The following is a 56648-nucleotide window of genomic DNA, read 5'->3' on the forward strand; positions in this document are numbered from 1 at the left end:
TGCTCGGCTGATCGCGATGATCAGCCGAGCATGATCGCGATCTCGGTGAGGAAGTCGAGGCGCAACTGCGCGACGATCGCCACAACGAGGTAGCTGCCGATCACGAGTGCGGGAATCCACGAGTAGAGGGCGCGTCCGACTCGTTCGAGTCCGGCGCCGAAAACTCCCACGGCCGCGTTGCGCAGCGTGAGGGTCCAGAACATGATGATCGTCACGGCCCACACGAGCATGCACCACGGGCACAGGGTGCCGAGCGAGAAGATGCTCTGGCTCATGAGCCAAATGCAGAAACCAAGCGCACCGGCGACACCGACGTTGAACGCGATCCAGAACCAGCGATCGTAGGTCGCCCCGGCGAGCAAACCGACACCCACCGCGATGGGGGCGACGAACCCGCCGAGTCCGAGGACGGGGTTGGGAAAGCCGAGGAGGGCACCCTGCCATGAGGCGAGGTTCGCTCCGCACTGCACGAGCACACTCAAATTGCAGTCGAGATCGGCCTGCGGGTTTTCGAGAACCGCGAACTTGTCGAGTGTGAGTGCGAAGGATGCGTACCATCCGAGCAGGCCCGTCACGATCAGAATGATCGCGGTGGAGAGTCGTTTTTGCTGGGGTGCGGCATCCGTCATGTTCGGATTATCTCAGGCCGCGGGGGACGCGCGCTGGGGCGAACGTCCTGTTCGCAGTAAAGCGTGCGATAATTTGGGAACGTCAGACGGACCGCGTTCGTCACGACGCCGAATAGCTTTACCGGGCATCAGCCACAGGGCGAGACCGGGCCGGGAATGCAGCACGTGTAGTGCAGCGCGAGGCGGATAGCCAGTTCCGCGTAATGGTGACACCAGTGCGGTGACAGCGCACGAGACGTACCGCGAGCCAGGAGCCCGGTGCACGAGAAGAATTGGTAGCGGTATCGCCCCACGGCGTGCCAGCGCACGAGAGTACCCCCGGGAACGCGGTTTCCGAGAGGGCCAAGGAGTACACCAGCGATGGTGAATGACAACGATTCAACTGAAAACCGTCCAGCAACTGCACCCAAGAGGAGACTCGGACTTTTCGGACGCCGCGCAGCCGAGGCATCCAAAAACGACGCGACTTCCGCCGAGCAGGACATCGAAACCACCACGGCACCCGAGCCCGACCCTGTGCCCGAATCTGCGGTCGAGGACGCTTCGGTCGATGAGGCTCCCGTCGAGGAGACACCGGCGGCCCCTCGCCGTCGTACCCGTGCCAAGAGTGCGGCAGACCACGTGTCGGCGAGTCCGGGTGTGATCGAAGAGCAGGTCGCGGTGGCCGAGGGTGATACCGCCGACACCTCCTCCTCGGATGCGCCGGCGGAGGAGCCCGTGCGCTCGACGACGGCGCTCCTCTTCCAGGCCCCCGATCTTCCTACCCGCCCCGAGCCCGCCGAGGGCGAGGAGGGCGGCACCGTGCGTCGACGTTCACGTCGCCGCAGCGGTGAGAGCGAGCGTGCGGGGGATGACGCTCCGGGCACTGTCGTGCGGGTGCGCCAGCCGCGCCCCGCTCCGGAGCCGATCACCGAACCACAGCGTGTCAAGGGGTCCACGAGGCTCGAAGCGAAGAAGCAGCGCCGCCGCGACGGACGTGACGCCGGTCGTCGCCGGCCCGTCGTCACGGAAAGCGAGTTCCTCGCTCGCCGCGAGAGCGTCGACCGCCAGATGATCGTGCGTTCCAAGCACGGACGTATCCAGATCGCCGTGCTCGAGGACTCCGTGCTCGTCGAGCACTACGTGGCCAAGGCCCAGGAGGCGAGCCTCATCGGCAACGTCTACCTCGGGCGTGTTCAGAACGTGCTCCCGAGCATGGAGGCGGCGTTCGTCGACATCGGTCGCGGGCGCAACGCCGTTCTCTACTCCGGCGAGGTCGATTGGGACGCCGCAGCAGCAGAGGGTGACGGCAAGAACCAGGCCCGCCGAATCGAACTGGCGCTCAAGCCCGGTGACCGTGTCCTCGTGCAGGTCACCAAGGATCCCGTCGGTCACAAGGGTGCACGACTGACGAGCCAGGTGAGCCTCCCCGGTCGCTACCTCGTTTATGTACCCAACGGCTCGATGTCCGGTATCAGCCGCAAGCTCCCCGACACCGAGCGTTCACGTCTCAAGAAGATCCTCAAAGAGGTTCTTCCCGACAACGTCGGTGTCATCGTGCGGACCGCGGCGGAAGGCGCAACCGAGGAGCAGCTGACTCTCGACGTAAACCGCCTCACCACCCAGTGGGCCGAGATCAGCCGACTCGTGGAGACCCAGCAGGCTCCCGCGCTGCTTCACTCCGAGCCCGATCTGCTCATCAAGATCATCCGTGATGTCTTCAACGAGGACTTCCAGAAGCTCATCATCGAGGGCGAGGATGCTCGGCAGACGATCGAGAGCTACCTCCGCTCGGTTGCTCCCGACCTCCTCGACCGCCTGTCGGCGTACGACGGAACCGACGACTCGTTCGACCGGTTCCGTGTAACCGAGCAGATCGAGAAGGCTCTGGACCGCAAGGTGTGGCTCCCGTCGGGAGGCTCGCTCGTGATCGACCGCACCGAGGCGATGACGGTGGTCGACGTCAACACGGGCAAGTTCGTGGGTTCCGGTGGAAACCTCGAGGAGACCGTCACCAAAAACAACCTCGAGGCGGCCGAGGAGATCGTCCGTCAGCTTCGTCTGCGTGACATCGGCGGCATCATCGTCGTGGACTTCATCGACATGGTTCTCGAATCGAATCGCGACCTCGTGCTCCGCCGACTCGTGGAGTGCCTCAGCCGCGACCGCACAAAGCACCAGGTCGCCGAGGTCACGTCGCTCGGTCTTGTCCAGATGACCCGCAAGAAGCTGGGTCTCGGGCTACTCGAGACGTTCAGCGAGCAGTGCGATGTGTGCGCTGGCCGCGGCATCATCGTCCACCACGATCCGGTGACGAAGCACCGTCAGCAGACGCAATCGCCGCAGCCCGAACAGGGTGGCGGACGGCGTCGCGGACGCGGCGGCAACGGCGGGGCATCCGTCCCCACCGTGAAGAACGGTGTCGGCGGAGTGGGAACCCACGCCATCACCGAAGACGTCCGTAACGCCCTCGCGCGCGTGGCATCCGTGACCGTGCACCACGACGAGAACGGCGCACCGGCGCCTGACCAGATCGACGGTCAGCTCACCACGACGCAGGCAGAGACGAGTGTCGAGGGCGGTGACACCGGCAACGCTCCGGCGACGGATGCCCCGACCGACGCTCCCAAAACGAAGCGCCGTACACCCCGCAAGTCGAAGGCCTCCGCCGCGAAGTCCTCCGAGAAGAACGCCGGTACCGACGCTGCCCCTGCAGGGTCCTCGGGTGAGGCGGATGGGCAGTCCGACATCGTCGAGACGGTCGCCATCCTCGACATCCCCGTGGCCAAGCGCGCTCGTGCCCCTCGCACGACACCGGCTCCCGAGGCGCAGCAGTTGCTTGAGACGGTGTTGGACTCACTGCCACCCGCGTCGTCGCAGCCGTCGTCATCTCGCCCGCGCGTGTCTCGCCGTGCGGGGAGTGCCGGACAGGTTGTGAGTGCGCCCCCAGCCGAGGACTGACGCCTCGGGTTAGGATCGTCGGCGATGAGGTCGCCGTCGGACACCACCGTGCACGAGCACGACGGTTCTGGCGACCCCTCGTCGCACGCCCAGCACGGTCACGATCACACCCATGATCACGGGCACGACCACGGCCCGGTTCGGCTGAGGATCAGTCGTCGCCGCCTCGTGTGGCTGATCGTCGGCGTCGTCGGCGTCGCGACCCTCCTCATCGTTCGCGCGGTGACGGGCGATGGTGCCTCGCTTCCCGGTCAGGCTCAGGATCTGCTCACGCTCGCGATCAGCGTGATCGTCGAATCCCTGCCGTTTGTGATCCTCGGCATCCTCTTGTCGATCGTGGTCCAGGCGTGGTTGCCGAACGACCTCCTCCAGCGATATCTCCCGAGAAATCCCGTGTTGCGGCGGTTCTGCATCTCCCTGTTCGGTATCGCGCTGCCGGTGTGCGAATGCGGCAACGTGCCACTGGCGCGAGGGCTTGTGGTTCAGGGCTTCACGGTGTCGGAATCGATGACGTTCCTGCTTGCGGCACCCATCATCAACCCCGTCACGATCATCACGACCCATGCGGCATTCGGTTTCGATGACGGCATCCTCGTCGCCCGCATCCTGGGTGGGCTCGCGATCGCCAACATCGTCGGCTGGGTGTTCAGCCTCCACCGCAAACCCCACGAGTTGCTCACCCCGAGCTTCGCCGCACAGTGCGAGCGCGGGGTCGAGGAGCACGGCTCCCGGATGTCGCGCAGCATCGACATCTTTGTGCGTGAGACGAGTGTCATCATGCCAGCGCTCTTCATTGGCGCTCTCGTGGCCGGGGCTATCCAGGTGGCGGTTCCGCGCGAGGTGCTCGTGGAGCTCGGCAGCAACCCGCTGTGGTCGGTCCTCGCAATGATGCTGCTCGCTTTTGTCATCGCTGTGTGTTCGAGCGTCGACGCCTTCTTCATCCTTCCGTTCGCGTCGACGTTCCTACCGGGGTCGATTGTCACCTTCCTTGTGTTCGGTCCGATCATCGATATCAAGATGTTGGCCATCATGCGTACGACGTTCACGACGCGCACCCTCGTGCAGTTGACGGTGCTCGTTGGCCTCATGTCCGCCTTGATCGGATTGGTCGTCAATGTCCTGGCATAACGTTCAGCGCTGGCGCGGGGTGGTGCTCGTGGGACTCGCCGTCATCGCGACGCTCATCCTCGCTTTCAGTAATCAACTCGTGCTGTACATCCATCCGCGATACGTGATCTTCACGGTGGTCATGATCGTTATCGCCCTCGTTTTTGTTGTGGCGAGCCTTCTCCTCGCGGACAGGGGCGATCCGGAAGAGCCAGCAACAAGATTCTCGAAGGGATTCGCCGTCGCGGGTCTCGCCATCGCCTCCCTCGTGGCGGTGAGTATGATCGTGCTTCCGCCGGCCACCCTCTCGAGCGTGACCGCCGACCAGCGCGACATCAACAGCACCGCGCTCGGGGCGAGCGAGACCACACTGGAGGATGCGGCATCCGCGTCCGCTGCCACGTTCTCGAGCTTCACCGTGCTCGACTGGGCCTCCCTCCTGCGTCAGACCAGCGATGTGCAGTTCTATGCCGACAAACCCGTTGACGTCGTCGGCTTCATCACCGCCGACACGGATGACCCGGAGAACGTGTTCTACGTCTCGCGCTTTTTTGTCACGTGTTGCGCCGTTGACGCCCAACCCACGGGCATCCCGGTCTACCAGCCCGGTTGGTCTTCGACGCTGTCTGCGGATGACTGGGTGCAGGTGACAGGAACCTTCGAGGCCAATCCGAGCCAGGGCAGCACCCAACCTCTTGCCCTCATTCCCGACCAGGTGACCCCGACCGAGCAGCCCAGTGAGCCCTACCTCTTCTGATCCCGAAACTCGTTCCCCGTTCCGCCGCGTTTTTCTCGCGGTTGTCGGTGCCCTCGTGCTGCTCTGCGGTGTCTTTCTTGCGATCGCCTACTTGCAGGGGCCGAAACTTTCCGATGCGCAGATCGATCTCGTCTCCGCGATCGCGCAACCCGATCAACAATTGCGTTTGTTCCTGAACCAGCAGATCGACGATATCGACCCAGATCAGATCACCGTCACTCCCGCCACGGCGGTCTCGGTGTCCACCTCGGGCGACCTCGTGGCCGTCCAGTTCGATACGCCGCTTCGTTATGACACCGAGTACACGGTTCGTATCGACGGTGTACGCAGTGCTGCTCTCCCTCAGTCGTCGACCGTCGAGCATCGCTTCACAACGGGCGCCCCGTCCCCGCTCTACCTCGACCGCGGAACACCGAACGACGCCATCGTGCGTGTCGGCCTGAAGGGCAGCGAACGCGAGGTGATCTTCGAGACCCCCGGCATCGGCGCGTTCGCCGCGACGGGCCAGGTGCTCGTTGTCTCCACCGTTGACGCTGAGGGCATCAGCCGGTTGATGCTCGTGAGCCTCGCCGACGGTGCCGTCGAGGAGTTGCGACTGCCGGAAGAGGGCACCGTGACCGATCTCGCGGTCTCCGACGCAGGCCCGATCATCGCCTTCACGTTCACCCCGAGTGCCCCGGTGGATGGTGAGGTGTTCGGCGGGCGTCGAGTCCTCGCCATGAACCTGGAACAAGGCAGAACGTTGTTCACCGTCGGTGAGCTGGGCGGAGAGGTCTTTCCCATCAGCTCGTGGCGTTTCGTTCCCGGCGCGCGTTCGATGGTTGTGCAGGGCACCGAGGACACGACGTTCCTTCTCGACGCGGCGCCGGAGGCCGTGCCGGTGCCGATCGGCAGATTCACCGACATCCTGGGCATTTCGCGCGACGGCTCGACCATGTCGGCTTCAGACGCGCTCGGCGGAGTCCTCGTCTCACTGGAGGACGGCGAGACAGAACGATTCGAACCGTCTCTCATCGAAGGGTCGAGTCCGTTCCTCGGGGAGGTCGAGGTGCTGCCGGACGGCGACGTCATCGAGAAGGCGGCGCTCCAGACGACCGAGGGGCGCTTCCTCGTGGTCATGGCCGTCGATGATGGCGAGACGGGCCGTGTGCTGTACCAGACCCCCGCTCAAGCCGGCAGCATCGAAAACTTCCGGGTATCGCCGAACGGACAGTTCGTCGCGGTCGAGGTTGTACCCGTGATCGCGGATGCGGTGTCCGATGGTTATCTCGTCGATCAGCGCTCCACTACGATCACCACCGTCATCGTCGAGATCGAGACGGGCCTGATCGTGCGCAGCGTCGAAGGATTCGGTCTGCTCTGGTAGCGGAGGCGCTCAGCGGCTGGCTGGTCGCCGCCGGATTGTCAGTGCCGATCGCGCTGGGGTACCCGCAGTCCGCTAGCCTCCAGGCGGCGCACGAACTCGCGCACACCCACGGGTTGTGCACCCAGCACGACGAGATCGTGCCAGCGCGCCGCCGGCACGTCATAGTGGTCGCGGTCGAAACCGCGCCGGGGAATACCGGCGGCCGCCGCAAAATCGTGGAGCTCCTCGAGCGACTCGTCGCTGACGATATGAGCCCATAGGGTGTTGTGCGCGGGCCAGATGGGCTGGTCGATCAGCACGGTCATGGGCCGATTCTACGAAGGGGTGAATCCGATGTCAGTTGCAGAGGGGGTCGATTCCGTCGCCGAGCGAGCACGCCGACGGCGCCCGGCAGTGGTCGCAGCGGCAGGCGTCGGGGGCTGGATCGTGGCATCCGCGGTTCTGAATACGGTGTTCGCCTTCGTCAGCGGTCTCGCGTCCAGCGGTCTCTACGACCTGCAGTACTTGCCCTGGATCAACGTTGTCGGCGAGGTGTTCCTCGTTGCGCTGCCCGTCGCGGCCGTCTTTTTCCTGAGTGTGTGGTGGCTGAGCCCGGTCACGGGAACACAGTCCCTACGCGTCGTCATTACCCGATCGGCGCTGGCGATGGGGCTGGGAGTGCTCGCCCAGTCCGTCATCGGTCTCGTCGTGGGAGGGATGGCGCGCATACTTGCCGAGCGGTCGCTGTTCGGCGCGACCTTTCCCCTCGCGTCCATCGGCGACGTGAGCGTCTGGTCGGTGCAGTCAGCGCTGTCGACGTTCATCGGCCTGCTGCCCCTTGGTGTTCTCGCGGGGGTTTTGCTCTGGATCTGGCTCCGATCGCGCGGGGGAGAGGTGCCCGCGGCGCACTCCGACGCGCCCGGCGGCGTCGTTTGACCGGATGCCTCAGCGTCGGGTATCGTTGACCCTTGGTGTCTGCAGGGCTAAGTCCGCAGTTCGAGCACCAACAGCTTCCAAAAGTTAGGGACCGAAGTGGTTTACGCAGTTGTGCGCGCCGGAGGGCGGCAGGAGAAGGTCGAGGTCGGCTCGATCGTTGTTCTCGACCGTTTGGCGGCCGAGCAGGGCGGTACGGTTGAGCTCGCTCCCGTGCTGTTCGTTGACGGCGACAAGATCACGCACGACGCCAAGTCGCTTGCGAAGATCAAGGTCAAGGCTGAGGTGCTCGGCAACGAGCGTGGCCCGAAGATCGTCATCCAGAAGTTCAAGAACAAGACCGGGTACAAGAAGCGCCAGGGCCACCGCCAGGAGCTCACCCGCCTCAAGATCACCAGCATCGCGTAGGGAGCTGAGCACACATGGCACACAAAAAGGGAGCAAGCTCCACCCGTAACGGCCGCGACTCGAACGCCCAGCGCCTCGGCGTCAAGCGCTTCGGCGGCCAGGTCGTCTCGGCCGGCGAGATCCTCGTCCGCCAGCGCGGCACCCACTTCCACCCCGGCGTGAACGTCGGCCGTGGTGGGGACGACACGCTGTTCGCTCTCGCCGCTGGTTCGGTCGAGTTCGGCGCGAAGGGCGGCCGCAAGGTCGTCAACATCGTCACCAACTAGTTTTCCGTTGTTGGGCGAGAGCGAGCTTCGGCTCGCTCTCGTCGTTTAAGTCGTCGCATCCGCGGCGCACCGAGCCTCAAGGAGTCACCATGGCGACCTTCGTCGATCAGGTGACGTTGCACCTTCGCGCCGGTCACGGCGGAAACGGATGTGTGTCCGTCCGCCGCGAGAAGTTCAAGCCGCTCGCTGGACCCGACGGTGGCAACGGTGGTGATGGGGGAGACATCATCCTGGTCGCGGACCCCCAGGTCACGACGCTCCTCGGCTTCCATCGGGCACCGCACCGAAAGTCGGAGCACGGTCAGCCCGGGATGGGTGACAACCGTGCCGGTACCTCCGGCCACGACCTCATTCTCGAGGTTCCCGTGGGCACTGTCGTAAAGTCTCCCGACGGCGAGCAGCTCGCCGACCTGGACTCCCCTGGAATGCGAATGGTCGTCGCGCCGGGTGGCCAGGGTGGACTGGGAAACGCAGCCCTCGCCACCACCAAGCGCAAGGCGCCGGGATTCGCACTGCTCGGCACACCCGGCTTCGAGGGAGACGTTCTCCTCGAACTCAAGACGGTTGCCGACATCGCCCTCGTAGGATTCCCGTCCGCGGGAAAGTCCAGTCTCATCGCGGCGATGAGCGCCGCACGGCCCAAGATCGCCGACTACCCGTTCACGACCCTGCACCCCAACCTCGGTGTCGTCGAATCGGGTGACACTCGCTACACGATTGCTGACGTACCGGGGCTCATCGAGGGCGCAAGCGAGGGCAAGGGTCTCGGCCTCGAGTTCCTCCGTCACGTCGAACGCTGCTCGGCGCTCTTGCACGTTCTCGACTGTGCGACCCTCGAGCCCGGTCGTGACCCCGTGAGTGACCTCGATGTGATTCTCGGCGAACTGGCCGCGTATCCGGTGCCCGAAGGGCAACGACCGCTTCTCGACCGTCCCCAGCTCATCGCCCTCAACAAGGTCGACGTGCCCGAGGCGCGCGACCTCGCCGACATGGTGCGCCCCGACCTCGAAGCTCGCGGGTATACAGTCTTCGAGGTTTCGGCGGCGACGCACTCCGGACTGCGTGAGCTTTCCTACGCCCTCGCGGGGATCGTCGAGTCCGAGCGGCAGGCGCGCGCACTCGCCGAAACGGTCAAGCCCCGTATCGTCATGCGTCCGAAACCCGTCGACGAGAAGGACTTCACCATCCGCGTCGAGGGTGGAACGTACGGCAACACCTTCCGGATTCTCGGCGCCAAGCCCGAACGCTGGGTCGCCCAAACCGACTTCGCCAATGAGGAGGCCGTCGGCTACCTCGCCGACCGTCTCGCCAAACTCGGCACCGACGAGGCGCTTTTCGCCGTGGGGGCGGTGCCCGGGTCGACCGTGATGATCGGCGAAGGTGATTCGATCGTCTTCGATTGGGAGCCAACCCTCACCTCCGCGGCGGAGCTCATCACGAGCCCGCGCGGTACCGACTCGCGGTTCGACGACAGCACACGCCAGACCAACAAGGAACGCCGCCAGAGCTACCAGGAGCGAATGGATGCCAAGGCGGCGGCTCGCGCGGAGCTACAGGCAGAACGCGAAGCCGGAATCTGGACCGACGACGAAGGATTTGCCGTCTCGAAGGAGGACGCGTTCGACGAGGAGGACGGAAAGTGACCGAGGTTCGTGGGCACGCCGACATCGCGACCGCCCGTCGCATCGTGGTGAAGGTGGGCTCATCCTCCGTCAGCGGCCCCAACGTCGGGCAGATCGAGCCGCTCGTGGATGCCCTCGCCAGCGCCCACGCACGCGGGGCCGAAGTGATCCTGGTGTCATCCGGTGCCATCGCTACGGGCATCCCGTATCTCCAGCTCGACGCAAGGCCCACCGATCTCGCGACGCAGCAGGCGGCTGCGGCCGTTGGTCAGAACGTGCTGATCTTCCGTTACCAGGAGAGCCTCGATCGGTACCGCATCGTCGCCGGCCAGATCCTCCTCACCGCGGGTGACATGGAGAACCCGACGCACCGCAGTAACGCACAGCGCGCCATGGAGCGACTGCTCGGCCTACGCATCCTGCCCATCGTCAACGAGAACGACACCGTTGCCACGCAGGAGATCCGCTTCGGCGACAATGACCGGCTGGCAGCCATGGTCTCCGTGCTCGTGAGCGCCGACGTGCTAGTGCTTCTCAGCGACATCGACGCACTGTACTCGCGGCCTCCGGGGGAGCCCGGCGCCGTCCGTATCGACACCGTGCCCTTCGACGATGAACTGTCGGGCGTGACCTTCGGTGATATCGGGGCGGCCGGGGTCGGCACCGGGGGAGCGAGCACCAAAGTTGCGGCCGCGAAGCTCGCTGCTGCCGCAGGCATCCCCACACTTCTCACGTCAACGCAGAGTGTTGCGGATGCTCTCGCCGGCCGCTCACTCGGAACGTGGTTCGAGGCGGCTCCGGTCGTAGACTCGACGCATGACTGAGTCCGCAGTTCTCACTTCGCTCACCGACAAGCTCTCCGCATCGCGCGAGGCTGCCCGAGTTCTCGCCACCGCGACGACGGCGCAGAAGAACGACGCGCTTCGTGCGATCGCCGCCGCGATCGGACAGAACGAGTCACGTATCCTTCCCGCCAACGAGCTTGACCTCGCGAACGGACGCGAGAACGGTCTGAGCTCTGGCCTTCAGGATCGGCTCCGTCTCGACCCCGGTCGACTCGCTGCCCTCAGCAGTGCGGTGCTCGAGATCGTCGCCCTTCCCGATCCGATCGGGGACGTTGTGCGCGGATCGCGTCTCGAGAACGGGTTGCAGCTGACGCAGGTGCGTGTTCCTTTCGGTGTCGTCGGTGCCATCTACGAGGCTCGCCCGAACGTCACCATCGACATCGCGGCACTCGCGCTCAAAAGCGGAAACGCGGTCGTGCTCCGAGGCGGATCGGCAGCCGAGAATACGAACCGAGTGCTCGTTGAGGTCATCCAGTCGGCACTCGTCGAGGTTGGACTGCCGCTCGAGGCCGTGCAGACCATCGACGAGTTCGGTCGCGAAGGTGCAACGCAACTCATGCAGGCCCGCGGGTACGTCGACGTGCTCATCCCTCGCGGAAGCGCACAACTCATCGACACCGTCGTTCGTGAGTCCAAAGTTCCTGTGATCGAGACCGGTGCGGGAGTTGTCCACGTGTTCCTGGATGACTCGGCCGACCTGACGACGGCCGTGGAGATCGTTCACAACGCCAAGGTGCAGCGGCCGAGCGTATGCAACGCGCTCGAGACCTTGCTCGTGAGCGCGGGATCGGCGGAGCGACTGCTCCCTCCCGTCATTGAGCGACTTCGCGACGCTGGCGTGACCATCCACGGTGATGCCCGCACCGCCGCCATCGTGGGTGACGTCGTGCCTGCGACAGACGAGGACTGGTCAACGGAGTACATGTCCCTCGACCTCGCCGTCAAGGTGGTCGACGACCTCGACGACGCTCTCGCGCACATCAACGAGTACTCGACCCACCACACCGAGTCGATCATCACCAACGATGTCGCCCGCGCTGAGCGTTTTCTCGCCGAGGTCGACTCGGCGGTCGTCATGGTCAACGCCTCGACGCGCTTCACCGATGGTGGGGAGTTCGGATTCGGTGCCGAGGTCGGTATCTCCACGCAGAAGCTTCACGCTCGCGGGCCCATGGGTCTCCCGGAATTGACGAGCACCAAGTGGATCGTGCGCGGCAGTGGTCAGGTGCGCGGCTAGAATGACAGCCATGAACTTTCTGGTCACCGTGCTCACCGAGACCGAGGCGCACGAGCTCGCCCCGCTCATCATGCCGCCGCTCGCGTTCGCGGGTATCGCGGTCGCCGTTTTTGCGCTCCTCGGCTTCGTGACCTTCAGCTACCGTGACGTGGCCAACCGTCATGCCGGGCGCACGTCGCGCACCGACGACGCGCACGACGCGGGTCACTAGGCGCCAACCCGGCACATGCCAGCACACGCGCAACGACGCGCACGCATTGGCGTGATGGGTGGAACCTTCGACCCGATCCACAATGGCCACCTCGTCGCCGCAAGCGAGGTGCAACAGCAGTTCGACCTCGACGAGGTCATCTTCGTTCCCACCGGTCGACCGTGGATGAAACCCGAGGTCACGGCGAGCGAGCACCGCTACCTCATGACGGTCATCGCGACTGCAGCGAACCCACGGTTCACTGTCAGCCGTGTAGATATCGAACGCGGTGGCCCCACCTACACGGTCGACACGCTGCGTGACATCCGTCGCGAACGACCCGATGCAGATCTGTTCTTCATTACGGGAGCGGATGCGGTGGCTCAGATCCTCGACTGGAAGGACGTCGACGAGGTCTGGTCGCTCGCCCATTTCATAGCAGTTTCCCGGCCAGGGCACGCCCTGACCATTAGCGGATTACCAGAGCAAGGCGTAAGCTCGTTGGAAGTGCCGGCGTTGGCGATATCCTCAACGGATTGTCGAAGCAGGGTCAGTCGGGGCTTCCCGGTCTGGTATTTGGTACCTGATGGTGTCGTCCAATACATCGCCAAGCACCACTTGTATCGGAGCATCGAATGACCTCATCGCAGGATCCTCAGTTTCCCTCGAGGCGCGCAGCGCGCCTGAACGAGCGCGCCAACACCACCGAGGCGGAGGCGCCCGTCGTCGAGAACCCACAGTGGAATGCTCAGGACGGCGGCCAGTTCGTCTCGCCCGGCGCCACTCCACCGACGGCTGCCGCTCCGGAGGCCTCAACTCCGCCCGCAGTGCCCACGAGCCTGAACCCCGGCCGCCGCGCCGCCCCGTCTGCACCCGACGCCGAGCCTCTCCGTCGGCCACGTGCTACCGCCGCTCCCGATGACTTCCCGGCCACACAGGTAATGCAGAAGGTCGATCAGCCTCAGTATCGCTACGGCGACCACCGGCCTGAGACCACCTCGGCGACACCCACCCCGCCTGCACCTGCTGCGCCGCAGTGGACCGAACCCTACGACGTCAGCGTGTCCGCCGCCCCTGCCGCACCTCAGGCCACTGAGCCTCCTGCCGCCGCTGCGCCACCTGCCGCACCCGAGGCACCGCAGTCCGCAGTTGTTCCGGAGCGCACCATGACTCGTCGGGAGCTGCGGGCGCTGCAGCAGCAGGAGACCGAGCCCCCGGCACTGCAGGAGCCTCCGACGGCCGCACTTCCGCTGTTCTCGGCTCCGCCGCGGACCCCGGAAGAGCTCGCTGCCGCAACCACGGCGTTCCCCGGTCAGCCGGAGCCTGCGGTCGACGCTGAACCTGCACGAGAGCAGCAACCGTCGGCAGCGCCCGCCGTGCCGCCGACACCTGCTCCGGATGCATCGCTTCCCACGGCATGGCCGTTTGCGGCATCCACCGCTCAGCCCGCAGCACCGGTCGAACCTGCGCAGCCGGTGGAACCCGCTCCGTCGGCGTCTGAGACCAGTGCTCCGAGCGCGACTCCTGCCCAGGAAGTCTTCCCCACACAGGCCCCCGAGCCGCTGGCCAACACCGGTTTGACGAACGCGCTCGCTGAGTTCGACCTCCTGACCTCGGGAGAGCCCGTCGCCGAAACCCCGGTCGAGTCCGCTGACGATCTGTCGATCTTCGACATCCCGCTCACACCGGCGACCCCCGGTCAGTTCACGCCGGAGCCTCCCGCCCAGCAGGCCTCGCCGGAGACTCCGCCAGCGTGGACACCCCCGAAGGGCCATTGGTCGACGCAGCTCGACGAGGAGGATGGCGAAGTCCACGAGACCACCATCAACCGCACCGTCGGATCGGGTTCCGTCGCCACGAGTGCTCTCGTGTTGCCGGCCATCCCCGAGAGCACGATCAGTGGGCCGCTTCCCGGCTCGGGAGAGATCATCCTCACCGGGTCGATCACCCTGCCTCAAACCCTCGGTTCGTCCAGCGCGTCGAGCAAGCTCGAGCACTCGGGGATCGATCAGCTCTTCGAAACACACGACGCCGAGGTGGTCTCCACCGAGTCGGCACCCGTGAGTGCTGTCAATGCCATTAGTACCCGTTCGGGTTCCGGCTTGGGCAACGCCCCCAAGCAGCAGAGCACGCGCGCGCTTACCGCGCTCATCATCGCCGCCGCGGTCATGGGTGTTGTGGTGGTCGGCCTGCTCGTGACCGCCCTCGCCCTCAACGTCTTCTAACCAGCACCAGACCCAAAGGACCATGTGACTGCATCCGAAAACGCCCACCGATTGCTCACCGTCGCTGCTGTGGCAGCGGACGCGAAACAGGGCGAGGATCTCGTAGCACTCGACGTTTCAGGGCCTCTGCCGCTTACCGACGTTTTTTTGCTCGTCTCAGGTAAGAACGAACGCAACGTCCAGGCCATCGCGAGCGAGGTGGAAGAGAAACTCATTGCCGTCGGTGCCAAGCCGCTGCGTCGGGAGGGCCGTGCCGAGGGCCGCTGGATTCTCCTCGACTTCGGCGACCTGGTGGTGCACGTCTTCCACGAGGAAGACCGCATGTACTACTCGCTCGAGCGTCTGTGGAAGGACTGCCCCGCGATTCCCCTCAACCTGCCGGTGGCCCCGGCCGTCGACTGACCGGTGTTGCCGCGCTGACGTGGGTCCGCGCGTAGTACGGTTCGGTTGTGGCATCCGGTGATCTTCGGCCCCGACCGGGCAAAGCTGTTCAGCAGTTCTCGTTCGTCGATGCACTCGTCGCGGGTCTTTACGAGGGTGCGTTCGCGGCGTCGGATGTTGCTGAGGCTGGCACCCTCGGTGTCGGCTGTGGCGACGCGCTCGATGGTGAACTCGTGCTCATGGACGGGCGAATGGTGTTGTGCCGAGCCGACGGGGTGGTGCACTCGGTTGGCGACGACGAACGCTTGCCCTTTGCGGAGGTTGTCGCCTTCGAGCCGACGTTCAGCGTCGACGTCTCCGACGTGGGGGAGCGTGCCTTCGAGCGCCTCGTCGAAAGGCTCGTGCCGAGCAACAATCTGTTTTATGCACTCCGAGTGGATGCGGCGTTCTCGACGATGACCGTGCGCGAGGCGGTTCGCCAGGAGGCACCGTTCCGCGGCCTTGCCGAAGCGGTCAAGGACCAGCGCGAGACCACGGCCCGCGACACCGTGGGCACGATGGTCGGGTTCAAGGGCCCGGACGTGTTCCAGGGTTTGAGTGTCGCCGACTTTCACCTCCACTATCTCGACAGCGCCGGCCGGTTCGGCGGCCACGTGCTCGACTTCGAGCTCGTCTCGGGCACGGTCGAGATGGAGGCATACTCGACGTTCACGCTGCACCTGCCCGAGGTTGAGTCCTACCTGGCTGCCGAACTCGACGACATGTCCGCCGACGCGGAAATCCGCTCGGCGGAGGGCTCCTGAGGGATCTGGCACACTTCTCCAATGCCCGAAGCGCAAAACCCGTACGCGAACCCCGTCAGCACCGCAGTTCCGCTGAGTCCGGCCGAAGAGAAGCAGTGGGCGGTCCTCACGCACGTGCTGGGGATCTTTTTCGGCGTGATCTCGGCGGCGGCTTTTTACTTCATCTATCGCGACCGTGGTCCGTTCGTGAAACATCACACCGCGACGGAGTGGAACTTTCAGCTCACGCTGGCCGTAATTCACGGCGTGAGTTTTCTCCTGGCGTTCCCGTTGATTATCGGGGCGACTCTTCCCGGGACCAGCTCTGACACGTTTTTCGTGGCTTGGGCCATCTACATGGTTGTGTACCTCCTGAATTTTGTGCTCCGTATCGTCGCTCTCGTCCTCGGCATTCGGGCTGCAGTTGCCGCGAATCGCGGCAGTTTCTACACGTACCCGTCGTTCCGCTTCGTGAAGGTGGCGTAGCGACGATCCGTCGGCGGTCAAGGGGATGCTCTGGCATCCGGTATAGTGAATGAGCACGTTTTCACGGGCCCGTGGCGCAGTTGGTAGCGCACCTGCATGGCATGCAGGGGGTCAGGGGTTCGAATCCCCTCGGGTCCACAATGTGATGAGTCGCGACATGTGTCACTCAAGAGCTCGGCCGTCGGCCGGGCTCTTGTTGTTGGTTCCGCCGGTAGCTGCGGTCTGCGTTGAGCTCGGTGTGCCGCATGGCGGAGAAATCTCGGACTAACCGGCGAGTCGCGCGGCGAGGCTTGCGGACGGGCCGAAATCTCCGCCGCGCGGCACCGACGTGGGGCCCGGCCGCATTGCGACCGAGCCCCACAGATGCAGCTGCGTGCGTTACGACCGCTGGCGTCTCCGCGCCGTGGCACCGACCGCGAGCAGCAGCCCGGCGCCGAGCAGGGCGAGGCTCACGATCGCGATCGGCTGCGACTCGGATCCCGTGTGCGCAAGAGCGGGCTGCTCCGCAGCGGGCGGGATGACCTCTCCGTCGTCACCGATGACGGTCAGCGGGGGAGCGAACTGCGAGGTGAGCTGGCCCTGCACTCGCTGCTCGAGCGCGTAGCCCGCACCGAGCACAGCAGCGTCATCCCACGCGCGACCGACGATCTGCAGTGCCATCGGGTAGCCGTGTCCGTTGGCGCCCATCGGCACGACGACAGTCGGCACACCGTAGTTCGACGTCGGCACACCCGTTGCGCGATCCGAGGAGTGCTGGTTGCTGTTGCCGTCGTTGTTGTAGATGTCGGAGAGGAACCCGGCGTAGACAACGAAGTCGACGTCCGCAGCATCCATCCACTGGGCGATGCGATCCTTCGACTGCTGGCGTGCGTCGATTCGAGCCTGGATCTGCTGATCGGTCGGCGGCGGAACGACAGCACCACCGGTGTTGTCGGTTCCCCGGTTGTACGGCAGGACACGTTCGTCGGCCTTCAGTGTGCTGCTGTTCGGGAAGGGGAAGCTCTGCTGCTGGGAGATGTACAGCGCCCAACCGTTGACGCTCGGAGCGCTTCCGGCCGAGGGCGGGTTGCCCATCTCCACGAGGGTTGCCCCGGCCGACTCCAACTCCGACAGGCTCGCGAGCATGGCGCTTCCGGTGTCGTCGTCAGCGAAACCCGACACAAACGAGCTCGGGATGAAACCGACACGCTTGCCTTCGAGCGCGTCCACCTCGAGGAACTCGGTCCAGTCTTCCGGTCGGTGCGCGTCGGCCTGAGCGGTGAGAAGCTCGCCGGGGTCCGTGCCGGTGGTGGCGTTGAGGATGAACGCTAAGTCGGTCACAGTTCGGGCGATCGGGCCTGCGTAGTCCTGACCGTAGGTGAGGGGCATCACCCCGCGGGTGCTGGCCATGCCGTCGGTCCCACGGAACATCGTCATGCTCGACCCCGTCGCCGGCGCGTACAGCGAGACGCCGGTCTGGGTGCCCATGGTGCCGGCGGCGAGGCTCGCCGCGAGGGCGACCGCCGATCCACCACTCGACCCGAACGAGGTCTTCGAAGGTGCAAGTGCATTCCAGGTCTGGCCGTAGCCGCTCTCCGAGCGGCTTCCGGAGTTGGCCCACTCCGAGAGGTTCGTTTTGCCGAGGATGACGGCTCCCGCCTCGCGCAGCTTCGCGACCTGGTACGAGTCCTCCGCTGGGGTCCAGCCCTCCAGTGCCGCCGATCCACCGGTCGTGGGCATGTCGTAGGTGTCGTAGATGTCCTTGATACCCATGGGGATGCCGAGCAACTCGCCCGTTTCACCTGCGGCGCGCTTCGCGTCGGCGGCACGCGCCTGGTCGAGGGCGTCCGGTGCAACCGTGATGAACGTGTTGAACCCGAACGGTCCACCGTCGTACGCGGCGATGCGGTCGAGGTAGGCCTGCGTGATTTCCTCGGATGTCACGACGCCGAGCTCCATGTCGGCCTGCAGCTGTGCGATCGATTTGCCGACCACGTCGTACTTGATCGTTGTGGTCGTCGGCTGCGGGGCGGGAAGCGGCGGGAGTTCGACGGCGGGGGCATCCGCGCAGCCATCTTCTGGCAGGTCCCAGTTGGCGATGGTGCAGACTTCGGCGGCGCCCAGACCCGTGAGGTCCGGGGCGGACGCGATCGCCGCGAGATCGGCGCTAGCGTCTGCGACCGCTCCGGCACCGGTGCTGCCCGCGTGCACGTAGCGCAGCAACGACTGCGTTTCTCCCGGTGCGAGGGAGATCGAGTTGATGAAACCGTAGAAGTTCGCCTCGTGGCCGACCGTGACGAGGGGAGTCTCGAAGGGGTTGCGCTCCTGGTTTCCGGTGCGCACGATCGCGCCGTCGAAGGGGGCCGGGGTGCCGAGCACCGTGCCGATGGGCCGAGTGTTCGTCCCCGGTTGCGCTACGACAACCCAGGAGTCTTCTCCGCCGATAGCGGTATCGCCGTTCGTGGTGGCGGCCACGGTTCCCTGTTGCGCTCCTGATCCGTAGCCGAGCGCACCGCCGAAGGAGACCTCGACAGTGACGGGGGAGGTGGACGTGTTGGTGAAGGTGTCGAAGAAACGTGCCGCTTCGGATGCGGCACCGAGGTCGATTCGGCGGGTCACGGCGACCTCCCCCATGGGCACGGAGTTGGTGCTTGAGAACGTGCCGACGCCGTCGAAGGTCAGACCAAATCCGCGCATCATCTGGCCGTTCATGAGCGGTGGGCTTGTGCTGTCGACAACCTTGACGAAGATGTTGCCGTACCCGTCGACACGGCTGTCGTTGATGGCGCGGATGCTGCCGGTGTCGAGACCCGGCCTCGCGCTGTCGTGGATCTGCCACGCGGCGTTGGAGGTGGGGACGGTCGTCACGGCCGTGGCCGGTGTGGCGACAAACGAGGCGAGAAGAGCGAGTGACGTCGCTCCTGCCGCTAGGGCACCGATGTGCCGTCGTCTGAATCTGGAGCGGTGCGAGAGTTCGGTCATGTAACGCTTCTCCTCGAATGGCACTGGCGACTTGCGTTCGGGTCCTCGGTCGTTCGCGCGACGGATGATTTCAGATCGAAAGTACCGACGCGGTGTTTCCCCCCATTGCTCCGAGGTTTCGCTCAGGTAACACCGACGAGGGTTTTGTTGCCTTTGAGGATTATTCGGCGCGCGACGCAGTCGAGGATGGCGCGGCACTTGCGTCGACGCGTGAACAAATCCCCGCTTGCGACTTGTTTCTGCGCATGTGAGCGGTAACAATTGGCTGTGTGCCTCCCCTTCAGGGGTAGAACTTTCCGCGTTCGCCAGGCACGTTCCCCATACAAAGGAGTACGGAGAAGAATGTTGTTCAATGCACCCAATCGACGAACCCGTCGCCAAACGACGGCGTTAGTCATGTCCATGACGTTGGGGGTGGGGGTACTTGCTGCGGTAGCGCCAGCAGCCTCCGCAGCCGATGTCACCGATGGCCTGCTCCATCATTTCCAGCTGGATGAGACATCCGGCACGGTGATCGCAAACACGGGTAGCGCCGGTTCTGCGTTCAACGCCACGCTCATGAACGCCGGCAAGGCCGAGCTCACCGGCGAGGGCATCCGTTTCAACCCCGACGATTACGCCAACGCCCTCGAGGGCGGCTACGTCGATCTCCCCGACAACCTCACCTCAGGGCTCAACAACTTCACCGTCGATTACGACATCTGGATCGACCCCGCCAACGTTGGCGACCACCAGATCTGGAGCCTCGGCTACAAGACGGGTTCGTGTGACGTCGCCGGCGGCACCGCGATCTTTGCCTCGAACACGCAGCGCATCCGCACGGCGGCGGGCAACACCAACGTTCAGCAGAACCGTGTGCGTCTGGCCGAGGGTGTCTGGAAGCAGGTCACCTACACGCAGACGCTCAACCAGAACGGCACGAGCTGGACGGGCACGATGTACATCGACGGCGTCCAGCACGCTCAGGCGACCAACATCACGGTTCCGCCGTCGGTGGGCGGCGCGAACGGCTCGAACTGCAACTACCTCGCCCGCTCGCAGAACCCGGCCAACTACTCGTTCCGCGGAACCCTCTCCGACTTCCGCATCTACAACCGTGCGGTCACTCCGTCCGAGGTGACGACTCTCGCCTCCGACGCGAACGCGGCAGGGGTGACGGCGGATGCCGCGGCCATCGACCTCGGACTCACGAGCGCAATCGTCGACGACATTGTGCTCCCGCGCCTCGGCACCGAGGCCGGATCGGCGATCACGTGGTCGTCGTCCGACCCGTCAGTTGTCGAGGTTGTGGTGCCACCGGCCGTCAACAGCGCGCGCAAGGTGGCGACGCTCGGTGTCATCACGCGACCCGCTCAGGGTCAGCCGGATGCCACGGCTGTCCTCACTGCGACCCTCACGAAAGGCTCCGACGCCCAGACGGTGCGCCAGATCCCCATCACGGTGAAGGCCGAGTTCGACGAGCAGGCTTCGGTCGATCGCGACACACTCGACCTCGAGCTGTACAAAACCGACGACATCCGCGGGTTCATCGATCTGCCGGACACCGGCGAGTTCGGTTCGACGATCACATGGGAGTCGTCCAGTCCACTCGTGACGCCCACCGGCGAGGTGACTCGCCCCGCGTACGGTCAGCCGAACGTCGAAGCGACTCTCACGGCGACGATCGCCAAGGGCGCGGCATCCGAGACGAAGGAGTTCGACGTCACGATCGTCTCGCTCCCGCGCGAGGAGGAGAACGAGCGTTACTTCCTCGGTTACTTCAAGGGGGAGAACCTGCCGGACGGCGAGCAGATCATGTTCGCGACATCCAACGGCAACACGGCTCTCGATTGGACCGGTCTGACCGGGGGAACCCCGTCGCTCGTCTCGCAGCTCGGCGACCAGGGTCTGCGCGACCCGCACATCGTTCGTTCGCCCGACGGTGACACGTTCTACATGATCGCCACCGACCTCAATTGGTACGACCAGGGCGGCTACGCGATCAATGACACTCAGTACATCGAGGTGTTCGAGTCCCACGATCTCGTCAACTGGACGCCGCAGCGTCACGTCAAGGTCGCCCCGGATAATGCGGGCAACGCATTCGCGCCCGAGTCGCTGTGGGTGGAGGAGACCGGCGAGTACGCGGTGTTCTGGGCACAGTCGCTCTGGAACGACCCGATCAACCGCACCGGTCAGGGCAATGCGCAGATGTGGTACAACACGACGCGTGATTTCCAGACCTTCTCGGAGCCGAAGGTGTGGCAGGACCCCGCTCCGAACTCGCGTATCGACACGACCGCCATCAAGGTGGGCGAGTACTACTACCGGGTGACCAAAAACGAGACGAACAACTCGAACTCGGATCTGTTCTCGGAGAAGCACACCGACTTCCTCGACAGCAACATCAACAACTGGCAGCTCCTCGCTCCGTCGCTCGGCAAGACGACGTGGGTCGCGAACCAGGGTTATGAGGGTCCGGTCATCTTTGAGGCCAACCCCGGCGACACCGCGTGCCCCGGTCAGTTCTACCTGTGGGGCGACCGTTACACCAACGGTGGCGGCTACCAGGCCGCGTGCCACGAGAACATCGAAGCGCCGACATGGGAGGCGAAGGCCATCACGATGACCAACGCCGGCGTACAGCGCCCACGTCACGGAACGGTGATCCCGATCACCCTGCGCGAGTGGAACGACATTCGCGGTATTCCGAACGAGGACGTCGCAACGTCCGTCGAGGTCGCGGTCGACGCTCAGGTGCTCGAGGGTGGCGTGGCCGACGTGTCGGCCACGGTGACCGCAGCCGACACCTTCCAAACCGGTGGTGAGGTGCGCTTCACCGTCGGTTCGTGGAGCGAGTCGGCCTTCATCGAGAACGGTGTGGCCACGGTGTCGCTGCCGAGTGATCTCGCAGTGGGCAACTACGACGTGACCGCCGAGTTCCTCGGGTTCGAGATCCTCGAGGCATCCGACGACTCGGCGTCCTTCAGTGTCGTGCCGGCTCCGGATGCCACGGTCGATCGCATCGCGGGAGCCAACCGCTACGAGGTTGCCGTGAACATCTCGCAGGAGGCGTACCCCGGCACGGCTCCGGTTGTGTACATCGCCAACGGTGAGAACTACCCGGACGCGCTGTCGGCTGGTCCTGCTGCCGCGTACGAGGGTGGACCGCTGCTGCTGATCCGTCCCGACGTCATCCCTCAGGTGGTCCAGGACGAGATCCAGCGACTCGACCCGTCCAAGATCGTGGTGGTCGGTGGAACGCTCTCGGTCACGGAAGGGTCGTTCAACGTCCTCTCCGGGCTCACCGATGAGATGGTGCGCATCGCTGGCGCCAACCGCTTCGAGGTGTCGCGCAATGTTGCCGAGTACGCCTTCGGCGGCGCCGAGGTGCCTCTGGCCTACGTCGCGACGGGGGAGAAGTTCCCCGACGCGCTGTCAGCCGGTGGGGCGGCGGGTTCGCAGGATGCCCCGGTGCTTCTGGTTCGCGGGTCCGCTCAGGACCTCGACGCAGACACGCTGGCGCTCCTCGATGACCTCGGCACGACTGAGACTCGTGTCCTGGGTGGCGAGGCGTCGGTGACTCCTGGTGTCTTCGACGATCTCGACGCGGTTACGACGGCGACGAGGCTCGGTGGAGCCGACCGCTACGAGGCGGCGCGCACGATCAACGCTGACGCGTTCGATTCGGCGGAACGCGCATTCATCGCTACGGGGCTGAACTTCCCGGATGCCCTCGCGGGTTCCGCGTGGGCTGCCGCGACGAGCTCGCCGCTCTACGTTGTTCCGGGAACGTGCGTTACCGCGGGCGTTCTCGCGGATCTGGAGGGCCTCGGGGTCAGCCAGATCACACTCCTCGGAGGGGAGGCGTCGCTGTCGCCGGCGGTGCTGAACCTCACACCGTGCGTCTAGCTCGGTAATACTGTGGCCGCCGCGTAGCGTTCGTACGCTGCGCGGCGGCCCATGTTCGCGTTCACATGGGGCCGCGGCATCCCGCAATACTCGCGCGGTGCAGTGGCGGCGTGCGCCGATACTTCGGCGTTTATGCGCCGTTGCGTTATCAAACCGTTATCATTTGCTATGGTGTGAGAGCCGAATGTGAAGGCTAACATTTGAGCCAATGCCGACGAAGTCATTTCGATCAGGCAGGTCCTCACACCAAGAACCCGACCTCGGTCGGGCCCGAACAAGGAGGTTTTGGGTATGAAGAAGAAGGTCCTCGGTGGTCTTGCCATCGCGGGTGCATTTGCACTCGCACTGACGGGTTGTGCCCCTAGCGGCGGCTCCGGCGCCGGTGGCGGTGACGAACTGATCACCGTCGGTTTCGCACAGACCGGTTCTGAGAGCGGTTGGCGTGCAGCCAACACGGAGTCGATGCAGGAGGCGTTCTCGGAGGAGAACGGCTTCGAGCTCATCTTCAACGCCGCAGACAACAAGCAGGAAGCGCAGATCGCAGCAGTCCGCAGCTTCATCAACCAGGGCGTCGACGCGATCGTGATCGCGCCCATCACGGTCGACGGCTGGGACGACGTGCTCAAGGAAGCTCAGGATGCCGGCATTCCGGTCATCCTCGAAGACCGCACGGTCTCGGCGAGCGAAGACCTCTACGCGAGCTGGGTCGGTCTCGACTTCGAGCAGGAAGGCCGCACCGCTGGTGAGTGGGCCGTTGAGGAAGCCGGCGACGCCGGTGCCAACCTCGTGATTCTCGAAGGCACGACCGGTTCGTCGGCCGCGCTTGACCGCGCTACCGGTTTCGGCGAGGCGATCGACGGCTCGTCCATCAACGTCCTCGACTCGCAGACGGGTGACTTCACCCGCGACGGCGGCAAGAAGGTCATGGAGGGCTTCCTCCAGAAGTACGGCTCCGAGATCAACATGCTGTTCGCGCACAACGACGACATGGGCCTCGGTGCTCTCGACGCGATCAAGGCCGCTGGCCTCGTTCCCGGCCAGGACATCAAGATCGTCACGATCGATGCGGTCAAGGACGGCATGCAGGCGCTCGCTGACGGCGAGTTCAACTTCATCGTCGAGTGCAACCCGATCCTCGGCCCGAAGGTCGCGGAGCTCGTCAAGAAGGTTCTCGACGGCGAGGAAGTTCCGAAGTCGGAGATCGTTCCTGACGGTGCGTTCACCCAGGAGGACGCCATCGAGCTCCTCCCCACCCGCCCCTACTAGGCGGTAGTCGAAAGACGAACCCGGATGCACCGGGGCCCACTTGAAGGGTCGGCCCCGGTGCATCCACCACCTGACTGCCACGCCACCGTCGTTCACACCTGAGGAAGATTGCGCATGCCCGCGGAACCAACCGCCCCCGCTCCCGTCGTGGAGATGAGGGGAATCACCATCGAGTTCCCCGGCGTCAAGGCCCTCGACAATGTCGATTTCGTCTTGCGACCGGGCGAGGTTCACACCCTCATGGGGGAGAACGGGGCTGGCAAGTCCACCCTCATCAAGGCGCTCACCGGCGTGTACACCATCAACGGCGGCACGATCACCGTCGCCGGCCAGGTTCGCGACTTCAAGGGATCGGCAGACGCACAAGCGGCGGGCATTTCGACGGTGTACCAAGAGGTCAACCTGTGCACCAACCTGACCGTGGGTGAGAACGTCATGCTCGGCCACGAGGTGCGACGGTTCGGCGCCATCGACTGGAAAGCCACCCACCGGGAGGCTGCACGTCACCTCGAGAGCCTCGGCCTGACCATCGATACACGTTCGATGCTCTCGAGCCATTCGATCGCCGTCCAGCAGTTGGTCGCTATCAGCCGCTCCATGGTCACCGACTCCATCGTGCTCGTGCTCGACGAGCCGACCTCGAGCCTCGACCGCAGCGAAGTCGAGCAACTTTTCGCCGTCATCCGTCGTCTTCGCGACAACGGCGTCGCCATTCTTTTTGTCTCGCACTTCCTCGACCAGGTGTACGAGATCTCCGACCGATTGACCGTTCTGCGCAACGGGACGCTCGTGGGTGAGTTCCTTGCGGCCGACCTGCCTCGTGGTGAACTCATCTCCCACATGATCGGTCGTGTGCTCGATGAGCTCGACGCCCTGTCGCGAGCTGCTGACCGACCCATCGACCGGAGCTCAGCGCCCGTGTACCGCGCCACCGACCTGGGGCGGAAGGGTGTGCTGGAGCCGGCCGACATCGACGTCTTCGACGGCGAGGTGGTCGGCATCGCCGGGCTCCTCGGCTCGGGTCGCACCGAACTCGTTCGTCTCATGTACGGTGCCGATCGCCCCGAAAGCGGAAACGTCGAGGTGCGTGGACGGGCCGCCAAGATCACCAACCCGCGCAATGCCATTGACCGCCGCATCGCTTTCTCGTCGGAGAACCGGCGCTCGGAGGGCATCATCGGCGATCTCACCGTCGCCGAGAACATCGTGCTCGGCATTCAGGCCAAGCGTGGTTGGCTCCGCAAGATCCGCGGTGCCGAGCAGGCAGCAGTCGTCGACGAGTACATTGCCGCTCTCGACGTGAGGCCTCCGAATCCTCACCGATTGGTCCGTGACCTCTCGGGCGGCAACCAGCAGAAGGTGCTCCTCGCGCGGTGGCTCGCCACCGCTCCGCAGCTCATCATCCTGGACGAACCGACCCGCGGAATCGACATCGGAGCCAAAGCCGACATTCAGCGCAAGGTCAACGAACTGGCCGCCCAGGGGCTTTCCGTTGTTTTCATCTCCTCCGAGCTGGAGGAGGTGGTGCGCATCGCCCAACGCGTCGTCGTGATGCGTGATCGTCATAAGATCGGCGAGTTGAGTTCGCACGACCTCGAGGTCGACGACCTCATCGACTTCATCGCCGAAGAACACCACGAGAGTCCGGAGAACGTGGCATGAGAACCGTCATTAAACATCGGCTGTTCTGGCCGATCGTCGCACTCCTGACGCTCATCGTGGTCAACACGATCGCTCGGCCGTCCTTCGTGAGTGTCACGATCCAGGGTGGTCAGCTCTACGGCCCGCTCATCGACATCCTTCGCAACAGTGCGCCGCTCATGCTCGTGGCGCTCGGTATGACGATCGTTATCGCCACGCGTGGCATCGACCTTTCCGTTGGCGCGATCATGGCCGTATCAGGAGCGGTCGCGCTCACGATCATCCAAGGCTCACCAGACCCGAACGGTCTCGGGACTGTGCTCGTCGCAATCGTCGCTGGCGTTCTCGTCGCCCTCGTGCTCGGCGCCTGGAACGGATTCCTCGTCGCGGTAGTCGGTATCCAACCGATCATCGCGACCCTCGTGCTCATGCTCGCGGGGCGCGGTGTCGCCCTCCTCATCACGGGCGGGTTCATCACCACGATCACGAGCGAGCCCTACCGATTTATGGCGCAGGGCTACGTGATCGGATTGCCGTTCGCGTTCTACGTGTCGATCGCGGCCGTCATTGTGGTGGCACTGGCCGAACGCCGCACGGCCCTCGGGGTGCTCACCGAGGCGGTGGGTATCAACCCCGAAGCCAGTCGTCTCGCCGGCGTCCGCTCTCGCGGCATCATCTGGGGCGCGTATGCGGCAAGCGGACTGCTCGCGGGACTCGCGGGCATCCTGTACAGCTCCAACATCATGGCGGCGGATGCCAATGCCGCAGGTCTCTACATCGAGCTTGACGCAATCCTCGCCGTGGTGCTCGGTGGAACCTCCCTCATGGGTGGCAAGTTCAGCCTCGCGGGAACGGTTGTCGGTGTCTTCACCATCCAGACCCTCAAGTCGACGATCACCTTCCTCGGGGTTCCGCCCGCGGTCAGCCCGCTGTTCCTTGCGATCGTTGTCGTCATCGTTGTGCTCGTGCAGTCGCCCCGTCTCCGCGGAGCGGTACAGCGCGGATGGCGTTCGTTGCGTCCCCGACCGACCGAGAACTCCACGGAGGTGGCCCGATGAGCATCCAGACTCCCGTCCAGTCCAAGCCGACGGCTGTTGCGGTCGCGCAGCGCTTCCTCAGCAGGCACGTTTCATGGATCCCGGTTTTTGCGGCGATCGTCATCCTCGTGGCGATGTTCCTGGGCGCCCAGGCGTACTTCGGTAACTTCCTCACACCACGTGTGATCTCGTCGCTCCTTCTCGACAACGCCTACCTGCTGATCCTCGCCGTGGGCATGACGTTCGTGATTCTCACCGGCGGTATCGACCTGTCGGTCGGTGCTGTCATGGCGTTCACGGGGATGCTCGGTGCGAGCCTGTTGCGCGACGGGCTGCCCGTCGGCATTGTCATCCCTGTCATGCTGCTGCTCGGCGCCGGCATGGGTCTCGCCGTCGGAATTCTCATCCAATACTTCGATGTCCAGCCGTTCATCGCGTCGTTAGCGGCGATGTTCGCGGCTCGCGGTCTTGCGTTCATGGTGAGTCTGTCGTCGATTCGTGTCGAGGAGCCCGCGATCCTGTGGCTGCAAAGCACACGAATCCAAGCGGAGCCGGGGAGCTGGTTCATCACCCCGACCGGCATCATCGCGTTGCTCGTGGTGCTCGTTGGTGCGCTGCTCCTCGCCTACACACGTTTCGGTCGCACCATCTACGCGATCGGCGGTAACGAGCAGTCGGCTCGCCTGATGGGACTCCCTGTCGTGCGCACCAAGCTTCTCGCCTACGTGATCAGCGGCGTGTGTGCCGGTCTCGCCGGTGTCGTCTTCACGGCGTATACGGGTGCGTCCTACCCGCTCAACGGAATCGGCACCGAACTCGACACGATCGCCGCCGTTGTCATCGGTGGAACCCTCCTGACCGGCGGTAGCGGCTATGTGCTCGGCTCGATGATCGGCGTCCTCGTCTACGGAACCATCAAGACGGGGATCTCGTTCCTCGGCGCGGATCAGTCGTGGACTCGAATCACGATCGGGGCCCTGCTGCTGCTCTTTGTTGTCGTTCAGCGTGTGATCGTCAGCCGTTCCAGTCGCCGGTAGCGTGCGCGTCGGTTCGCGCACGCCGTTTCGGGGGGCATGATAGTCACCATGACCCAGAGCCGCCCCATCGTGGAGGTGGCGGGAGCGACGGTTCGCTTCCGTGCCGAGACAGCGCTCGATGGCGTCGATTTTCGGATGTTCCCCGGTGAGGTCCACTCGCTCATGGGTGAGAATGGCGCGGGAAAATCCACGCTCATCAAGGGCATCACGGGGGCGTTGCATTTCGACGAGGGTCAGATCTCGCTCGAGGGGGAGCGGGTCGACTTCCCGACCCCCGCAGAGGCGCAGAGTGCGGGCATCGGCACCGTCTATCAGGAGATCGATCTCCTTCCCAATTTGAGTGTTGCCGAAAACGTCATGCTCGGCAGGGAACCGCGCACCCGGTGGGGGACTATCGACTGGAAGGCAATGCGCCGGTCAACGGGCGAGGTGCTTGCGGGCCTCGGCCTCGATATTGATCCGGCATCCGCCCTGTCCACGCACTCATTGGCGATTCAGCAACTCGTGGCTATCGCCCGGGCGATCTCGACGGACGTCAAGGTGCTCATCCTCGACGAGCCAACATCCAGTCTCGATCTCGACGAGGTCGCAGAACTCTTCCGTGTCATCCGAGAACTCAAAGAGCGGGGTGTTGCGATTCTCTTCATCTCGCACTTCCTCGATCAGGTGTACGAGATCTGCGATCGAATCACCGTGCTGCGCAACGGCAAACTCGTCGGTGAGTACCTCACAACCGAGCTCCTCCGGATCGACCTCGTCCAGAAGATGTTGGGCCGCGCGTCCGACGACGTGGTCGTGCGTCGGCATACGGAGGCGCCAGCGACACAGGTCTCGGCCATGCTGGAGGCCCGAGGTATGAGCTCGGGCAATCGACTCTCGGACGTGGACGTCGTTCTCGCCGAGGGAGAGGTTCTCGGTCTCGCTGGTCTCCTCGGTTCGGGACGCTCGGAGCTCGCCAGGGCGATCACGGGAATCGACAGACCGGATGCCGGCACCATCTCGCTCGACGGAGTGGTGATCTCACCCCGCAATCCCCGACGCGCCATCGGTTTCGGACTCACCTACGCTTCCGAGGATCGCAAAGCCGAGGGCATCATCAGCCAACTGACCGTGCGCGAGAACATCACGTTGGCTCTCCAAGCCCAGCGTGGCATCTTCCGGCGAATGCGAGCATCGCGGCAGCGTGAACTGGCGGCGAGCTGGATCGAGGCGCTCGGCATCCGCCCGGCATCGACCGAGCAACTCGCCGGCAACCTTTCGGGCGGCAACCAACAGAAGGTTCTTCTGGCGAGATTGCTCGCGCTGGCTCCTCGGATTTTGGCGCTCGACGAGCCGACTCGAGGCATCGACATCGGAGCGAAGGTGGAGGTGCAACGATTGGTCTCGGAGTTGGCTGAGAATGGAATGTCGGTCATCTTCATTTCGGCCGAACTCGAGGAGGTTTTGAGGGTGTCCTCGCGCATCACGCTACTCAGAGGGGGTCGGGCTCTTGCCACCGTTCCCAGCGAGGACCTGTCCGTCGAGTCGCTCATGGCGATGATTGCCGCACCAGATGACGACGAGTGAGAGCAAGCGGCCCGGTTCCGACGAGAAGTCGACCAGGGCCGCGAACATTTTTGATGTCGCGCGACTGGCGGGGGTCTCCCATCAGACGGTGTCGCGTGTTCTCAACAACATTCCGAGTGTGCGCCCCGCAACGCGCGAGCGGGTTGAGCAGGCGATCGCACAGTTGCGGTACAGCCCGTCGCCAGCTGCTCGCGCACTCGTCACCAAACGCACCCGCACGATCGGTCTCATCACCCCGGGTACCTATGAGTACGGGCCGACCTCGACCGCCGTGAATTTCAACGTCGCCGCTCGAGCGGCCCGCTTCAGCGTCGACACGGTGAGTTCTCTCGATTCCGACCCGTCGGGCGTTCGCGCGATCATCGAGTCGCTCTTGCGTCAGAGGGTGGATGCCATCGTCCTCGTCGTCGCGGACATCGCCGTTCTCGATGTCGTCCTGGAGTTGGACCTCGGTATTCCCATCGTCATTGTGGCCGCCTCGTCCCGACACAGCCCGTCGATCATTTCCATCGACCAGTACCGTGGTGCGCGCGCGGCCGTGCGACACCTCGTCGAGCTCGGTCACGATCGTGTATTCCACGTCGGTGGCCCGGAGCAGGCACCCGACTCGATCGAACGAGTGCGGGGGTGGCGCGACGAGATGTCCGCGAGCCGCCTCGTTGTTCCCGAGGTCATCCATGGGGATTGGTCAGCCCAGAGCGGCTTCGAGATCGGACGGCGGATGTCCGACATCAGCGCCGGTAGCGCCGTGTTCGTCGCGAACGACTACATGGCGCTCGGCGTCATCTCGGCGTTGGCGGAGCGCGGCCTGCGGGTGCCGGAGGATGTCAGCGTTGTCGGTTTTGATGACGTTCCGGAGGCGGCGTTTTTTATGCCGCCGCTGACCACCGTGAGACAGGATTTTGCGTCGCTCGGGGCGCTCATCATGCAGAAGGTCCTCATCGCCATCGAGGAGCCAGACACGATCGCCGAGAGCACACCGCTCCCTACGAGGCTCATCGTTCGGGAGTCGACGCGTCCGACGGGCTGACCGACACTACAAGCCGTGGGTGATGTCTCCGGTGAGTCCTGAGACCACGAGGTCGGCATAGGCGCGGGTCGGCTCGATGAGCCGTGCATTGGCGCCATCGACGTCGCGAGCCCACGCGATCGCTGCGTCGAGCGAACGTCCCGAGCGGATGTGGCGTTCCACGAGTCGTCGCTCTCGTTCTCGCTCGTCGGTGGAGCAGAACCACGCCTCATCCATCGCCTCGCGACCGCGGAGCCACGGATGCTCGGGCACAAGGAGGTAGTTGCCTTCAACCACCACGATCTCGGCCTCGGGCGGGATCATGATCTCGCCGGCGACCGGCTCGTCCACGGTCCGCTCGAAGCTCGGAGCGAAGATCGGGTTGCCTGTCTCGTGCCGCACCCGCTCGAGGAGCGCCACAAATCCCCAACCGTCGAACGTATCGATTGCTCCCTTACGGTCGCGCCGACCCAAACGATCGAGCGTTGCGTTAGCGAGATGGAATCCGTCCATCGGGAGGTGTGCCGCGCTCGCGCCGAGGAGGCTTGTCAGCGCGCTGGCCAGGGTCGTTTTGCCGGATCCCGGGCTTCCGGCGATGCCGACCGTGACGCGGCGCCCAGCGGCTTCGTGGAGGGAGCGAAGTCGATCCACGAGCGCCTGGAGCTCTCGCTCGGGATAGACGGCAGGGTCTGACACACAGCGATCATCCCATCAACGGGTGATGCCACCGAGACGGTCGCCTACTCGGATACAGTTGGGCGGTGACCGACCTGAGTTTGCGATTGCCCAACACGCGTCTCAAGGCGGTGTTTCATTTGGGAGCGAAGCGAGCCGCCGCGCTCCCGCTTCCCGCACGTTTTGCCGAGCCTCAGCTGTTCGCCGACTGGGAGCCAGAAGATGGCATCAGCTCCCTTTTCGTTGACTTTCCCGACGGCGGACTTCACGCCGAGCTGCGCGCCGGGGTGTTGGATTCACACTTCCACACCGCTGCGGGCGAGGAGACCGACACGAGCCCATGGCCGGAAGCCGATTCGGCTCTCCTGGTGACATGGGGCGCCGTGCTCTTGCGAGACTTCCAGGAGTTGATCCCGGACCTGTTGGACGACATCAGTGAAGCGGCTGCGTGGCACGAGGCCGGCTTCGACCTCTACGTGTGCGAAGTCGACGAGCCGGTCCAGTTGGACCTCATCGAGGTGGAAGTTCAGGGCGAGCTGATGACCTTGCCGTGGCTGGGTGCCGGCGTGGTCTCGAACGATCACATCGACGGTGATGGCCACCGAATTGCGCTCTACTGGGGCCACGAGGGCACGGAGCCCGACCGCGCCATTGCCGAAGCGTGGCTCGACTCTGGCACCGAGGAACCGGTGACGCGAGCTCTCCCTGGCGTGGATTGGACCGAGATCGGGTTGCCCGAGGCGGAGGTGCTCGAGTGGCTCTCCGGTATCTACCTCAACCATCACGTCATTCCTGCCGCGGAGGGCACGCTTCTCGACGCGGTCCTGCGGCGAATGGGTGGTCTTCCCGACCTGCCGATAGGCGACGCCTAGGTTATAGCGGCGGCCTGTTTCGCTTCGGCGACGAGTCTGCGGCGCCGTACCTCCGCTTTGAAGAGCGCAGTGTCGGGAATCCTTGCCAAGAGTGGCCCAGCGATGATCGTGATGAGCACGTAGGCGGTAGCGAGGGGTGCGATGGTGGGCTCGACTCCTGCCGCGACGGCGAGCCCCGCGATAACGAGGGAGAACTCGCCGCGGGGGGCGAGTGAGAGCCCTGTTCTCCAACGACCGGGCACGCCGATGCCCGCTCGGCGTGCGGAGAGATATCCGCTCGCAAGCTTGGTGCCCATTGTGAGTACTGCGAGCAACAGCGCGGGAACGAGTACAGGCACGATGGATGCTGGGCTTGTCGTGAGCCCGAAGAAGACGAAAAACACGGTCGCGAAAAGATCGCGCAGGGGCGCGAGCACAATAGTGGCGTTGTGTGCGACCTGTCCGGAGATCGCGATTCCGACGAGGAAGGCGCCGACGGCGGCGGAGACGCTCACCTGCTCGGCTAGTCCCGCCACGAGCATGGTGAGTCCGAGAACGCCGAGCAGGAGAGGCTCCGGATTGGCGGCGGGGAAGAGCCGTGAGAGCTGCTTACCGAAACGCAGGGCAATAAACAGGATGACGGCGACAACCCCCACGGCGATGGCCACGGTGATCGATCCCTGAAGCAGGCCCGTTCCGATGAGCAGAGCGGAGAGTATGGGGAGGTAGAACGCCATCGCGAGGTCTTCGATGACGAGGGTGGACAGGATGACCGGTGTCTCACGGTTACCGAGTCTCCCGAGATCGCGCAGCACCTTGGCGATGACACCCGACGACGACACCCACGTGATCCCGGCCAACGCGACCGCGGCGAGCCAGTCCCACCCGAGGAGAAACGCGAAGAGCGCTCCCGGGATTGCGTTCAGCAGACCGTCGTAGATTCCCGCAACACGAGACTGTTTGAGACTCGAGACCAGTTCTCGCGGAGAGTACTCCAGCCCCAGCATGGCGAGCAGCAGGATGACGCCGATTTGCGCTCCGACCTCGAAGAACTCCTCGCTCGCGCGCAACGGAATGATCCCGCCGTGTCCGACGGCAAGCCCGGCCAAGAGATAGAGGGGAATCGGCGAGATGCCGAAGCGCAGCGCGATCCGACCGACGATGCTGAGGATGAGGAGGAGTGCTCCGACCTCGATGAGCAGGACAGTCGTCTCGTGCATCGCGCCCGCTAACTCGGGCCGCGGTCGATGAGCTTGGCGAGACGGTCGAGACCCTTGCGGGTACCCACGGCGACGATCACGTCGCCGTGTTCGAAGACGGCGTCGGGGCCGGGGGAGGCGATGACCTGGCTTCCGCGAAGGATCGCGACGATCGACGAGCTCGTGAGGGTTCGCGCCTTCGTATCACCCATGGGCCTGCCCACGAATCCCGAACCCGTCGGGAGCGTGATCTCGTCCGTGTACAGGCCGACCGCGTGATCGCTGAGCGTGCTGAGGCGCGAGAGTTGGATGGACGACCCCAGGATCTCGGCAAGAGCAGCGGCCTCATCATCCGTGAGGGGGATCGAGTCGGTGCTCGCGTCGGGGTCATCGGCGTCGAAGAACGCGAGATCTCTCTCGCCCGTGCGGTGGGAGACGACGGCTACTCGCCGGCCGCTGGCCGTGATGACGTCGTTGCGCATCCCGATTCCGGGAAGGTCGACGCGTTCAATCCGTACGCTCACGGCACCACGCTAGCAGCGAGAGTGTTTCCAGAATGTTCCAAGGGCTCATCGGCATCATGGAGGCATGAAATGCCCGAACGACAACACGACCCTGACCATGAGCGAGCGCAGTGGGGTCGAGATCGACTACTGCCCCGAGTGCCGCGGAGTGTGGCTGGATCGCGGCGAGCTCGACAAGATCATCGACAGGGCCGGAGCGAGCGCCCCAGCCACACGCGCGCCCTACCCTCAGACGGCGCCCGGATATCCGAACTCCGGCTACCCGCAGCAACAGCAGCCCTACCGCAAGAAGAAGGACAACTGGCTCAGCGAGTTGTTCGACTAATCCGGGCCTGTCGCTAGTCTGGCGACATGGATATCTCCGACTGGAGCGAACTCTTCGTCGCGGCGGCCGGAGCGTCTGCGGCCCTTGCGGGACTCATCATCGTCGCCATGTCGGTCAACGTCGACGTGATCGTGGCGAGTCCGTCTATGCCGAGCCGAGCGGGGGCGACGATTTCGGTCCTGGTCCTCGCAACTCTCATCTCGATTGTCGCTCTCATCCCGGGCCTTTCTGTGTCGGCCACAGGGTGGGTCATCCTCGTCATCGCGTTGGCGGGTACCGTCCTTCCCCTCGAGTCGGCCGTGCGGCTCGTTCGAGACAAGGTGTCGTCTCCTCTTGCGAAGAGCGCCGTTCTCGTGATTCCCACGCTTGCGATGGTGGTCGGCGGTGTTGTTCTCGTGACCGGGGATGCAGCGGGCCTCTACTGGGTGGTGGCCGGTATCGTCCTCGGCTTTGTTGGCACGGTCCTCAACGCGTGGGTTGTGCTTATCGAACTGCGGCGCTGAGCGAATTTAGGCTGCGACGCCGTACTTCTTCATCGAGGTTTCCACGATGGTGAGGCCGTCGAGGCCCGGCATCCGGGAAATGTGCTCATCGAGCTTGCGGATCTCTCGCAGACCCTCCTCACCGGCGAAGAGATGCCCCATGACGTGGGTGACGTCGTCCGGTTCCATGATGCTCGAGCCGACCGGTCCCCACGCGTTCTTGAGCGCGAAGCGCGCGATGACCTGCGCCTTTTTGCTTTTGGCGAGTCGCTCACGGGCCTGCGTCGCATAAAACGCGACGTGTCGTGCTTCCTGCTTGGCGATGCGGCGAAGGAGCTCGGCGAGCACGGGGTGCTGCTGCAGTTCGGCGAGGCGGTTGTAGGCCGCAACCGCAGACCACTCGTTGGCAGCGCCCCAGATCATGTGAACCGCGATGAAGTCTTTGCCGACGATGTTTCCAAGCAACGACTGCTTGATCGGATCGAGGCGATCCTTCCAACCGAGCTTCAGTCGTGTCGCCTTGAGTTGGTCGAAGTCCACGGTGACGCCGTGCTTGGCGAGCACCGCGGCGAGAGCTTCGCCATGCCAGAATTCCTCGCGATTCCACATCGTCATGAACGCGGAGACATCCGCCTCCTTGTGCGACGGGGTGACGAGGAGATCGCGGAGGTAGCAGACGGTGTGGTACTCGACGTCGCACATGTACCGCAATGTTGCGAGGGTCTCGGGCGGCAGCGGATTGGTCTCGAACTCGTCGAAGTCGAGATCCTTCCAGGCGACGCTGACCGAGGTCTCGGTGTACTTGTCGATATCGAATGCCATGGCTGCACGCGGTCGGTTAAGACGCCCGACCCGCTCCTTCCGCGATCGTGGCTTGCTCGGGTAGTTCGGTGCGGGGGGCGGCCGGGATTGGTCCAGCCCCGCGCCTCCAGTCAAGCACGCTCCAGTGCTTCTCTCGCGCATGACGATAGAGCCGGATGTCCGGATTGACCGCGCTCGGATGCCCGAGCAACTGCAGCCACACGAGGTCTGCGTGGCTGTCGCCGTACCCGTAGGACTGGCTCAAGTCGATGTTGTTCTGTGCCGCGTAGTGACGAAGCCACGCAGCCCTGGCCTCGTCGACGAGCGGCGGGTCAGCGAGGAACCCGGTCAGTTTTCCGTCGCGCTCGTGCATCCGGCCCGCTACGACCTCGTCAAAGTAGGGAACGAATGGCTCGACCATGAGGTCGATGGTCCCCGTCACGAGAATTGTGCGGTGGCCGGCATCCCGATGCTCCTGCACTCTCTGAAGCGCCTCGGGAAGCGAGTGTCGAAGCATCGCTCGCCCGAATCGCCCGTCGACTTCACGGCGTATCTCGGCAACTTTGAAGCCCTGGTAGCGGCGCATGAAGGTGCGGATGAACTCACCGCGGTCGCGGCGTTCGGCCTTCCAGTACTTCCTGAGCGAGAAGGCGAAGTTCGCGAGATCGTGTGCGAAGCGCTTGCGTGGCACGGTGTTGGACCAGAGCTGGAGGTACTGCTCGACGAGGTTCGAGTCCAGCACCGTGCCCTCGAGGTCGAAGATGGCAACCACGTCGTCTCGGACCGGAAGGGCCCTTACCGCTTTCTCACGCGCCGCGGGTCGTTTACCGAAGGCGCGTGTGAGAGTCGTCACGGCGGGGAAGTGAATGGTCTGAAAGTAGGTGGGCCAATCGAGCTCGGTGACGTCGAAACCTTCGGACTTCTGCGTCTCCTCGGGAAGCGAGTGCAATAGGGCTCGGGTGTTCGTGTCGTCGAAGATGATCTCGGTCTGCACGTACGCGCGGTAGAGCTCGGTGAATGCGCGGAGCTGGCTGAGGCCGTGTTGCCCCTTCGTCACGGTGTCGAGCCAGCGTCGGGTGCGAGGTGTGGATGGCAGTCGTTCGATGACACGTTCGGCGCGTTCGGCCTGACGCTCTCGCCTGACGAGGGCACGCTCGACCTTGTGTCCACCGGGGAAGCGCCAGCGTGGCACCGCGATGTCGCCCTTCTCGTCGGGCAGCGGGTTGGTGGTGAAGTAGGTGTGCACGTTCTCGTACATCTGGTGGAACGGGAGCGGGTTCGATTTGCCCGAGACAACCTGGAAGTACTTGGGTTCCTTCGGGACTGCGGGTCGGGCGGCGACCGCGAGGGTCGCGTTGACGACAAAGTCGACCGGGATGATGTCGAGCACCGAGTCGGGGAGACCGGGGAAGTCGGGCAGTTGACCGCGGCCGTAGGCGATGATGAGCGGGTCGGCGACCTTGAAACCGTCTATCCAACCGGGGTACGGGTGACGGAGGGCGCTCTCGATGATCGAGGGCCTGACGATCGACAGGCGGTGGCCGGCATCCGACCACAATTCCTCGGCCGCACGCTCGGCGAAGGCCTTCGTGAGTGTGTAGACGTCGGTCCATCCAAGGCTCTCCGCCCTGGTGCGCCCGAAGTCGACTAGCCGTTCTCGCACCCAGTCGGCGCGAGCGGCCTCCGCGAACTGAGCGACGGCCTGCGGTCCGGTCTTGCCGTGACGTGCCTTGGCGACGGCAAGGTGTCGGCGCAGTGCCTCCGGCTTACGCGATTCGAGTTCCACGCGTTCACGGGCCGAGCGCGCGGCGTCGTATTCGGCGCGCCAGTCGACCTCGTGAGTCAGCGATGCCTCGGGCACGATGCCCTTGCGGATCCCGCCGACGTAGGCCGTCGAGATGTGTACGACATGCGGGTCGCTGCCGCTCGCGAGGAGGGCTCCGTACACGCCGTGTGCTCCGCCGACATTGGTGTCGAATGCCTCGTCGATCGGCGGATCGAATGACACGGTGGACGCGCTGTGAATGACGACGTCGAGGTCTGAGGGAAGTGCGCCGACGTTGCTGAGGCTTCCGTCGACCACTCTCACCCGATCCGCGAACTGGCGACGAGCTTCTTCCTCGCCGACCTCATCCATCCAGCGTCGGAATACGGGCTTGCGGAGGAGGTTCTCCAGGCGAGCCTGCGCGGTCTGGCTGCCCTTCCCGCGCACGAGAACGGAGATTCGTGTGCCCGGATGCGACGACAGAAGTCGTTCGAGGATGGCTTGCCCCACGAAGCCAGTGCCGCCCGTGAGGAACACGTGCTCGTTGGTGAGAATGGGTGAGGTCACCGTCGGGTGGCCTTTCGGATCAGGCCGAGTCCGGATTGACCGGGCAGCGAATCGATGCGGGAGTCGAGGTCGTCGACAACCTCGCGGGAGTCGAAGAGGTAGTCGAAGAAGAAGCGAGTTTCGGCTTCTGGCTCGGCCTTCGCGCCGATTGGCCACGGTGTCTTGGCAAGCCGTCGGCGGGTGAGGGAGCGAGCGCGAGGCGACTCGGTGAGCCGGAAGCGCGCTTGTGCCTCGAAAAATTCGAGCTGTCGAGCCTTGACCTGCCGAAACTGGTCGGTGACGACGGTCAGTTCCGGTCGGTTCTCGACCGCGCTCAGCCTTGCGTACGCGGTCTGGGTGAGCCACTCGTCGACGGTGCCGAGGCTCATATGCACGGCGATCATGGGAACGCCGATGATGTTCGCGACAATGGACTCGCGGATTGTGCGCTCAACCGGTGTCCGGAAGACGGCGTCCGACGTGGCTCCCTCTGGCTGATGAGCCAGGAGAATCTGCTGCAGGGCGTCGGCGATCCAGTACTTCTCGTACGCCCACGTGACGAGGAACGCTGTGATGCGAGCGTCCTTGTGGGTCGCCGTCACGAGCACACTGCGGAGGTGTGTCATCGTCGCTCGCTCGATCACCTGGAGATAGGCCAGCGCGCGAAGCGTGTCCGAGGAGAGGGGAGCCTCGCGGAACAGGCCCAATTCCAGGTCGCTTCGGAAGCTTCCGTGGGCTGTGCGGGCGAACTCCCGAACGTCGAAGTCGGGGGCCGGGTAGGCGGCGTCGCGACCGGACTCGATAGAGGTCTCCGGCAGTTCACGCATCCGTCATTCCTCCGGCAGTCTTGGCGAGCATGCGCCAGTCTATCCGCCTTACGCTACGGGGGCCGTAGCGTAAGGTATCCACCATGGCAACGGCTCTCGTGACGGGCGGAACTTCCGGGATCGGAGCCGAGTTCGCCCGCCAGTTGGCTACGCGAGGATTCGATCTCGTGCTTGTGGCACGGGACAGAGAACGACTGGATGTCGCACAAGGCGAACTACATGCCGCAGCCGGCATATCCGTGGAGACGGTGCGGGCGGATCTGGCGGATCGCGAGGACCTCGCCCGTGTGGCGGCGATCATCGCCGACCCGGACCGCGAGATCGACTTCGTTGTGAACAACGCAGGTTTCGGCATCCACACGCCTCTGGCTACCCTCGACACCTCGGTGCACGAGCACGGTGTGGACGTCATGGTTCGCGCGGTCCTCGTCTTGTCGGCGGCCGCCGCGCGCACGATGTCGGGGCGCGGCCGGGGGACGATCCTCAACGTCTCGAGCCTGCAGAGCCAGCTCACGACGGGCTCGTACTCGGCGATCAAAGCCTGGGTCACGTCCTTCACCCAGAGTCTTGCGGTGGAACTCAAGGGCTCGGGCGTCCGCGTGACGGCGCTCCTGCCCGGGTGGGTTTCGACCGAATGGCATTCCCGCGCTGGAGTGCGAACGAGTTCCATCCCCGACTGGCTGTGGACGACGCCGGAGGCGGTTGTCACGAGCGCACTGCGCGACGCCGAGCGTGGTCGAATCGTCTCCATACCCACAGTTCGGTACCGAGTGCTCGGGTGGTTTGCGCGCTACCTGCCGCGACGCACGGTGCGGTGGATTTCGGGAAAGATCAGCGCACGACGTCGCGAGCCAGCCCAATCGACGCCGAGCTCCGAACATCCTGTGACAGCGGATGGAGATGCAGTATGACACGGGACAGATTCACCTCGAGGTCGATGGCGGCGGTGCGGTTTGTCGCTCAACGCGGGCTCCTCAAACCTTTGGTCTGGTCGCTCGTAAGTGTGGATGTGGTCGGTCGAGACCGCATCGCGGCCCTGGATGCCCCGTTCATCGTTATTGCGAATCACTCGAGTCATCTCGATGCGCCGCTCGTGCTCGGTGCCCTTCCTCGTCGCCACGCTCGTTACCTCGCGGCCGGGGCTGCCGCCGATTACTTCTTCGACGTCGCCTGGCGTAAGTGGCTCACAACACTGTTTTTTAATGCGTTCGCGGTGGAGCGCAATTCCGAGGGCAAACGTTCCGGTGCATCGCGCTCCCTCCTCGAGCGGAAGGTCCCGCTCCTGCTCTTCCCGGAGGGTGGCCGATCGCGTCACGGCGAGATGGGTCGCTTCAAGCCCGGCGCCGCCGCGCTGTCCATCGCCAGTGGTGCACCGTGTGTGCCCGTCGCCCTCGTCGGGGCGAGTGCCGCCATGCCCCGTGGCGTGAACTGGCCAAAGCGGGGCCGGATGCCCGTCTCCGTCGTCATCGGAGAGCCCATGATCGCCCGCGAGGGCGAGAGCACAGAAGACTTCTCGCGACGCCTCGCAGCCGAGGTTCGCGACTTGCACGAATCAGTGCTGCCGATGCCCGTTCGGCAGCACGCCAAGGAAGGACGTACATGACCGCGGTCAAGCACATGAAGTGGTGGGGCTGGGGGCGCGATGGCGTCGGATTCCATCACGAGGACAAGCCGGGTTTTGCACCCTTCGTGCTGAACGCCGTCGGTCTGGATCTCGCGACGGCGACACCGGTCGAGGAGCCTGCCTTCGACGAACTGACTGTCCCGGCGAGCACCATCGGGGAGGCGTTGCGCACGTCTCTCGTGTCGATCGTGGGCGAGGAGTACGCCACGACGGATGACCTCGTTCGGGTCATCCACACCTACGGGAAGAGCTTGCGCGACTTGGTGAGAATCCGCGCCAACTCGATCGAGCGCGCGCCCGACATCGTGGTGTATCCGGCTGACGAGAAGGAAGTTCAGGCCGTCGTCGACGCAGCCGTCGCGGCGGATGCCGTCATCATCCCGTTCGGCGGAGGAAGCAACATCGCCGGGAGCCTCGAGCCACGGGCGGGGGAGTCGCGTGTCGTCATCTCACTCGACCTCGGCCGGCTAGACAGACTGATCGAGATCGACGCCGATTCCGGACTTGCACGCATCCAGGCCGGCGCTCAGGGACCGGACCTGGAGGAGCAGCTCAACGCTCGCGGTTGGACGATCGGCCACTTCCCCGACAGCTTTACCCACTCGACACTCGGTGGGTGGGTCGCGACGCGGTCCTCTGGAATGCAGTCCGACAAGTACGGCGACATCGCCGACATCACCCGCGGCCTTCGTGTTGTGCGTCCGGGCGGTGTGCTCGTGCTGCGACCGCTTCCCAGCACGTCGAGCGGACCGAGTATTCGCGAGATGATTCTCGGCAGCGAGGGTCGTCTCGGCGTGATCACCGAGGTCACCGTTCAGGTGCACCGTAAGCCCGCCAAGCGGGACGTGTACGCGTACTTCTTCCCGACCTTCGAGGCGGGCATCCGTGCCATGCAGGACATCTCAGAATCGGATGCCGCGCCTTCCATTACCCGTATCTCCGATGCACCAGAGACCGGTTTCTCTCTCGCGACAAGTAAGGACCGTAAGGGTTTCGACAAGTTCCTTGCGGGTACCGTGCTGCCGGGTCTCATGCGGTCGAAGGGATGGGACCTCGAGAAGATCTGTCTCTCGTTCATCGGCTACGAGGGCTCGGTCCCTCACGCGAAGCGCCAGAAGAAGCTCGTTGATTCGATCGTGAAGAAGCACGGCGGCATGGGGGTTGGCACCGGCCCCGGCATCCTCTACGACCAGAAGAAGTTCGATACGCCGTACCTGCGGGATTTCCTCCTCGATCGGGGAGCGGCCGGCGACGTGTCCGAAACCGCGGCACCGTGGTCGAAGCTCATCCAGGTGCACGACAACACGATCGCGGCAGCCCAGGCGGCATACAACCAGCTCGGCATCAAGGGCTGGATCATGTCGCACATGTCGCACTCGTATCACTCCGGTGCGTGCCTCTACTTCACGTTCGCCTTCGTGTTCGGGGACGACCCGCTGGGCGAGTACGACGTCGTCAAGAAGGCGATCCAGCAGGCCTTCGTCGACAACGGCGGAACCATCTCCCACCACCACGGTGTCGGTCGGGAGCACTCCCCATGGCTCGAGGAGGACATTTCGCCCGAGGGTGTCGCCGTCATGGGTGCACTCTTCGGCGGTGCCGACCCCGGTAGCAACCTCAATCCCGGAAAGATCATCGGCGCGGGCTACTGACGCGGCGCAAGCCCCGGCCAGAGCAGGTCGAGCACACGCTCGACCCAGTCGTCGTCGGTCGGTCGTCCACGGATGAGTTCCGAGATGACCGCTCCCATGAGGATCGTGAGGGTCAGCTCCACGTCGAGGTCGGAGCGCAACTCGCCGCGTTCAACGAGCGTGTGGAGCCCGGCACGTAGTGGCTCGATGCTCGTGCGTGCGATACCGAGGAGCGACGCGCTCTGATCGGGATCGTTAGCCGACATCATCGCGGCGAGAGTTCCCCGTCCGATCACGTTCTCGATGGCGTCGCGTGAATGGCGCAGGGTCCAGCGCAAAGTCTGTTGTGCGTCCAGATCGGCTGGCAACGAAATGGGTATCGACGCGCTCGCGACGGCGGCCGAGAGCAGTGCTTCGCGGTTGTCGAAACGTCGGTACAGAGTCGTCTTCGCGACGCCGGAGGCCACCGCGACAGATTCCATGCTCACGGCGTGTGGGCCGCGAGTGCGCAAGAGGTCCAGAGCGGCACGGTAGATCCGATCGTCTACCCGACTGAGCCCCATCAGGTCATGGTAGCGAAGGGGACGTAGGGCTACTTGGCCCTTTTGTACTCGTAGATGCGCCCGCCCAGCACGGAGTAGAGCTCGCCAACACCCATGAGCAGCGTGCGGGACGAGGTCGCGCTGATCGGGCGGCGATGCCGCAGATCGCTAGCGACGAAGCGCACACCCCGGCGCACCTCCCCGAAGCCGTAGCGGACCACGGCACGACGGCCCTCGCGTTCGGCCATCACACGGCCGGCGACAACACCGTTGCGTGTCATCCGCCGAGCGACCCACCGGCGCGTCAAGCGGGTCGCGGGTGTCGGCTCGTCCACGATCGCCTCGGCGACGAAGCGGATGAGCAGCCCACGTTCCGTCAGCTTCTGGAAAAAATCGGTGTCACTGCCGCCCGTTGCCGAGAAGGCGGGGTTGAACCGGGGAGAGCCGGCGGCGATCCACGCTGTGCGACGCACACACGTGTTGTTTGTCGCCGCGCTCGGGCACACGGTGCCCGTTGGCGGGATGCCCCGCTGGAGGTAGCCACCTTCGCGCAACCACCGGGGGGCGTCATCCGGAATCTCGGTGTACACGGCGCCCAGGGTGATGTCGGACCCGGACGACTGCAGGTAATCCAGATGCTGCTGCAACCAATCGGTGTGGGCGATTTCGTCGTCGTCGACGAAGATGATCACGTCGTAGCGCTCGTCGAACTCGTCGAGACCTCGGTTGCGGGCCTGCGCAATGCCGGGCTCCGGTTCGATCACGTAGCGAGTGACGACAGGAGATGCCTCGGCGATGGAGCGTGCCGACCCCGCGGCGTCGTTGTCGACGACGACAACATCAGCTCCGAGTGCGGCTGCTTGCGGGTCGAGAGACGAGAGAAGTGCCTCGAGTTCTGCAGCGCGATTGTAGGTGGCGATGGCGATGAGGGCGCGAAGAGGATGCTTCGAGGTCTCACGCGGCACCTCTCCATCGTATGGGGACGCCATCATGCGGTGTGTCGCGGCGGCGGAGGCGGCGGGACTTCCTTCATCGCGATGATGTCCGCGATGGCGATGGTTTCGAGGCCGCGCTTGGTCGCGATCACGCAGTGTGTCGAGTCGGAGACGTGCACCCATCCGAGCGCGTCCGAAGCGCGACCGTCGTCGAGTCGATGGCGGACGACCACCCGTGTGCCCGCGGAGTACGGGAAAGCCTCGCTCACCACTGACCCGGTCGGTAATCCTTGAGGAAGACACCGAAGAGGTCCTCGCCGGCCTCACCGCGCACGACGGGATCGTAGACGCGAGCCGCGCCGTCGACGAGGTCGAGCGGAGCATGGAATCCCTCTTCGGCGAGCCGGATCTTCGTGGGATGCGGTCGCTCGTCGGTGATCCATCCCGTGTCGACGCTCGTCATGAGGATGCCGTCGGTCTCGAACATCTCTCGTGCGCTCGTGCGCGTGAGCATGTTGACCGCGGCCTTGGCCATGTTGGTGTGCGGATGCCCCGGACCCTTGTAACCGCGATTGAACACACCCTCCATCGCGCTCACGTTCACCACGTACTTGCGGCGAGCGGACGATGCCGCCATCGCGGGGCGCAACCGGGAGATGAGGATGAAGGGGGCGGTGGAGTTCGCCAGCTGCACCTCCAGGAGCTCGAGAGGGTCGACCTGGTCGACCCTCTGTGTCCAGGAGTTGATGTCGTCGACGTCGGGGATCAACCCACCCGCGTCGATGGCGGTGCCGGCAGCGAGACGCTCGAGTGAACTCGAGCCTGCCGCCATGGCCTGTTCCGTCAGCTCCTCAGCTCGAGCGGCGGCCGCGGCGAGGATCGGATGCGACGTCACCGACTGCTGGAGCGCGAGCGGATGCGCGTCGTTGGTGTGGCCGAACGTCTCGATCTCGGGCAACGGACCGTCGGGCAACGGCGCGAGCTCTGCGTCGACGAGCGGTTGATACGCGCCGGGGGAGCGGCGTACGGTCTGGGTCGCGTTGTTGATGATGATGTCAAGCGGCCCGTGGGCGGCCACCGAGTCGGCGAGGCCGATGACCTGGGCGGGGTCGCGCAGGTCGATGCCGACGATACGCAGGCGGTCAATCCACTCCGCGGAATCGGGAAGGGACGTGAAGCGGCGCACGGCGTCACGCGGGAATCGTGTCGTGATCGTCGTGTGGGCGCCATCGCGCAGCAGCCGCAGCGCGATGTACATGCCGATCTTGGCCCGGCCGCCCGTGAGTAGTGCACGCCTACCGGTGAGGTCGGTGCGGGCATCCCGCTTGGCGTGATTGAGCATCGCGCAGTCGGGGCACAGCTGGTGGTAGAAGGCGTCGACGAGCGTGTACGGCTGTTTGCAGATGTAGCAGGCGCGTGCCTTGATGAGGCTCCCGGCCGTCGGCGCGGTGGTTCGGGTGGAGATCGGAATGCCGCGTGTTTCATCGTCGATACGGTCCGGTGCGCCGGTCGCTGTGGCCGCCACGACCGCGCGGTCGGCTTCGGCGATCTGTGCGCGCAGCTCGAGCCGTCGTGCCTTCTTGACGGCTTTGAACATTCGCGCGGTCGCGCGGCGAACGGTGATGAAGTCGGGATGCTCTTCTTCGAGTTCCGCCATGGACTCGAGTACTCGCAGTGTCGTCGCAAGGTCGTCTGGGGCGATCACCGGGGCGGGCTCAGGGGTCTCGGAGGGCACACGAGATTCTACGTCGCGGCGCGAGGCCACCCGACGGCTACACGCGACGGTATCGTCCGGCGGGCGACTGGCTGACCAACGGTCTGTGGAGAGAGCACGACGCGTGCGTCATTCAGATTCTAGATTCGAGGGGTGACCGAATCGCGCATCACATCTCGCAGCTTGGGATTAGGTGGAATCATTCTTGGGAGCTTGGGGTGGATCGTTCTGATCATTCGCACGGTGTTGCTAGTCAGTGCCGTCGGCTTCCACCCGTCGATGTTCCCCTTGACCGTCCCGCTAGCAGTCGCGGGCGGAACATTCTGGGTCGCCGTGCCGGGAATCGGGGGGATTGTGCTGGGTGTCCTCTCGCGTCGACGTGAGACTCCACCCTGGGGAAAAATTGCGATCGCCATCAGCGTTGCACTCTGTGGTCTTGTCCTCGGTGGACTCATCCTCGGCGTGGTGGCGTTCCTGGTACTCGCCTCCTATACGCCCTACTAGCGAGGAACGGCCTCTCGGTCAGCGACGGGCCTTGCGGAAGGACGGAATCGTGGCGCGAGGCCACCCGACGGCTACGGTTGAGTGGTGCCCCGCCTCCTCGATCTCGCCCCTGACCCGTGGGATCCGGATGCGGCGTGGGAGGCGTTTGTCGACTGGGCTCGCGAGTCGCGCGGTCTCGACCTCTACCCCGCTCAGGAGGAGGCGCTCGTCGACCTGGTCTCCGGCAACAACGTTGTGCTCAGCACTCCGACGGGAACCGGTAAGTCGATGGTTGCGATCGCGGCCCACTTTGTCGCGCTCGCTCAGGGCCAGCGCACGTACTACACGGCACCCATCAAGGCTCTCGTGAGCGAGAAGTTCTTCGCGCTGGTCGAGATCTTCGGCCCCGAGAACGTTGGTATGGTCACGGGCGACAGCTCGGTGAACGCGGATGCGCCCATCATCTGCTGCACGGCGGAGATCCTCGCGAACCTGGCCCTGCGTCATGGCGATGCGGCTCCCGTGCAGCAGGTCGTCATGGACGAGTTCCACTACTACGGCGACCCCGAGCGCGGGTGGGCGTGGCAGGTGCCGCTCCTTACGCTCCCGCAAGCGCAGTTTTTGCTCATGTCGGCGACGCTCGGTGACATGAGTGAGATCGCGGATGATCTCTCCGCTCGCACCGGCCGCGAGACGAGTCTCATCACCGGCGTCGACCGACCGGTTCCCCTGCACTTCGATTACGCGATCGCAACGGCGCACGAAACGGTCGAGGAGTTGTTGCGGGACCACCTGTCACCGATCTATATCGTGCATTTCTCTCAGGCCGCGGCGCTCGAACGCGCGCAGGCGATGACGAGCATCAAGGTCATCAGCCGTGAGCAGCGCGACGAGATCGCGGCGGCCATCGGCGATTTCCGATTCACGACGGTGTTCGGCCAGACGTTGAGTCGTCTGGTGCGCAGCGGTATCGGTGTACACCACGCGGGAATGCTGCCCAAGTACCGTCGGCTTGTCGAGCAACTCGCGCAGCACGGTCACCTCCGGGTGATCTGCGGCACCGACACCCTCGGGGTCGGCATCAACGTGCCCATCCGCACGGTTCTTTTGACCGCGCTCACCAAGTTCGACGGAACCAAGATGCGCCAATTGAGTGCGAGGGAGTTCCACCAGATCGCCGGTCGCGCCGGTCGCGCCGGCTATGACACCGCGGGCACCGTTGTGGCCCTCGCCCCCGAGCACGAGGCCGAGAACGCGAAGTCGGTGGCCAAAGCCGGCGACGATCCGAAAAAAATGCGCAAGATCGTGCGGAAGAAACCTCCGGAGGGCTTCGTCTCGTGGAGCGCGAACAGTTTCGAGCGCATGATCGCCGCGCCGCCGGAGACGCTCACGTCGCACATGGTCGTGAGTCATTCGATGATCCTCAACGTGATTGCGCGCGGCGGCAACGCCTTCGAGGATATGCGCGACCTCATCTTCTCGAGCCATGAGTCGCGAGCATCCCAGTACGCACTCGCTCGACGCGCCCTCGCGATCTATCGCACCCTGCGAACCGCTGGTGTGGTCGTCCAGGGGGAGGAAGGCCGCATTTCGCTCACGGTGGACCTTCAAGCGAATTTTGCGCTCAACCAGCCCCTGTCGCCGTTCGCCTTGGCGGTGTTCGAGTTGCTGGATCCCGAGTCGCCGGGCTACGCGCTCGACATGATTTCCGTCTTGGAGGCGACACTCGACGATCCGCGCCCCATCCTCTCCCAGCAGCAGTTCCTCGCGCGCGGCGAGGCCGTTGCGGCGATGAAGGCCGAGGGCATCGAGTACGACGAACGAATGGAGCTCCTCGAATCGGTCACGTGGCCGAAGCCCCTCGAAGAGCTGCTCGATGCGGCGTTCGAGACCTATTCGGCGAGCCAGCCGTGGATCGGCGACTTCGCGCTCAGCCCCAAGTCCGTCGTTCGGGACATGTACGAGCGCGCCATGACCTTCGCGGACTACGTCGGCTACTACGGTCTCGCTCGAAGCGAAGGACTTGTGCTGCGCTATCTGTCCGACGCGTATCGAGCAACCCGGCAGACGATCCCGGATGACGCGAAAACCGAGCAGCTGCGCGACCTCATCGAATGGCTCGGTGAGCTCGTGCGCCAGGTCGATTCGAGTCTGGTTGACGAGTGGGAGGCGATGATCGCTGGCGTCGATACCGCGGCGGGAGACGCACCCATCGTCCCGCCAGCTCCTCCGTCCATCCTGAGCAATCCGCGGGCGTTCCGTGTCCTCGTGCGCAACGAGTTGTTCCGGCGCGTTCAGCTAGCTGCACGCGAGGACTGGGACACCCTCGGCGAACTCGACGCCGCTGCAGGCTTCGACGCAGAGGCCTGGGCGAGCGCCTTGGACGACTACTTCGACGAATACGACACGATCGGAACGGGTCCGGATGCCCGTGGCCCCGGGCTTCTCGTCATCACCGAGAAGCCCGACCACTGGGAGGTTCGCCAGATCCTCGACGACCCCGAGGGCAATCACGACTGGGGAATCACTGCGCGCGTCGATCTCGCCGAGTCGGCGGAGCTGGGAGTGGCCGCAGTTCGAATCGTCGCCGTCGGGCGGGCCGGCTCGTTCTAGACTCGGACAGGTTCGGGCGACTTCGCTCGACGTCACCAGACACGAAGAGGAGCCACCATGCCTGAACTCGCCTCCACCGGTGCGGACCTTGCGAGCCTTCTCCCGTGGATCATCGGCGCCGCCGTCATCGTTGTCGCGGGAGGAGTCCTGCTCATCCTGCGTGGGCGTCGTAAGCCAACAGCTCCCGCCCCCGAGGCCCCCACCTCGGAGTCGACGCCCGGCGACCAACTCTGACTAGAGCACGTTCCGCTCGATGAAGTCGTTGCGGAACTTCGCCCCGGGGTCCATACGTTCCATGAGCGCAACGAAGTCGGGGAGCCGCGGGTAGCGCGTCCTGTCGACCTCGTGAAAGAGCTTGCCCCAGTGCGGCCTCGCCTCGAAAGGAGCGAGAGCCTCCTCGACGACCGGGAGCAGGGGCAGCACCGCATCGGGCTCGTACTTCCAGGTGAAATGGATGGCGAGGGCATCCGTGTCGTAGGCACCACTCAGCCATAACGAGTCCGCGGCAATGCTCCGCAACTCGCTGATATGCAGGTGCGGTGTGATTCGGTCGCTCAGTGCCCGAATTGCCGAGACCGCGGCGACCGCGTGACGTCGCGGCACGATGTACTCGCTCTGGAGTTCATTGCCGTTGGACGGAGTGTGATCGAGGCGGAAGTGCGGCAACCGGTCGAGCCACGGCCCAGGCACGCCACCCTGCTGGGTCGTGTAGTCGGTTGGCATGTCGTGGATCGGATGCCGAGCGCCGAGTGCGGGAGTCGCGCCGTAGAGCGACTGAGGTGGACGACGCTCGCCGAGCACGGACTTGAGCCAGACGCGACCGACATCCTCTCCGGCCCACTGGGTGAAGACGCTCACGCTGTAGGCCCGGCCCATGATCGCGTCGAATTCGCTCAGGAGAGTGCTCCACGTCAGGCCTTCATAGACGTCTTGACGCACCTCGAAGGTCGGTTCGATGTCGAGCGTGATGCGGTGAACGATCCCGAGGGCACCGAGGGAAACAACTGCCCCGTCGAAGTCTGGGTCGGCCGGCGTGATCGTCCTCAGCGCGCCTGAGGCAGTAATGATCTCGAGCCCCGCCACCGCGCGACTGAGTGTGCCATTGCCGTCGCCGGACCCGTGTGTTCCCGTGGCGATCGCGCCAGCGACGGTGATGTGCGGCAGCGAAGCGAGGTTGCGCAGCGCCCAACCGGACGCGGCGAGAACCGGCGCGAGCTCGCCATATCGCACACCCGCCGAGAAGGACACCGTCTCGCTCTCAACGTCGATCCGGATCGCGGCAGGCAGCGACTCCAGTGACACGAGCTCCGCGGAGTCGGCCAGGTCGTGGAAGCTGTGCCGACTCCCGAGGGCGCGGATCCGGGGAGCCGCGGCCACAACCTCCTGCAGTTGCGCAAGGTTCGACGGGGTGTGGAGGGTGCTGGCGCGGTACTCGTAGTGGCGTGCCCAGTTCGTGCCGACGGTCATCTCTTCAGGCTAGTGTCCTGAGCTGGCGAGTTGAGCGACGACGATGACCGCGGCGACGAGGATGAGCCGGAACACGGCAACACTCGGTGGGCGAAACCACACCAGGACAGCACTCGTCGCAGCGATGAGCACGATCGCGGTGAAGGCCACGACGGCGAGCACCCCGGGTGTGCCGTGCCCGAAGGCGACCGCGGCGGATGCCCCAACGAGACTGACGGCGATGAGTGCCCCGGTTGCGCGGACTCCGATGCGGTGGGGAAGACCGCGCACGCCCGTGCGTCGATCGTCGTCGAGGTCGGGCAACACGTTCGCGCCGTGAGCGGCAACACCCAGGAGGCCGCCAGCAACGAGCACCCACGGCGACACGATGAAAGGCGAGGGAGAGGCCAAACCGACAAAGAGTGGGAGCGCAGCAAATCCCACGAGGTAGGCCAGGAACGACAACGGTGTGCGCTTGAGTCCGGCGTTGTACAACCACCCGGCGGCGAGAAACACGGCATGGGCCGCAGCCGCAGGGAACCCGAGAGGCAGACTCAACAGAACGGATGTCGCCGCCGAGGCGATCGCGATCACGGCAGCCGTGCGGCGAGGTAGCTCGCCCGTAGCGACAGGCTTGTCCGCGCGCTGCGTTGCGCGGTCCCGATCCGCGTCGATCCAATCGTTGGACAGGCCAATCGAGAGCTGATTGGTGAGAATGACCGCACCGACCAGAATGATGCGCAGGGTGTCCAACCCGAACGCGATAGCGAGCACCACGGCCACGATCGTGACGGTGACGGTGGGCAGCGGATGCGCGGAACGCACGATGGCGGGCATCCTCGGCGTCATCCGCCCATCGTAAGAGGGAATGGCGTCGTTGCCGTGGTGTTGACTTACCGCATGACCCGTGAACAACGACTCGTTCTCGCGATCGCCGTGCTCGCATCCTTCGTGGCGTTCCTCGACGGGTCGGTGATCAATGTCGCCCTCCCCGCGATGAGCGAGGAACTCGGCGGAGGGCTCAGCATCCAACAGTGGATCGTTGACGCCTACCTCATCACCTTGGGCTCTCTCATCCTGCTCGCCGGTTCCCTCTCGGATGTCTTCGGCCGCATCGTCGTCCTCCGTGCTGGTCTCATCGGTTTCGCGCTCACCTCCGTCGCCATCGCTCTCGCCCCGACGGGTGAACTCGTTGTTGTGCTTCGCGGACTGCAGGGAATCGCGGGCGCGCTTCTCGTGCCCAGTTCGCTCGCGCTCATTCTCTCCGCGTTCCGGGGGCCCGCTCAGGCAAAGGCCATCGGCTCGTGGACGGCATGGACGAGTGCGGCCTTCCTCGCTGGACCCTTCCTCGGCGGGGTCTTTGTCGAGTTCCTCAACTGGCGGCTGGTTTTCGCCATCAATGTGCTGCCGATCGCGGTGACACTGTGGCTCTTGGCTGTTCTGAAACATCGGGACGAGCGCAAACCCGGAGTGACGGTGGACATTCCCGGAGCCATACTCGGCATCGTGGGGCTCGGTGGCCCCGTCTTCGCCCTCATCGAGCAGCAGAACTTCGGTTGGGGCAGCCCGGTCATATTTCTGCCGATGATTGTGGGGCTTCTGAGTTTCGCGGCGTTCCTCTGGTGGCAGTCGCGCGCGAAGGCGCCCATGCTTCCCCTGGGCCTGTTCCGTATCCGCAACTTCTCGGTCGGCAACGTGTCAACGGCTTTCGTCTACGCCGCGCTCTCGGTGAGCGGCTTCATCATCGTCATCTTCCTCCAGCAGGTCGCGGGATTCAGTCCCACCGCCGCCGCAATCGCCTTCATTCCGGTATCGATCGCCAATGTCGCCCTGTCGCGCTTCTTCGGAGGCTTGAGTGCCAGGTTCGGTCCCCGAATCTTCATGACCGTCGGCCCCATCCTCGCGGGCATCGGACACCTGCTCTTCCTCTCGATGGGGGAGAGCGTGAACTACCTGACCGACGTCCTGCCGGGTGTGCTCGTGTTCTCGCTTGGCATTTCGATGACCGTCGCGCCCCTCACGTCGGCGATTCTCGCCGACATCCCGTCAGAACAGGCGGGTATCGGTTCGGCGGTCAACAATGCGGTTGCTCGTGTCGCCGGGCTCATCGGTATCGCGATGCTCGGCATCATCGTTGTCGGAACACTCGACGTTCCGGGCTTCCACCGCGTACTCATCGTGATCTCCGCCCTCATGTTCGCTGGCGGAATCGTTAGCTTCCTCGGCATTCGGAACCCTGCGCGAGACACGGCGCAGCAGCCCGAGTAGACGTCAGTCGCGAACGAGACCTGCGGCAGCGAGCTTCTCGTAGAGGCCAGCCCCGTCTGGTGCGGAGATCCAGGGGACTCCCGATACGGCGTCAGCGGCATCCGTATTGCGACCACCGGCGAGCACTGCCTCACCGGGCGACAGATTGCGAATGGCCACCGCAGCGACATTTTCGGGATGCGCCGTTGCAAACTCACGGTAGAGCTCCGGGTCGTGCTGTCCGTCGTCGCCGATGAGAAGCCATTTCGTGGTGGGGAACTCCCGCGCGATGCGCTCCAGGCTCGTGCGCTTGTGCTCCTGACCCGAACGGAAGATGCGGTCGTGCGTTGGACCCCAGTCGGTGAGCAGGAGTGGTCCGCGCGGGTAGAGGTTGCGGCTCATGAAGCGGCTGAGGGTTGGCGCAACGTTCCACGCCCCCGTGGAGAGGTAGATGATCGGCGCACCCGGGTTGGCGCTGGACAGGCGGTCGTAGAGCACGGCCATGCCGGCGACGGGAGTGCGAGCGTGCTCGTCGAGCACAAAAGTGTTCCAGGCCGCGAGGAAGGGGCGGGGGAGGGCCGTCACCATCACGGTGTCGTCGACGTCGGAAATGATGCCGAAAGCAGCATCCGGGTCCACAACAAAGATCCCGGCGGTCACCGGGTCCGTGTCTGCGGTACGCAAGATGATCGTGTTCCACCCGGGGGCGAGGTCCGCGTCCACAACTACGTCGACGATGCCCGAACGGTCGGGGTGCACGCGGTGCTCGATGCCGCCGATCGTGGCGATTACCTCGTCGTCGACAGGGATGCTGAAGAAACTCCGCCAGCCTCGGACCTTCTCCGCTCGTGTCGGTGCTGCGGCCCCACGCGAGAGCACAACTCTGCACAGGAGTCGCGCCCATCCCGGAGCGCCATAACCGGAGTAGGGAATGATCGTGGTGATCAGGCCACGCCGACGCCCGCGCCGCTCACGCCACGCGTTGATCGCGTCCTCGATGCGGGCTGCCCGGTGCAGAAGCGGCTGGGCCCCGCCGTCCTTCTTGCCGCGAGCCATAACTCCAGTCTTACAGAGTGTTGGCAACCCGTCTGTCTCAGACGGGTTGGATCATCTCCACCGAGTCACCGCGGATGGGTGAGGCTATGCGGTGGAACTGTAGGCTCTCCGCCACCGGGGTCGCGGCATCCACCATCGCCTCGACGAAGGCTCTGTCGCCCAATGTCGCAGGGTCCACCCACGTTTCCAGCTGATCACGGGGAATGGTGACGGGGGTGCGATCGTGAATCCACGCGACGTCGCCGACTGCTTCTCGCGTGAGGATCGTGGTCGTGAGGTGCCACCGCAGCGGATTGTCGGGCGCGAGGGTCGGATCGGCCCACCAGGAGTAGAGGCCAGCGAAAAGCAGAAGTCCTTCAGGCGGGTGAATGAAGTAGGGAACCTTCGTCGATCCTTCGGTGTGCGTCTCGTAATACCCGATGGCCGGGATGATCGCGCGTTGGCGTTTCACGGGCTCGCGAAACGATGCTTTCTCCGTCACCGTTTCGCTCCGCGCGTTGAAGAGCGGATTCCGGCTTCGGAGTTCTTTCGAGAAGCTCGGTGTGAGCCACCACTGCGCGAGCTCCGCTCGACGCACGGTCTCACTTGTGGGATCGCGGCGATCGGTGAGTGTCTCGAGCAAAATGGGCACGGGATCCGTTGGCCGGATGTTGTACGAAGGTTTCCAGTCGGCCCGCCAGTCCTCGGGGGAAAGGCCGGTGGACTCGACGAACTCCGTGATGAGTTCGTTCACCGTGTCATCCATGGCGAAACGCCCGCACATAGGCCCTCCCGAGGGATTCTCGACCGATATTCCGCGAGTCGTGCTCGACTACCCCGGTAGACAAAACGGTCGAGCGCTATCATAAAGGCCACTTCGAGCAAGGAGCGGATGTGGCCGCAGACATCATGGATCTGAGTGAGACGCGAGTTCCGCTCCGGAACGAGCCGGTTCAGGCGCGCAGTACGGCGCGGCTGGAGGGGCTCCTCGACGCCGCCGCAAGCATTGTCGATGAGATCGGTTTCGAACGTCTCACCACGGCGATGGTTGCCGAACGAGCGGGCGCGTCCATCGGCACCGTTTACCGGTACTTCCCCGATCGCATCGCGGTGCTTCAGGCGCTCGGAGCTCGCAACCTGGAGAGAGTGCTCACGCGCGTGGGCGACGAGGTGTTGCGCCCGGAGCACCCGACGTGGGTCGCGGCTCTCACTGCCGCGATGGACATTCTTGTGGCCGCGTTCCGCACGGAGCCCGGATTCCGTGGGCTCCGAGTGGGGGATGCCATCGACCTGGGTCCGTCGTCCCACGATCGGACCTTCAAGTCGATCCTCGCCGATCGGATGCTCGACGGGCTCGTCGAACGATTTGGTATCGAGGACTCCGCGGAACTCCGAGTGCGATTCGAGGCGGTCATCGAAGTGTCGGATGCCTTGGCCTCTCGTGCCTTCTTCAGCGATCCGGCCGGTGACGAGCGGTTCTTCCAGCTCGGCTATGAAGCTACGACGGTTCTTCTTGCGCCATATCTCGGTGACGTTGCGATTTAAGACGCCCATTCGCTAGCGGCAATCCGGAATGTCCGGGGCCTCGAATACGGTTGAGCCTGAACAACTGGCAGCAACCGTGCGCGGGGCACGAGGAATGAGCCGTAGTCGATGATTGAGTTTCGTTCGGTCTCGAAGGTGTTCGCGGACGGAACAGCGGCCGTCGCTGACTTCAGTCTGGTCATCCCCGCGCGCAAGACAACCGTTCTTGTCGGATCGTCCGGTAGTGGCAAAACGACACTCCTGCGCATGATCAATCGCATGGTGGACCCGAGCTCCGGAGTCATCGAGATCGACGGTGAGGATGTCCAGAAGCGCGACGCGGTCAAACTGCGCCGCAGTATCGGCTACGTCATGCAGAACTCTGGGCTGCTGCCGCATCTCAAAGTTATCGACAACATCGCAACCGTGCCCCTCCTGAACGGCGTCTCGCGCAAGCAAGCCCGCGCGCGAGCACTCGACTTGCTCGACACCGTCGGTCTGCAGCGAACTCTCGCCGACCGGTACCCGAGCCAGCTGTCCGGCGGCCAGCAGCAGCGTGTCGGTGTCGCCCGCGGACTCGCTGCTGACCCCAACATCCTCCTCATGGACGAGCCGTTCGGAGCGGTCGACCCCATTGTTCGTGCGGAGCTGCAGCAGGAGACAATCCGTTTGCAGCGCGACCTCGACAAGACGGTGGTGTTCGTCACGCACGACATCGACGAGGCGTTCCTCCTTGGTGACCAGGTCGTCATTCTCGAGCGCGGCGCCAGCATCGCTCAGGTCGGTAGCCCGACGGAGATCATCGAGAATCCCGCGAGCGAGTTCGTTGCCGACTTCGTGGGACTGGAGCACGGCAAGCGTGCGCTCAGCATCCGTCAGACGGCACACGGCCCGATCCTCGTGGATGGTGCTGGTAGGGCCGCTGGCGTGCTGGTCGACGGTGGCGCGCCGTGACCTGGCTGCCCAACAATTTCGGCCTGGTGTGGGAGCTCACGCTCGCCCACCTGTGGCTGGCGATTCCGCCGATCGTGCTCGGCTTCGTGATCTCGATTCCCCTGGGATGGCTCGCGTACCGCTTCAAGCTCACGCGGGGACTTCTCCTCACCGTCGCGGGGCTCCTGTACACGATCCCGTCTCTCGCGCTCTTCGTGATCCTTCCGCCGCTGCTCGGGATCAGCTTCCTCAGCTCGCTGAACCTCACCATTGCGTTGACGCTCTACGCCATCGCCCTTATGGCCAGGTCGATTGCCGATGCTCTCGCCTCGGTTGACCCCGCCGTCCGATCGTCCGCGACGGCGGTCGGTTACGGCTCGTGGCGAAGATTTTGGGGTGTCGAGTTTCCGCTTGCGGGGCCCGTCATCCTCGCGGGACTCCGCGTGACCGCGGTCAGCACGATCAGCCTCGTCCCCGTCGGCATACTCATTGGAGTCCAGAGTCTCGGTTATCTCTTCACGAACGGTTATCAGCGCGGCATCGTCGAGGAGATTCTTGTCGGCGTCGTGATGGTGGTGGCGCTTGCGCTGCTCGTCGACGGCCTGCTCATCCTGATTGGCCGGATGCTCATGCCCTGGGCACCCCGCAGAGCGCGTCGAACCCGGGCGCTGCAGGGGGTGGGTGCATGAACCTCTTCGCCGAGGCCATCGCCTGGATCTTCTCGCCTGACCGCCTTGCCGACAACGTGCCGCTACCGACTCTTATCGTGCAGCACGTGTACTTCACGTTCCTCTCGGTGCTCATCGCCGCGGTCATCGCCATCCCGCTCGGCTATCTCATCGGCCACACGGGCCGCGGCCGCGAATTCGCGGTCGGTCTTTCTGGGGCCGCCCGCGCGGTGCCGTCTTTCGGTCTGATTCTCCTGCTTGTCCTCGTGATCGGAGTGACCCAGAAGCCTCTCGCGGCCTCCGTCGCCTTTGTGCTCCTAGCCATTCCTTCGATCCTTGCCGGCGCGTATTCGGGTCTCGAGCAAATCGACCGCAGGGTCGTGGATGCGGCCCGCGCGATGGGCATGACGGAGTGGCAGATTTTGTGGAAGGTGGAGGTTCCTCTCGGTCTTCCCCTGCTCATCGGTGGGTTGCGAGCGGCAACTCTCCAAGTGGTCGCGACCGTGACGTTGGCCGCCTACATCGGGCTCGGTGGGCTGGGTTTGCCGATCATCTCCGGCCTTGCCTTGCGTCGTTTCGATCAGATGCTCGGAGCCGCACTCGTCATCGTTGTTCTTGCGCTCGCGCTCGACGGCCTCTTCGCCATTCTGCAGCACGCCGTTGTGCCGCGCGGGGTCGCGAGCGGTCGGTCATCGGA

54 protein-coding genes and 1 tRNA gene (1 of these 55 cut by a window edge) are annotated in these 56648 nt (G+C 64.6%); 38 read left to right on the forward strand and 17 right to left on the reverse strand.

Annotated features, from left to right (window positions below; all coding sequences use genetic code 11):
• Window positions 1-20 precede the first annotated feature (20 nt).
• Complete coding sequence (locus LH407_RS13090) at window positions 21-629, reverse strand: vitamin K epoxide reductase family protein (protein ID WP_322133543.1); 609 nt, start codon at window positions 627-629, stop codon at window positions 21-23.
• A gap of 360 nt (window positions 630-989) precedes the next feature.
• Between LH407_RS13090 and LH407_RS13095 the strand changes: the two genes are divergently transcribed.
• The 4 genes from LH407_RS13095 to LH407_RS13110 are packed head-to-tail and all read left to right on the forward strand — an operon-like array spanning window position 990 to window position 6799.
• Entirely contained in the window at window positions 990-3569 is a 2580-nt protein-coding gene (locus LH407_RS13095; RefSeq protein ID WP_322133542.1) for an Rne/Rng family ribonuclease, read from the forward strand.
• 24 nt (window positions 3570-3593) lie between these two features.
• On the forward strand, window positions 3594-4697 hold the full coding sequence (locus LH407_RS13100) for a permease (RefSeq protein WP_322133541.1): 1104 nt from the start codon (window positions 3594-3596) through the stop codon (window positions 4695-4697).
• Entirely contained in the window at window positions 4684-5433 is a 750-nt protein-coding gene (locus LH407_RS13105; RefSeq protein WP_322133540.1) for a TIGR03943 family putative permease subunit, read from the forward strand. Before LH407_RS13100 ends, LH407_RS13105 begins: the two co-directional genes overlap by 14 nt.
• Window positions 5414-6799 (forward strand): WD40 repeat domain-containing protein, encoded by a 1386-nt coding sequence (locus LH407_RS13110; protein WP_322133539.1) that lies wholly within the window; start codon window positions 5414-5416, stop codon window positions 6797-6799. Before LH407_RS13105 ends, LH407_RS13110 begins: the two co-directional genes overlap by 20 nt.
• 38 nt (window positions 6800-6837) lie before the next feature.
• On the opposite strand, the gene LH407_RS13115 is transcribed toward LH407_RS13110, so the two are convergent.
• Complete coding sequence (locus LH407_RS13115; protein ID WP_322133538.1) at window positions 6838-7104, reverse strand: DUF4031 domain-containing protein; 267 nt, start codon at window positions 7102-7104, stop codon at window positions 6838-6840.
• Window positions 7105-7132: 28 nt separating this feature from the next.
• Between LH407_RS13115 and LH407_RS13120 the strand changes: the two genes are divergently transcribed.
• The 13 genes from LH407_RS13120 (at window position 7133) to LH407_RS13180 (ending at window position 16291) form a co-directional block, all read left to right on the forward strand.
• Window positions 7133-7714, forward strand: a complete 582-nt coding sequence (locus LH407_RS13120; RefSeq protein ID WP_322133537.1) for a hypothetical protein — start codon at window positions 7133-7135, stop codon at window positions 7712-7714.
• A 96-nt stretch (window positions 7715-7810) separates the two neighbouring features.
• Complete coding sequence (rplU, locus tag LH407_RS13125) at window positions 7811-8119, forward strand: 50S ribosomal protein L21 (RefSeq protein WP_322133536.1); 309 nt, start codon at window positions 7811-7813, stop codon at window positions 8117-8119.
• Between the two features lie 14 nt (window positions 8120-8133).
• The gene (gene rpmA, locus LH407_RS13130) at window positions 8134-8385 is read left to right on the forward strand and encodes a 50S ribosomal protein L27 (protein WP_322133535.1); all 252 of its coding nucleotides are present in this window, start codon (window positions 8134-8136) and stop codon (window positions 8383-8385) included.
• A gap of 89 nt (window positions 8386-8474) precedes the next feature.
• Window positions 8475-10028, forward strand: a complete 1554-nt coding sequence (obgE, locus tag LH407_RS13135; RefSeq protein ID WP_322133534.1) for a GTPase ObgE — start codon at window positions 8475-8477, stop codon at window positions 10026-10028.
• The gene (proB, locus tag LH407_RS13140; protein ID WP_322133533.1) at window positions 10025-10831 is read left to right on the forward strand and encodes a glutamate 5-kinase; all 807 of its coding nucleotides are present in this window, start codon (window positions 10025-10027) and stop codon (window positions 10829-10831) included. Before obgE ends, proB begins: the two co-directional genes overlap by 4 nt.
• A complete protein-coding gene (locus LH407_RS13145; protein WP_322133532.1) occupies window positions 10824-12089 on the forward strand; it encodes a glutamate-5-semialdehyde dehydrogenase in 1266 nt (421 codons plus the stop codon). The genes proB and LH407_RS13145 overlap by 8 nt, the downstream gene beginning before the upstream one ends.
• Window positions 12090-12099: 10 nt before the next feature.
• Window positions 12100-12300, forward strand: a complete 201-nt coding sequence (locus LH407_RS13150) for a hypothetical protein (RefSeq protein ID WP_322133531.1) — start codon at window positions 12100-12102, stop codon at window positions 12298-12300.
• 15 nt (window positions 12301-12315) lie between these two features.
• The gene (nadD, locus tag LH407_RS13155) at window positions 12316-12918 is read left to right on the forward strand and encodes a nicotinate-nucleotide adenylyltransferase (protein ID WP_322133530.1); all 603 of its coding nucleotides are present in this window, start codon (window positions 12316-12318) and stop codon (window positions 12916-12918) included.
• On the forward strand, window positions 12915-14504 hold the full coding sequence (locus tag LH407_RS13160) for a hypothetical protein (protein ID WP_322133529.1): 1590 nt from the start codon (window positions 12915-12917) through the stop codon (window positions 14502-14504). Before nadD ends, LH407_RS13160 begins: the two co-directional genes overlap by 4 nt.
• Before the next feature lie 24 nt (window positions 14505-14528).
• Entirely contained in the window at window positions 14529-14906 is a 378-nt protein-coding gene (rsfS, locus tag LH407_RS13165; protein WP_322133528.1) for a ribosome silencing factor, read from the forward strand.
• A gap of 47 nt (window positions 14907-14953) precedes the next feature.
• On the forward strand, window positions 14954-15688 hold the full coding sequence (gene budA, locus LH407_RS13170) for an acetolactate decarboxylase (RefSeq protein WP_322133527.1): 735 nt from the start codon (window positions 14954-14956) through the stop codon (window positions 15686-15688).
• Between the two features lie 21 nt (window positions 15689-15709).
• On the forward strand, window positions 15710-16153 hold the full coding sequence (locus LH407_RS13175; protein WP_322133526.1) for a DUF4870 domain-containing protein: 444 nt from the start codon (window positions 15710-15712) through the stop codon (window positions 16151-16153).
• A gap of 65 nt (window positions 16154-16218) precedes the next feature.
• Window positions 16219-16291 (forward strand) — tRNA-Ala (locus LH407_RS13180).
• Window positions 16292-16531: 240 nt separating this feature from the next.
• Here the strand turns inward: LH407_RS13180 and LH407_RS13185 are convergent.
• Complete coding sequence (locus LH407_RS13185) at window positions 16532-19114, reverse strand: amidase (RefSeq protein WP_322133525.1); 2583 nt, start codon at window positions 19112-19114, stop codon at window positions 16532-16534.
• A gap of 396 nt (window positions 19115-19510) precedes the next feature.
• Here LH407_RS13185 and LH407_RS13190 point away from each other — a divergent pair, with 396 nt between their 5' ends.
• The 7 genes from LH407_RS13190 (at window position 19511) to LH407_RS13220 (ending at window position 30582) form a co-directional block, all read left to right on the forward strand.
• Entirely contained in the window at window positions 19511-23005 is a 3495-nt protein-coding gene (locus LH407_RS13190; RefSeq protein WP_322133524.1) for a cell wall-binding repeat-containing protein, read from the forward strand.
• 291 nt (window positions 23006-23296) lie between these two features.
• A complete protein-coding gene (locus tag LH407_RS13195; RefSeq protein WP_322133523.1) occupies window positions 23297-24271 on the forward strand; it encodes an ABC transporter substrate-binding protein in 975 nt (324 codons plus the stop codon).
• 114 nt (window positions 24272-24385) lie between these two features.
• Window positions 24386-25933, forward strand: coding sequence for a sugar ABC transporter ATP-binding protein (locus tag LH407_RS13200; RefSeq protein WP_322133522.1), 1548 nt, complete (start codon window positions 24386-24388; stop codon window positions 25931-25933).
• Window positions 25930-26970, forward strand: coding sequence for an ABC transporter permease (locus LH407_RS13205; protein WP_322133521.1), 1041 nt, complete (start codon window positions 25930-25932; stop codon window positions 26968-26970). The genes LH407_RS13200 and LH407_RS13205 overlap by 4 nt, the downstream gene beginning before the upstream one ends.
• Window positions 26967-27986: an ABC transporter permease subunit gene (locus LH407_RS13210; protein ID WP_322133520.1), complete on the forward strand. Its 1020-nt coding sequence runs from the start codon at window positions 26967-26969 to the stop codon at window positions 27984-27986. Before LH407_RS13205 ends, LH407_RS13210 begins: the two co-directional genes overlap by 4 nt.
• 48 nt (window positions 27987-28034) lie before the next feature.
• On the forward strand, window positions 28035-29552 hold the full coding sequence (locus tag LH407_RS13215; RefSeq protein ID WP_322133519.1) for a sugar ABC transporter ATP-binding protein: 1518 nt from the start codon (window positions 28035-28037) through the stop codon (window positions 29550-29552).
• Entirely contained in the window at window positions 29539-30582 is a 1044-nt protein-coding gene (locus tag LH407_RS13220) for a LacI family DNA-binding transcriptional regulator (RefSeq protein WP_322133518.1), read from the forward strand. Before LH407_RS13215 ends, LH407_RS13220 begins: the two co-directional genes overlap by 14 nt.
• Window positions 30583-30588: 6 nt before the next feature.
• Here the strand turns inward: LH407_RS13220 and LH407_RS13225 are convergent, their stop codons facing one another.
• Window positions 30589-31257, reverse strand: coding sequence for a nucleoside/nucleotide kinase family protein (locus LH407_RS13225; RefSeq protein ID WP_322133517.1), 669 nt, complete (start codon window positions 31255-31257; stop codon window positions 30589-30591).
• 65 nt (window positions 31258-31322) lie between these two features.
• Between LH407_RS13225 and LH407_RS13230 the strand changes: the two genes are divergently transcribed.
• A complete protein-coding gene (locus LH407_RS13230) occupies window positions 31323-32108 on the forward strand; it encodes a hypothetical protein (protein ID WP_322133516.1) in 786 nt (261 codons plus the stop codon).
• Here LH407_RS13230 and LH407_RS13235 read toward each other — a convergent pair.
• Complete coding sequence (locus LH407_RS13235; protein WP_322133515.1) at window positions 32105-33307, reverse strand: cation:proton antiporter; 1203 nt, start codon at window positions 33305-33307, stop codon at window positions 32105-32107. The genes LH407_RS13230 and LH407_RS13235 overlap by 4 nt on opposite strands.
• Before the next feature lie 8 nt (window positions 33308-33315).
• Window positions 33316-33810 (reverse strand): cation:proton antiporter regulatory subunit, encoded by a 495-nt coding sequence (locus LH407_RS13240; RefSeq protein WP_322133514.1) that lies wholly within the window; start codon window positions 33808-33810, stop codon window positions 33316-33318.
• A 64-nt stretch (window positions 33811-33874) separates the two neighbouring features.
• On the opposite strand from LH407_RS13240, the gene LH407_RS13245 reads away from it, so the two are divergent.
• Window positions 33875-34135: a TFIIB-type zinc ribbon-containing protein gene (locus tag LH407_RS13245; protein ID WP_322133513.1), complete on the forward strand. Its 261-nt coding sequence runs from the start codon at window positions 33875-33877 to the stop codon at window positions 34133-34135.
• A 26-nt stretch (window positions 34136-34161) separates the two neighbouring features.
• Window positions 34162-34638 carry a hypothetical protein gene (locus LH407_RS13250; protein ID WP_322133512.1) on the forward strand — a complete coding sequence of 159 codons (477 nt, stop codon included), beginning with the start codon at window positions 34162-34164 and terminating at the stop codon, window positions 34636-34638.
• A 6-nt stretch (window positions 34639-34644) separates the two neighbouring features.
• On the opposite strand, the gene LH407_RS13255 is transcribed toward LH407_RS13250, so the two are convergent.
• The 3 genes from LH407_RS13255 to LH407_RS13265 are packed head-to-tail and all read right to left on the reverse strand — an operon-like array spanning window position 34645 to window position 38556.
• Window positions 34645-35439 carry a ferritin-like domain-containing protein gene (locus LH407_RS13255; RefSeq protein ID WP_322133511.1) on the reverse strand — a complete coding sequence of 265 codons (795 nt, stop codon included), beginning with the start codon at window positions 35437-35439 and terminating at the stop codon, window positions 34645-34647.
• Between the two features lie 16 nt (window positions 35440-35455).
• Window positions 35456-37750 (reverse strand): SDR family oxidoreductase, encoded by a 2295-nt coding sequence (locus LH407_RS13260; RefSeq protein ID WP_322133510.1) that lies wholly within the window; start codon window positions 37748-37750, stop codon window positions 35456-35458.
• Window positions 37747-38556 (reverse strand): hypothetical protein, encoded by an 810-nt coding sequence (locus LH407_RS13265; RefSeq protein ID WP_322133509.1) that lies wholly within the window; start codon window positions 38554-38556, stop codon window positions 37747-37749. The genes LH407_RS13260 and LH407_RS13265 overlap by 4 nt, the downstream gene beginning before the upstream one ends.
• An 83-nt stretch (window positions 38557-38639) precedes the next feature.
• On the opposite strand from LH407_RS13265, the gene LH407_RS13270 reads away from it, so the two are divergent.
• Genes LH407_RS13270 through LH407_RS13280 form a run of 3 tightly spaced genes read left to right on the forward strand, consistent with a single transcriptional unit; the run spans window position 38640 to window position 41832 of the window.
• A complete protein-coding gene (locus LH407_RS13270) occupies window positions 38640-39467 on the forward strand; it encodes an SDR family NAD(P)-dependent oxidoreductase (RefSeq protein WP_322133508.1) in 828 nt (275 codons plus the stop codon).
• Window positions 39464-40159 (forward strand): lysophospholipid acyltransferase family protein, encoded by a 696-nt coding sequence (locus LH407_RS13275; RefSeq protein WP_322133507.1) that lies wholly within the window; start codon window positions 39464-39466, stop codon window positions 40157-40159. The genes LH407_RS13270 and LH407_RS13275 overlap by 4 nt, the downstream gene beginning before the upstream one ends.
• Window positions 40156-41832: an FAD-binding oxidoreductase gene (locus tag LH407_RS13280; RefSeq protein ID WP_322133506.1), complete on the forward strand. Its 1677-nt coding sequence runs from the start codon at window positions 40156-40158 to the stop codon at window positions 41830-41832. The genes LH407_RS13275 and LH407_RS13280 overlap by 4 nt, the downstream gene beginning before the upstream one ends.
• On the opposite strand, the gene LH407_RS13285 is transcribed toward LH407_RS13280, so the two are convergent.
• From LH407_RS13285 to LH407_RS13300, 4 genes are read right to left on the reverse strand one after another with little or no spacing between them, the layout of a single operon-like run.
• Window positions 41826-42374: a TetR/AcrR family transcriptional regulator gene (locus LH407_RS13285; RefSeq protein ID WP_322133505.1), complete on the reverse strand. Its 549-nt coding sequence runs from the start codon at window positions 42372-42374 to the stop codon at window positions 41826-41828. The two genes, LH407_RS13280 and LH407_RS13285, sit on opposite strands and share 7 nt — an antisense overlap.
• 29 nt (window positions 42375-42403) lie before the next feature.
• Entirely contained in the window at window positions 42404-43318 is a 915-nt protein-coding gene (locus LH407_RS13290; RefSeq protein WP_322133504.1) for a glycosyltransferase family 2 protein, read from the reverse strand.
• Window positions 43319-43341: 23 nt separating this feature from the next.
• Window positions 43342-43557: a putative acetyltransferase gene (locus tag LH407_RS13295; protein WP_322133503.1), complete on the reverse strand. Its 216-nt coding sequence runs from the start codon at window positions 43555-43557 to the stop codon at window positions 43342-43344.
• The gene (locus LH407_RS13300; RefSeq protein WP_322133502.1) at window positions 43554-45023 is read right to left on the reverse strand and encodes an SDR family NAD(P)-dependent oxidoreductase; all 1470 of its coding nucleotides are present in this window, start codon (window positions 45021-45023) and stop codon (window positions 43554-43556) included. Before LH407_RS13300 ends, LH407_RS13295 begins: the two co-directional genes overlap by 4 nt.
• 192 nt (window positions 45024-45215) lie before the next feature.
• On the opposite strand from LH407_RS13300, the gene LH407_RS13305 reads away from it, so the two are divergent.
• The 3 genes from LH407_RS13305 to LH407_RS13315 all read left to right on the forward strand — a co-directional run bounded on the left by LH407_RS13305 (window position 45216) and on the right by LH407_RS13315 (window position 48332).
• Window positions 45216-45506 carry a hypothetical protein gene (locus LH407_RS13305; protein WP_322133501.1) on the forward strand — a complete coding sequence of 97 codons (291 nt, stop codon included), beginning with the start codon at window positions 45216-45218 and terminating at the stop codon, window positions 45504-45506.
• An 84-nt stretch (window positions 45507-45590) separates the two neighbouring features.
• Window positions 45591-48098, forward strand: coding sequence for a DEAD/DEAH box helicase (locus LH407_RS13310; RefSeq protein ID WP_322133500.1), 2508 nt, complete (start codon window positions 45591-45593; stop codon window positions 48096-48098).
• Window positions 48099-48155: 57 nt separating this feature from the next.
• Window positions 48156-48332, forward strand: a complete 177-nt coding sequence (locus tag LH407_RS13315) for an LPXTG cell wall anchor domain-containing protein (RefSeq protein WP_322133499.1) — start codon at window positions 48156-48158, stop codon at window positions 48330-48332.
• On the opposite strand, the gene LH407_RS13320 is transcribed toward LH407_RS13315, so the two are convergent.
• Both LH407_RS13320 and LH407_RS13325 read right to left on the reverse strand, forming a co-directional pair.
• Window positions 48333-49565 carry an FAD-binding protein gene (locus tag LH407_RS13320; protein WP_322133498.1) on the reverse strand — a complete coding sequence of 411 codons (1233 nt, stop codon included), beginning with the start codon at window positions 49563-49565 and terminating at the stop codon, window positions 48333-48335.
• 9 nt (window positions 49566-49574) lie between these two features.
• The gene (locus LH407_RS13325) at window positions 49575-50393 is read right to left on the reverse strand and encodes a UbiA family prenyltransferase (protein ID WP_322133497.1); all 819 of its coding nucleotides are present in this window, start codon (window positions 50391-50393) and stop codon (window positions 49575-49577) included.
• Between the two features lie 51 nt (window positions 50394-50444).
• On the opposite strand from LH407_RS13325, the gene LH407_RS13330 reads away from it, so the two are divergent.
• Window positions 50445-51812, forward strand: coding sequence for an MFS transporter (locus tag LH407_RS13330; protein ID WP_322133496.1), 1368 nt, complete (start codon window positions 50445-50447; stop codon window positions 51810-51812).
• Between the two features lie 3 nt (window positions 51813-51815).
• On the opposite strand, the gene LH407_RS13335 is transcribed toward LH407_RS13330, so the two are convergent.
• Window positions 51816-52847, reverse strand: a complete 1032-nt coding sequence (locus LH407_RS13335; RefSeq protein WP_322133495.1) for an App1 family protein — start codon at window positions 52845-52847, stop codon at window positions 51816-51818.
• Window positions 52848-52884: 37 nt separating this feature from the next.
• Entirely contained in the window at window positions 52885-53610 is a 726-nt protein-coding gene (locus LH407_RS13340; RefSeq protein ID WP_322133494.1) for an SOS response-associated peptidase, read from the reverse strand.
• Window positions 53611-53720: 110 nt separating this feature from the next.
• Here LH407_RS13340 and LH407_RS13345 point away from each other — a divergent pair, with 110 nt between their 5' ends.
• The 4 genes from LH407_RS13345 to LH407_RS13360 form a co-directional block, all read left to right on the forward strand.
• A complete protein-coding gene (locus LH407_RS13345) occupies window positions 53721-54371 on the forward strand; it encodes a TetR/AcrR family transcriptional regulator (protein ID WP_322133493.1) in 651 nt (216 codons plus the stop codon).
• Window positions 54372-54479: 108 nt separating this feature from the next.
• Window positions 54480-55304: an ABC transporter ATP-binding protein gene (locus LH407_RS13350; RefSeq protein WP_322133492.1), complete on the forward strand. Its 825-nt coding sequence runs from the start codon at window positions 54480-54482 to the stop codon at window positions 55302-55304.
• Window positions 55301-55972, forward strand: a complete 672-nt coding sequence (locus tag LH407_RS13355; protein WP_322133491.1) for an ABC transporter permease — start codon at window positions 55301-55303, stop codon at window positions 55970-55972. The genes LH407_RS13350 and LH407_RS13355 overlap by 4 nt, the downstream gene beginning before the upstream one ends.
• On the forward strand, window positions 55969-56648 hold the 5' portion of the coding sequence (locus LH407_RS13360; protein WP_322133490.1) for an ABC transporter permease. The gene runs 67 nt beyond the window's last position; 680 of the gene's 747 nt are visible here — the first part of the coding sequence; its start codon is at window positions 55969-55971; its stop codon lies beyond the right edge, outside the window. Before LH407_RS13355 ends, LH407_RS13360 begins: the two co-directional genes overlap by 4 nt.

Source organism: Antiquaquibacter oligotrophicus (assembly GCF_020535405.1).
GTDB lineage: Bacteria > Actinomycetota > Actinomycetes > Actinomycetales > Microbacteriaceae > Rhodoglobus > Rhodoglobus oligotrophicus.

What these genes read in the sequence shown, in the direction of transcription:
- LH407_RS13350 (WP_322133492.1), top strand. Translation starts at nt 54,480, where the DNA reads ATGATTGAGTTTCGTTCGGTCTCGAAGGTGTTCGCGGACGGAACAGCG.
- LH407_RS13275 (WP_322133507.1), top strand. Translation starts at nt 39,464, where the DNA reads ATGACACGGGACAGATTCACCTCGAGGTCGATGGCGGCGGTGCGGTTT.
- LH407_RS13160 (WP_322133529.1), top strand. Translation starts at nt 12,915, where the DNA reads ATGACCTCATCGCAGGATCCTCAGTTTCCCTCGAGGCGCGCAGCGCGC.
- LH407_RS13100 (WP_322133541.1), top strand. Translation starts at nt 3,594, where the DNA reads ATGAGGTCGCCGTCGGACACCACCGTGCACGAGCACGACGGTTCTGGC.
- LH407_RS13115 (WP_322133538.1), bottom strand. Translation starts at nt 7,104, where the DNA reads ATGACCGTGCTGATCGACCAGCCCATCTGGCCCGCGCACAACACCCTA.
- LH407_RS13340 (WP_322133494.1), bottom strand. Translation starts at nt 53,610, where the DNA reads ATGTGCGGGCGTTTCGCCATGGATGACACGGTGAACGAACTCATCACG.
- LH407_RS13120 (WP_322133537.1), top strand. Translation starts at nt 7,133, where the DNA reads ATGTCAGTTGCAGAGGGGGTCGATTCCGTCGCCGAGCGAGCACGCCGA.
- rpmA (WP_322133535.1), top strand. Translation starts at nt 8,134, where the DNA reads ATGGCACACAAAAAGGGAGCAAGCTCCACCCGTAACGGCCGCGACTCG.
- LH407_RS13250 (WP_322133512.1), top strand. Translation starts at nt 34,162, where the DNA reads ATGGATATCTCCGACTGGAGCGAACTCTTCGTCGCGGCGGCCGGAGCG.
- LH407_RS13090 (WP_322133543.1), bottom strand. Translation starts at nt 629, where the DNA reads ATGACGGATGCCGCACCCCAGCAAAAACGACTCTCCACCGCGATCATT.
- LH407_RS13235 (WP_322133515.1), bottom strand. Translation starts at nt 33,307, where the DNA reads ATGCACGAGACGACTGTCCTGCTCATCGAGGTCGGAGCACTCCTCCTC.
- LH407_RS13150 (WP_322133531.1), top strand. Translation starts at nt 12,100, where the DNA reads ATGAACTTTCTGGTCACCGTGCTCACCGAGACCGAGGCGCACGAGCTC.
- LH407_RS13335 (WP_322133495.1), bottom strand. Translation starts at nt 52,847, where the DNA reads ATGGCTCGCGGCAAGAAGGACGGCGGGGCCCAGCCGCTTCTGCACCGG.
- LH407_RS13245 (WP_322133513.1), top strand. Translation starts at nt 33,875, where the DNA reads ATGAAATGCCCGAACGACAACACGACCCTGACCATGAGCGAGCGCAGT.
- LH407_RS13220 (WP_322133518.1), top strand. Translation starts at nt 29,539, where the DNA reads ATGACGACGAGTGAGAGCAAGCGGCCCGGTTCCGACGAGAAGTCGACC.
- LH407_RS13190 (WP_322133524.1), top strand. Translation starts at nt 19,511, where the DNA reads ATGTCCATGACGTTGGGGGTGGGGGTACTTGCTGCGGTAGCGCCAGCA.
- LH407_RS13095 (WP_322133542.1), top strand. Translation starts at nt 990, where the DNA reads ATGGTGAATGACAACGATTCAACTGAAAACCGTCCAGCAACTGCACCC.
- LH407_RS13270 (WP_322133508.1), top strand. Translation starts at nt 38,640, where the DNA reads ATGGCAACGGCTCTCGTGACGGGCGGAACTTCCGGGATCGGAGCCGAG.
- nadD (WP_322133530.1), top strand. Translation starts at nt 12,316, where the DNA reads ATGCCAGCACACGCGCAACGACGCGCACGCATTGGCGTGATGGGTGGA.
- LH407_RS13280 (WP_322133506.1), top strand. Translation starts at nt 40,156, where the DNA reads ATGACCGCGGTCAAGCACATGAAGTGGTGGGGCTGGGGGCGCGATGGC.
- LH407_RS13105 (WP_322133540.1), top strand. Translation starts at nt 4,684, where the DNA reads ATGTCCTGGCATAACGTTCAGCGCTGGCGCGGGGTGGTGCTCGTGGGA.
- LH407_RS13285 (WP_322133505.1), bottom strand. Translation starts at nt 42,374, where the DNA reads ATGGGGCTCAGTCGGGTAGACGATCGGATCTACCGTGCCGCTCTGGAC.
- LH407_RS13185 (WP_322133525.1), bottom strand. Translation starts at nt 19,114, where the DNA reads ATGACCGAACTCTCGCACCGCTCCAGATTCAGACGACGGCACATCGGT.
- LH407_RS13175 (WP_322133526.1), top strand. Translation starts at nt 15,710, where the DNA reads ATGCCCGAAGCGCAAAACCCGTACGCGAACCCCGTCAGCACCGCAGTT.
- obgE (WP_322133534.1), top strand. Translation starts at nt 8,475, where the DNA reads ATGGCGACCTTCGTCGATCAGGTGACGTTGCACCTTCGCGCCGGTCAC.
- LH407_RS13215 (WP_322133519.1), top strand. Translation starts at nt 28,035, where the DNA reads ATGACCCAGAGCCGCCCCATCGTGGAGGTGGCGGGAGCGACGGTTCGC.
- LH407_RS13320 (WP_322133498.1), bottom strand. Translation starts at nt 49,565, where the DNA reads ATGACCGTCGGCACGAACTGGGCACGCCACTACGAGTACCGCGCCAGC.
- LH407_RS13255 (WP_322133511.1), bottom strand. Translation starts at nt 35,439, where the DNA reads ATGGCATTCGATATCGACAAGTACACCGAGACCTCGGTCAGCGTCGCC.
- LH407_RS13315 (WP_322133499.1), top strand. Translation starts at nt 48,156, where the DNA reads ATGCCTGAACTCGCCTCCACCGGTGCGGACCTTGCGAGCCTTCTCCCG.
- LH407_RS13325 (WP_322133497.1), bottom strand. Translation starts at nt 50,393, where the DNA reads ATGACGCCGAGGATGCCCGCCATCGTGCGTTCCGCGCATCCGCTGCCC.
- LH407_RS13265 (WP_322133509.1), bottom strand. Translation starts at nt 38,556, where the DNA reads ATGCGTGAACTGCCGGAGACCTCTATCGAGTCCGGTCGCGACGCCGCC.
- LH407_RS13205 (WP_322133521.1), top strand. Translation starts at nt 25,930, where the DNA reads ATGAGAACCGTCATTAAACATCGGCTGTTCTGGCCGATCGTCGCACTC.
- LH407_RS13145 (WP_322133532.1), top strand. Translation starts at nt 10,824, where the DNA reads ATGACTGAGTCCGCAGTTCTCACTTCGCTCACCGACAAGCTCTCCGCA.
- LH407_RS13210 (WP_322133520.1), top strand. Translation starts at nt 26,967, where the DNA reads ATGAGCATCCAGACTCCCGTCCAGTCCAAGCCGACGGCTGTTGCGGTC.
- LH407_RS13200 (WP_322133522.1), top strand. Translation starts at nt 24,386, where the DNA reads ATGCCCGCGGAACCAACCGCCCCCGCTCCCGTCGTGGAGATGAGGGGA.
- LH407_RS13195 (WP_322133523.1), top strand. Translation starts at nt 23,297, where the DNA reads ATGAAGAAGAAGGTCCTCGGTGGTCTTGCCATCGCGGGTGCATTTGCA.
- LH407_RS13330 (WP_322133496.1), top strand. Translation starts at nt 50,445, where the DNA reads ATGACCCGTGAACAACGACTCGTTCTCGCGATCGCCGTGCTCGCATCC.